General features: G+C 41.1%; 26 protein-coding genes and 2 pseudogenes (1 of these 28 cut by a window edge). 12 read left to right on the top strand and 16 right to left on the bottom strand.

Annotation, left to right across the window (positions count from 1 at the left end):
* Positions 1–725: 725 nt before the first annotated feature.
* On the top strand, positions 726–2,213 hold the full coding sequence (locus ACFX4L_RS07320) for a flavin monoamine oxidase family protein (RefSeq protein ID WP_377385601.1): 1,488 nt from the start codon (positions 726–728) through the stop codon (positions 2,211–2,213).
* Between the two features lie 189 nt (positions 2,214–2,402).
* Here the strand turns inward: ACFX4L_RS07320 and ACFX4L_RS07315 are convergent, their stop codons facing one another.
* Positions 2,403–3,053, bottom strand: coding sequence for a Ger(x)C family spore germination protein (locus tag ACFX4L_RS07315; protein ID WP_377404478.1), 651 nt, complete (start codon positions 3,051–3,053; stop codon positions 2,403–2,405).
* Position 3,054: 1 nt separating this feature from the next.
* Positions 3,055–3,405 (bottom strand): spore germination protein, encoded by a 351-nt coding sequence (locus ACFX4L_RS07310; protein WP_377385595.1) that lies wholly within the window; start codon positions 3,403–3,405, stop codon positions 3,055–3,057.
* A gap of 241 nt (positions 3,406–3,646) precedes the next feature.
* Between ACFX4L_RS07310 and ACFX4L_RS07305 the strand changes: the two genes are divergently transcribed.
* From ACFX4L_RS07305 to ACFX4L_RS07295, 3 genes are read left to right on the top strand one after another with little or no spacing between them, the layout of a single operon-like run.
* A complete protein-coding gene (locus ACFX4L_RS07305; protein WP_377404484.1) occupies positions 3,647–5,140 on the top strand; it encodes a spore germination protein in 1,494 nt (497 codons plus the stop codon).
* 18 nt (positions 5,141–5,158) lie between these two features.
* Complete coding sequence (locus tag ACFX4L_RS07300) at positions 5,159–6,250, top strand: GerAB/ArcD/ProY family transporter (RefSeq protein WP_377385592.1); 1,092 nt, start codon at positions 5,159–5,161, stop codon at positions 6,248–6,250.
* A complete protein-coding gene (locus ACFX4L_RS07295) occupies positions 6,247–7,332 on the top strand; it encodes a Ger(x)C family spore germination protein (protein WP_377385589.1) in 1,086 nt (361 codons plus the stop codon). The genes ACFX4L_RS07300 and ACFX4L_RS07295 overlap by 4 nt, the downstream gene beginning before the upstream one ends.
* A 176-nt stretch (positions 7,333–7,508) precedes the next feature.
* Here ACFX4L_RS07295 and cysI read toward each other — a convergent pair whose 3' ends face one another.
* A complete protein-coding gene (gene cysI / locus ACFX4L_RS07290; RefSeq protein WP_377385586.1) occupies positions 7,509–9,227 on the bottom strand; it encodes an assimilatory sulfite reductase (NADPH) hemoprotein subunit in 1,719 nt (572 codons plus the stop codon).
* A 26-nt stretch (positions 9,228–9,253) separates the two neighbouring features.
* Positions 9,254–11,068 (bottom strand): assimilatory sulfite reductase (NADPH) flavoprotein subunit, encoded by a 1,815-nt coding sequence (locus ACFX4L_RS07285; RefSeq protein ID WP_061463052.1) that lies wholly within the window; start codon positions 11,066–11,068, stop codon positions 9,254–9,256.
* 355 nt (positions 11,069–11,423) lie between these two features.
* Here ACFX4L_RS07285 and ACFX4L_RS07280 point away from each other — a divergent pair, with 355 nt between their 5' ends.
* Complete coding sequence (locus ACFX4L_RS07280; RefSeq protein WP_061463051.1) at positions 11,424–12,332, top strand: LysR family transcriptional regulator; 909 nt, start codon at positions 11,424–11,426, stop codon at positions 12,330–12,332.
* Between the two features lie 436 nt (positions 12,333–12,768).
* Here the strand turns inward: ACFX4L_RS07280 and ACFX4L_RS07275 are convergent, their stop codons facing one another.
* The 7 genes from ACFX4L_RS07275 to ACFX4L_RS07245 all read right to left on the bottom strand — a co-directional run bounded on the left by ACFX4L_RS07275 (position 12,769) and on the right by ACFX4L_RS07245 (position 44,193).
* Positions 12,769–13,191: a hypothetical protein gene (locus ACFX4L_RS07275; protein WP_284470868.1), complete on the bottom strand. Its 423-nt coding sequence runs from the start codon at positions 13,189–13,191 to the stop codon at positions 12,769–12,771.
* Complete coding sequence (locus ACFX4L_RS07270) at positions 13,181–14,728, bottom strand: FTR1 family iron permease (protein WP_377404475.1); 1,548 nt, start codon at positions 14,726–14,728, stop codon at positions 13,181–13,183. The genes ACFX4L_RS07275 and ACFX4L_RS07270 overlap by 11 nt, the downstream gene beginning before the upstream one ends.
* A 273-nt stretch (positions 14,729–15,001) precedes the next feature.
* The gene (locus tag ACFX4L_RS07265; RefSeq protein WP_284470870.1) at positions 15,002–15,511 is read right to left on the bottom strand and encodes a DoxX family protein; all 510 of its coding nucleotides are present in this window, start codon (positions 15,509–15,511) and stop codon (positions 15,002–15,004) included.
* 1,520 nt (positions 15,512–17,031) lie between these two features.
* Positions 17,032–31,902 (bottom strand): non-ribosomal peptide synthetase, encoded by a 14,871-nt coding sequence (locus ACFX4L_RS07260; protein ID WP_377404472.1) that lies wholly within the window; start codon positions 31,900–31,902, stop codon positions 17,032–17,034.
* The gene (locus ACFX4L_RS07255) at positions 31,899–38,369 is read right to left on the bottom strand and encodes an amino acid adenylation domain-containing protein (RefSeq protein WP_377404469.1); all 6,471 of its coding nucleotides are present in this window, start codon (positions 38,367–38,369) and stop codon (positions 31,899–31,901) included. Before ACFX4L_RS07255 ends, ACFX4L_RS07260 begins: the two co-directional genes overlap by 4 nt.
* 2 nt (positions 38,370–38,371) lie before the next feature.
* Positions 38,372–42,931 (bottom strand): amino acid adenylation domain-containing protein, encoded by a 4,560-nt coding sequence (locus ACFX4L_RS07250; RefSeq protein ID WP_377404466.1) that lies wholly within the window; start codon positions 42,929–42,931, stop codon positions 38,372–38,374.
* Positions 42,932–42,945: 14 nt separating this feature from the next.
* Positions 42,946–44,193 carry an MFS transporter gene (locus ACFX4L_RS07245; RefSeq protein WP_377385563.1) on the bottom strand — a complete coding sequence of 416 codons (1,248 nt, stop codon included), beginning with the start codon at positions 44,191–44,193 and terminating at the stop codon, positions 42,946–42,948.
* Between the two features lie 1,106 nt (positions 44,194–45,299).
* Here ACFX4L_RS07245 and ACFX4L_RS07240 point away from each other — a divergent pair.
* The 3 genes and pseudogenes from ACFX4L_RS07240 to ACFX4L_RS07230 all read left to right on the top strand — a co-directional run.
* Positions 45,300–46,496 carry a macrolide family glycosyltransferase gene (locus ACFX4L_RS07240; protein WP_377404481.1) on the top strand — a complete coding sequence of 399 codons (1,197 nt, stop codon included), beginning with the start codon at positions 45,300–45,302 and terminating at the stop codon, positions 46,494–46,496.
* Between the two features lie 519 nt (positions 46,497–47,015).
* Entirely contained in the window at positions 47,016–48,185 is a 1,170-nt protein-coding gene (locus tag ACFX4L_RS07235) for a serine hydrolase domain-containing protein (RefSeq protein ID WP_377404463.1), read from the top strand.
* Between the two features lie 211 nt (positions 48,186–48,396).
* Positions 48,397–48,639 (top strand): annotated as a pseudogene (locus ACFX4L_RS07230) (IS4 family transposase); the annotation flags it as partial.
* A 179-nt stretch (positions 48,640–48,818) separates the two neighbouring features.
* On the opposite strand, the pseudogene ACFX4L_RS07225 reads toward ACFX4L_RS07230, so the two are convergent.
* Positions 48,819–49,180, bottom strand: a pseudogene (locus tag ACFX4L_RS07225) (recombinase family protein).
* 242 nt (positions 49,181–49,422) lie between these two features.
* A complete protein-coding gene (locus ACFX4L_RS07220; RefSeq protein ID WP_377385134.1) occupies positions 49,423–49,623 on the bottom strand; it encodes a hypothetical protein in 201 nt (66 codons plus the stop codon).
* 469 nt (positions 49,624–50,092) lie between these two features.
* Between ACFX4L_RS07220 and ACFX4L_RS07215 the strand changes: the two genes are divergently transcribed.
* The 4 genes from ACFX4L_RS07215 to ACFX4L_RS07200 all read left to right on the top strand — a co-directional run bounded on the left by ACFX4L_RS07215 (position 50,093) and on the right by ACFX4L_RS07200 (position 52,913).
* A complete protein-coding gene (locus tag ACFX4L_RS07215; RefSeq protein ID WP_377385136.1) occupies positions 50,093–51,109 on the top strand; it encodes a multicopper oxidase domain-containing protein in 1,017 nt (338 codons plus the stop codon).
* Between the two features lie 18 nt (positions 51,110–51,127).
* Complete coding sequence (locus tag ACFX4L_RS07210) at positions 51,128–52,297, top strand: ZIP family metal transporter (RefSeq protein ID WP_377404460.1); 1,170 nt, start codon at positions 51,128–51,130, stop codon at positions 52,295–52,297.
* Between the two features lie 15 nt (positions 52,298–52,312).
* On the top strand, positions 52,313–52,456 hold the full coding sequence (locus ACFX4L_RS07205; RefSeq protein ID WP_377404457.1) for a hypothetical protein: 144 nt from the start codon (positions 52,313–52,315) through the stop codon (positions 52,454–52,456).
* A gap of 229 nt (positions 52,457–52,685) precedes the next feature.
* Positions 52,686–52,913: a twin-arginine translocase TatA/TatE family subunit gene (locus ACFX4L_RS07200; RefSeq protein WP_089364502.1), complete on the top strand. Its 228-nt coding sequence runs from the start codon at positions 52,686–52,688 to the stop codon at positions 52,911–52,913.
* A gap of 225 nt (positions 52,914–53,138) precedes the next feature.
* On the opposite strand, the gene ACFX4L_RS07195 is transcribed toward ACFX4L_RS07200, so the two are convergent.
* The 3 genes in view from ACFX4L_RS07195 to ACFX4L_RS07185 are tightly spaced (at most 41 nt apart) and all read right to left on the bottom strand, a layout consistent with a single transcriptional unit that may run on beyond the window.
* Positions 53,139–54,098 carry a VOC family protein gene (locus tag ACFX4L_RS07195; protein WP_377385140.1) on the bottom strand — a complete coding sequence of 320 codons (960 nt, stop codon included), beginning with the start codon at positions 54,096–54,098 and terminating at the stop codon, positions 53,139–53,141.
* Between the two features lie 39 nt (positions 54,099–54,137).
* Positions 54,138–54,926, bottom strand: coding sequence for an SDR family NAD(P)-dependent oxidoreductase (locus ACFX4L_RS07190; RefSeq protein WP_284470888.1), 789 nt, complete (start codon positions 54,924–54,926; stop codon positions 54,138–54,140).
* 41 nt (positions 54,927–54,967) lie between these two features.
* Positions 54,968–55,239, bottom strand: partial view of an aromatic-ring-hydroxylating dioxygenase subunit beta gene (locus ACFX4L_RS07185; RefSeq protein ID WP_089364500.1) — the 3' portion only. Its footprint extends 238 nt past the window's final position; the window shows 272 of its 510 coding nt (coding positions 239–510); the start codon falls outside the window, past its right edge; the stop codon is at positions 54,968–54,970.

Raw genomic sequence — 55,239 nt, 5'->3', positions numbered from 1 at the left:
AAAATCAACGGCCAAATTGTACAACTCATAAAAAATAGACAAACTCGATTTTCATCGAGTTTGTCTACAGTCTGAAACTCTATCATAGAATAGAGTTTTTTTTGTATGCATGAGGAGTTCTAACCAAATTTTTAAACATAGTTGATTGGATTGGGTGTGCGAGACTCCTGCGGGAATAGCGAGTCCAAGGGAAACCCCACAGGTGCAAGTGCGCCGAGGAGACTCCCGGACCGCCCGCGGAAAGCAGTGCCTACGTTCCAATCAACGACCAAATTTGTACAAGCAAAAAAAACTGTAGACAAACTCTATCATAGAATAGAGTTTTTTATTATATGTTCTGGAATTAGCACTTTTCGAATGATGATAATAGTTTATCCCCCACCAAGTATAAATAAGATCCGAAATAAGTTTGTGAATAGCAATCTTCGTTATTTCATCACATGTTCAATAAGGCTGAACAATGCTTCCCTACCTATCTAAATTAATTTCGGCTCCATCATAAATCGCAGTCTTTAGAAGTTAGCTTCAAAAAAATGGCTTCATCTTTTAGCAATAAATCAGCTTATTCATCTTGAGCATTCCACATAAAGGATAAACCTAGAGGAATATGATAGCAATAATAAATCATGACAAATTATTGAAGATCCTTCATAAATGGTGACCCAATAGGAATAAGATAGCTTAAATCCCCTATAGAAAGTGTAACAAGAGAGGAGAACAACCCTTTGTCCCTTTACAAAGATCCGCTTTCAACCGACCAAAAGCTGGCTTTCATCAGAAATGGACTGGGACCATCCAAAATACCAAAAAAAATCATTATCATTGGTGCCGGCATGTCTGGGTTAGTTGCAGCATCCCTTTTAAAAGAAGCCGGACACGATGTAACGATATTGGAAGCAACCGGGAGGGTCGGGGGGCGTGTTTTGACCATACGGGAGCCATTTTCGGATGGTTCCTACCTTGAAGCAGGTGCCATGCGCATTCCGAATTATCATTACTTAGTTGCTGAATACATCAAGAAGTACGGTTTACGAATCATCCCTTTTGTGAACGCGACTCCTAATGATCCCATTTATGCCAATGGAATCAAAACGACCGCTGCCATATATCAACGGAACCCGGATATACTGAAGTACCCAGTAGCTCCCCATGAAAGAGGTAAAACAGCTGAAGAATTATTCAACATGGCAATTAAACCAGTGACTGATTTCATCATTCAAAACCCAAGTAGAAATTGGGAAATAGTTATTAAAGAATTTGATAAATACTCCTTGAGCTTCTTTTTACAGTACAATCCAGTAGGGATGAGTCTATCAACCGGTGCAATTGAAAGCATTAAAGTCCTAATGGGTTTAGAAGGTTTACCTGAACTTTCCTTTACTGCCATTCTTCGAGAGTTTTTGCCACTCCTTGATCCAAACATCGTTTTTTATGCAATCGAGGGGGGAAACGACCGGCTTCCTTATGCTTTTGTACCCGAATTGAAGGAAAATCTAAATTTCAGATATGAAGTGACAAAAATTGTTCAACATGATAATCGAGTAACCATCCATTCTAAACACACTCAAAGCGATAGACCCTTAACCGTTACCGGTGATCTTGCCATCGTGACAATACCTCTTCAATTGTTGTCATTTATGGATATTGAACCCCGCAATTCCTTTTCCCATAATAAGTGGAAGGCAATAAGGGAACTCCATTATCCTGCTTCAACAAAAATCGGACTTCAGTTCGGACATAGATTTTGGGAAAGGGAAGGAATATTCGGGGGTAAATTGATGACCGATTTACCCATTAGATTTTCTTATTACCCCTACCAAACGGTAAACCCAAGTGAATCTGGTATCATTTTAGCAAGTTATACATGGGAGGATGATGCCACTTTATGGGATATCCTCCCGGAAAAAGATCGTATACAAAACGCATTAAAAAATTTGGAAAGGGTCCATGGAAAACAAGTATACGATCATTTTTTATCAGGAGCTTCTTTTAGCTGGACCCGGAATCAGTACGCATACGGAGCTTTCTCCATGTTTAAACCTGGTCAGGAAACGGACTTGTTTCCATACATCCCAACTCCTGAAGGAAGGGTCCACTTCGCTGGAGAGCATACATCAACAGTACCTGCTTGGATTGAAGGAGCCATTCAATCCGGCATCCGGGTTGCACATGAAGTGACGAATCTTCCAAGAACTTTCGATGAGCCTTTTTAAATGATGGGACTTTTTCTTTGATGAGCCTTGACAAAAAAACCTTCCCATCCAATAAAAAATCAAAGGGTTTCGGAATGAGAACATTCCGAAACCCTTTTGTCTACAAACTGAAGCCTTCCCATTTGGAAGGTTTTTCATTCTTATGAATTGCCTGTCCATTTATGGAATGTTAGCCTTTACCCTGACAATTCACTTCACCCCTCCTTTTGAACCAAAGTCTATAATCCTTATGTCAACTTGATAATTAATATCAGCTTTACTGAAAATTTCATCCCATTTCTGCTTATGTTTCTCCCAAAACTTCGGATGCTGATTTTCCACATACAGAAATAATCCAGCTACCCCTGTTTTATATTCATGCTGTAATTTGTCTACGATTTTCTCGACATCCTTCTCAACTTCAGCCTCGGCAATACGCTCAATCTCTTTTAAATAGGTTTCATTAAATGAGTTTTCCTTACTATACCAATCTTCCGAAAGTCTTACTGTATACCCGACCTTAACATTGATCGTCAAATGATCCCCGTTCAATTTTGTCGTGATTTTCCTCCTAGTCCTTTTAAGCACTTCAACACTTAAAGGCTTGCCGTGGTGGACTGATTCGATTATTCCACCTTTAACCATTCCGTTCAACCAATTTAATGCAGCTATATCCTCATCATTCATAACCCCGACCAACTTTGAATTGTTGATCACCCCTGCACCCTTCAATATTAATTTCTTACCTTTAATATCCACTGCCTGAATGGCAAAGCTTCCATCTGATTGCAAACTTGAGGAAACTTTGCCCATCGTTAAAGGCGGAAGGATTTTATTCGTTCTGTGCTCATTATCTTTCAATTCATAAATTTGCCATTCCATCTATAAATAAAAGTGTTTTCCCGTCAAAAATATGCTCTTTGGCTTTTTCATATGTTTCCACATCCTGTTCCCTGACTGAACAGACTTTGGAAATGACCAGCATCTCGATGGAAACCGGGTGCCTTGATTCGACCTGCGCAGCCGATAAATCCAGGACTATTTCATTGAAGGCTGGATAATTCATCGTTCCATTGACAAATACAAATAATACTGAAACTTCATAACCGGGAATGAATACCTCTTTAAAAACAACATCATCCTGCATATCCAATTCAGATTTCAATTTTGCCTGCTTTTGATCCAATTCTATATGCAAGGGTTTACTTTTCATGGTGAACTCCTTTGGTTAATGAGTTTATTTTTAGTTTCCTCTATTTTCAATTTTTTTATTCGATAAGGAAATGTTGATAGCTTTTAAAACAAAGGTTTTTTTAATGAATCCCCTTTCCGAAACGAGCAGCATGTGCAAACTAAAATGGTTAATATGTAATTAAATTGCAAATGCTAGGATAATAAGCTTTAGTTTAGAGGTGACAGCATTGTTTAACCGTAGAAAGTTCAAAAAAAAAACCATTCAACATTCTGTTAAAAATGACGAATTATATAAAGCTTCGGATGTAAGGGACCTATTCAATTCCCTTTCTTCATCCAATGATTTCATAAACCATCAAGGAACATATAATGGCGTCGGCTATTGGGTATCGTTTTATCGCTCTTTAATTGATGCACAGGTACTTCACGAAAGTGTTCTTTCTGTCATACCAACTCTGGAAACGATAAATTTGGAGCAAATTAAAGAGAACGTTCCTATTGAAAATACACTTATCACCTGTACCAAGGTTGTAATCGAAGAAAGGATCATGAGAGGTGCAATTGCCATTCGTTTAGATGGAAATCTTGATGAATGCCTATTAATCAATGCTGCGGCCCAACGAGACAGGCAAGTTAATAAACCTGAACTTGAATTTGGAATCATAAGTGCTCAAGAAGCTTTTGTCGAGGATATTGATATTAATCTGAATCTAGTCAGAAAAAGGCTGCCTATCCCTGGGTTGCAAGTAAGTGAAATGACTGTAGGGTCCTTGTCTAAAACGAAAGTGGCAGTGTTATCGATAGAAGGGATCGTTAATCAGGAAAGTGTTGATAATGTTATACAAAGGATCAATGACGTAGAGTTTGATGAAATATTGGACGGGTCACATCTCGCGCAAATGCTATATGATAATTCAAATACCTTATTTCCCCTTTTTCTAAATACGGAAAGGCCTGATCGCATCGCAAGTGCATTGGCTGAAGGTAAAGTAGCCTTGTTAATCGATAGGTCATCCTCTGTACTTATTACTCCAACCATATTGTTGGAATACTTTGTCACCATGGAAGATTATGATATGCCTTGGATTCCGGCATCTGCTTTCCGTTTATTAAGGATATTCGCGGTCGCTTTTTCCATATTTGCAACTCCCATTTATGTAGCCGTGCTGACCTATCATTATGAACTGATTCCTATAGATTTGTTGGAAACGATCGTCTCTTCAAGGAACTTAATACCTTTTCAGCCTTTGATCGAAGCGTTATTCTTAGAGATTTCCATTGAGTTATTACGTGAAGCAGCAGCCAGGCTGCCAACTAAGGTAGGTCAGACATTAGGTATCGTCGGCGGTATCGTTATCGGTCAAGCGGCAGTTGTAGCTGGTCTGACCAGTAATATCTTATTAATCATCGTTGCCCTCTCGGCATTGGCATCATTTGTTACTCCTATTTATAAAATGGGGAATGCCATTCGGTTACTGCGCTTCCCCTTTTTAGTGGGGGCCCAAATCTGGGGGGGACTTGGCATTATCATAACGGCCGTGTTTTTGGTTACCCACCTTATCAAATTAACGTCAATGGGACACCCGTACCTTGAACCCATATATCCATTTCGCATCCAAGATTGGAAAGATAGCTTTGTTCGGCTTCCTTATAATCTTTTTAAATCCAGACCTGAAAATTTACATCCTGATGATATGTCCAGACAGCCAACGCCAAAAAAAGCGAAAATCAAAAAAAATGATTTTAATGAATGATTTAAATGAGGGTCCTATATGAACCAAGTAGAAGTTAATGAAATGTATAAGGTATCACCGTTCTATGTGTTTTTTTTAGTGCATTCCATGCAAATGGGAGTAGGCGTTTTAAGTTTTCAAAGAGTTTTAGCAAAGTCGGCGGGAACGGATGGCTGGATTTCGATACTACTTGCCGGACTGATCGTTCATATATTGATCTGGATCATATATAAAATATTAAGTATCGTCCCAGGTGATATCATTTCTGCCAATAATCATGCATTCGGAAAATGGATTGGGAATTTTTTCAGTCTATTATTCATTCTTTACTTTTTGATCCTTGGGATGGATATGATTATCAGCTATATAAATGTCATACATGTATGGATGTTTGCAGAGGTAGCTTCTTGGGCGTTTACAGTGGTTTTATTGCTTCTGATTTATTATATAAATACGGGAGGCTTCCGTACAATTACGGGAATTGCCTTTTTAAGCGTCATTTTGACTTACTGGATTTTCTTTGTCCTATTCTATGCCATGAAATACTCTGAATTCACCAATTTGCTCCCTATATTCGACCACAATCTATTGGATATACTGAAGGGAACCAGAAGTACTTCCTTAACTTTTCTTGGTTTTGAAATGATCCTGATGTTTTATCCGTTCATTAAAGATGCTAAAACTTCACAAAAATATGCTCATGGAGGTGCCTTAACAACAACCTTATTAACCGTATTCATTTATTTAGTTTCACTGATTTTTTATTCACAAAAACAGTTGGCAATGACTATATGGCCGACACTTACATTGACCAGCATTGTCGAATTGCCCTTTATTCAGCGATTTGAATATATAGAAATTTCTTGGTGGGCCATTTTTATCATACCCAACATGACCATCTACTTGTGGGCTGCCAGCAGGGGTATCAAGCGCATATTCAATGTTCAGCAAAAGTATCCATTATGGGCGATGTCCATTATTATCCTGCTCACCAATATATTTGTTTTTGATGAAGATTCCCTATATATATTGAATAAAATAATCAATCCATACGCCGTGCTCTTCCTTGGATTATATTTGCCTCTTCTTTTGGTCATCATTTATATAAAGAAAAGGAGGAAAAGTTTATGAGAAAATTCTTTCTTGTCATCTTGGCTTTTTCCCTCCTTTGCAGCTGTGCCCAGCCAAAAGTGGTTGATGAAGTCAATATGGCCCAAGCCATTGGCTACGATATACGAAAGGATAAAATAATCGAAGGAATGTTCGTCATCCCTATCTTCCAACAGGACAAGATGGGTATGTATCAAATCTTAACTGGAACATCGACGACAACGAGTGATGTTCAGGCCATCGTATCCAAAAAATCGGATAAGCCGGTGATGCTAGGACAGACACGCATCTTTTTATTTAGCGAGAAAATGGTACATGAAATAGGTATGACAGAACTGACCGATTATCTCTACCGTGAACCTCAAATTGGAAACAGGGTCTTTTTGGCAATCGTTGAAGGAAAGGTCAAGGATTTCATAAATACCAAACCACCAAATACGAATGTAAATATTGGAATCTTTTTATCTGACTTAGTCAATCAACAAATTGAAACTGGGAATGGACCGGATACAAACCTCCATCTTTTTTTAAGAAACTCCCTGGAAGATGGCGGAGATTCGTTTCTTCCTTTATTTAAAATAATTAATAAAGAAGTTGCAGTTTCAGGAGTGGCCTTGTTTCATGAAAATAAAATGGTCAGTAAAGTTCGAACGGATGATATGTTCATTTTCAAGACATTAGTTCAATTTCATAAACGGGGAATTTACAAGTTTAAATTAAACGACAAGCAGAAAAGTGATATCGTCGTGGAAAGTATTCGAAGCAGTTCAAATTATGAGGTATCCAACTCCGAGCGAAATCCGTCCATTACGATAAAGCTCAAAATTAAAGGACAAATTAAAGAATCAATGCGAAAGGACAATCTTACCAATAAAAAGATGATAAAAATAATTGAAAAGGAAATGCAAACTTCTTTAAACAGGCAGGCAAACCGTCTTATTAAAGATTTTCAGAAAAAAAACATTGACCCGATTGGCTTGAAGGCAAAATATCACGCCAAAAATAAAAAAATGACCTATGAACAATGGAGAAAGATCTATCCCATGATGGACATTAAAGTAGAAACCAAAGTTGACATCATCCAAACCGGGGTCTCTGAATAATCAAGAGGGCATACTATCGATGTCAATTGCCTGTTTATTAAGGCTCCTATGCCGCCAGTAAGTAACCATACTCTGTTCAATCTCTAAAATAGTCAAAGCTAGGTTATATCTCGACTTCCGTTAACATTTCCATTAAAAAGAGACAGGAATCCATTCCTGTCTCTCGTTCGTTATAATTAATCATGAAAATTCGTACCATCCGTCACTTCTTTAACAATGCCCGCATTGATGACAAAGTCCCCAAAATGCTCTCCTTGCTGACGTTCTTTCGCATAACGGGAAAGAAGTACACGCAACTCTTTTAAAATCTCTTCTTCACCGATGTTTTCACGGTACATTTTGCTTAGCCTGCTTCCATCAAATGCTGCACCGAGATACATATTATATTTGCCAGGTGCTTTACCTATAAAACCAATTTCTCCGAGTGCATGCCGGGCACAACCATTCGGGCAACCGGTCATTCTTATCGTGATTTCTTCGTTCCGCAGTCCGTTTTCATCAACGATGATCTCAATTTTATCAAGCAGAACCGGCAAATAACGCTCTGCTTCTGCCATTGCCAATCCGCATGTTGGAAGCGCCACGCATGCGATCGACCTGCGGCGGAGGGCTGAATGATGTGCACCATCCGTCAAACCGTATGTTTCAAGCAATTCTATGATCTTTTTCTTTTGCTGACTTGATACATCGGCAATGATCAGGTTTTGATTGGCGGTCAAACGGAAATCACCCGTATGGATTTTTGCGATTTCGCGCAAACCGGTCATCAGCTTGTAATCATTGATATCGGCGATTCGGCCACCCTCGACGAATAATGTAAAATGCCATTTTCCTTGCATGCCTTTTACCCAGCCATAGCGGTCACCATTATTATCAAAATGATATGTTCTCGCTTCCTCCAGCTTCCATCCTAACCGATTTTCAAGTTCAGCCTTTACCGCTTCGAGCCCAAGCCTGTCAACCGTATACTTGAACCGTGCATTTTTCCGGACGGAGCGGTTTCCGTAATCACGCTGAATTGTAATGATCTTCTCAGCCACATCCACTATTTTGTCTGGCTGGCAAAATCCAATTACTTTGGCTAGCTGGGGGTATGTCGCCTTATCACCGTGGGACATTCCCATACCGCCCCCGATCGCCACATTAAAACCAACGAGTTTTCCACTTTCAACAATTGCTATGAAGCCAAGGTCCTGGGAGTAAACATCAATGTCATTGGATGGAGGAACCGCAATGCCTATTTTAAACTTCCTTGGTAAATAAAGCGGTCCGTACATTGGTTCAACTTCTTCCAATTCAGGTGTACCGACGACTTTTTCTTCATCTAGCCAGATTTCATGGTACGCCCTTGTACGTGGCAATAAATAATCACTCAATTTTTTCGACCATTCATATACTTCCGAGTGGATTTCGGATTGAAATGGAATCGAATTACACATTACATTCCGGTTTACATCTCCGCATGCAGCAATTGTATCCAGCATGGACGCATGAATTTCCTGAATGGTTTTTTTCATATTCCATTTTAAAATACCGTGCATTTGAAATGTCTGTCTTGTTGTCAATTTCAATGTACCGTTACCGTATTTCTGAGCAAGGTCATCCATAACAAGCCATTGAGAAGGCTGTGCAACCCCGCCGGCCATCCGGACACGCAACATGAACTGATAGGCAGGCTCAAGTTTTTGTTTTTGACGTTCATTGCGCAAATCCCGGTCATCCTGCAAATAGCTGCCGTGATGTTTCATTAATCGATTGTCATCATCTGGAATACCGGCGCTGATCCGATCCTGCATAACTTCTCCAAGTGTTCCTCGCAAATAATCACTTTTTTCTTTAATTTGCTCAACATCACTAGGCAGGCCTTCTGGTGCTTTTAATAGTGGGTTCACCATGTCGTTATCTCCTTTTCATCCAAATTTCAGTAAACATCACGCTGATAACGTTTAGTCTGTTGCATATCGTCAAGATAAGCTTGCGCAGCAGCATGGCTCATCTGACCTTCTTTTTCTATGATCTCAATTAGCGTATTATGGACGTCATGTGCCATGTTTTTCTCATCGCCGCAAATGTAAACCGCTGCCCCTTGTTGAAGCCATTCGTATAATTCCCTGCTGTGCTCCAGCATCCGGTTTTGAACATACACTTTTTCATCCGCATCACGAGAAAAGGCAACATCCATTTTCGTAAGTACACCTGTTTTCAACCACTGTTGCCACTCAGTCTGATATAGGAAATCCGTCACGAAATGCTGATCGCCGAAAAAGAGCCACGTTTTCCCGTTCGCTTCCGTTTCTTCGCGATCCTGGATGAAGGATCTGAACGGAGCAATGCCCGTTCCAGGTCCAACCATGATAATGGGCGTGTCTGGGTTCTTAGGCTGCTTAAAGTTCTGGTTATGCTGGATGTATACAGGCAGCATGTCCCCGGGCTGTATTCGGTCCGCACATAAAATGGAGCAGACACCTTTTCTTTGACGACCGTGACTTTCATACCGGACAGCACCGATTGTCAAATGCACTTCATCCGGATATGCGGATAAGCTATTCGCAATTGAATATAGTCGGGCAGGCATTTTCCGGAGTATGGATACGAACTCTTGCGCCGATTCACCCCATGAGCCATAATCACGGATAAAATCAAGCAAATCACGGCCTTCACGATATTCATTCAGTCTCTCTTCATTACCAGGTAATAAAAGTTCCTTTAAATCCTCGTTACCTGAAAGCTGGGCCGCTCGCTCAAGGAGAGATTTTGTTAAAACCGTAATTTCAAAATCGGAGATGAGTGATTCCCTTAGCCGACGAAGTTCTCCCTGCTTATTGACCTTCACGGTTTCTTCAGGGTCCAAATTGAGTTCCAAAAGAAGTTTATCCACTAAATCCGAATCATTTTTCGGATAAATACCAAGGCTGTCACCAGGTTCGAATGTAAGGCCAGAGCCTTCAAGTGATAACTCGAGATGATGTGTCTCTTTATTAGAGCCACGGCCGTTCAAGTTTATATTTTCCAGTACTTCCGCTTTAAACGGATTTGTCCTGGAATAAGTGTGTTCACCTGCTGAAGGTATCGCTACGGGAACTGCAGCAACGGTACTGCCTTGCCCTTCACTTAAACTGGAAATGACTCCTTCCAGCCATTCGCAAGCAGGCTCATCATAATCAAGGTCACAGTCCATTCGCGGAAATAGTCGTGTCCCGCCAAGTTCCTCCAAGCGTTTATCGAATTGTTTTCCCGTTTCACAGAAAAACTCATACGAGCTGTCCCCTAGCGCCAATACTGAAAAGCGGAGACCTTCAAGGCTTGGTGCCCTTCTGCCATGGAGGTACTCATGGAAGGAAAGCGTATTATCCGGCGGATCACCTTCCCCATGCGTGCTTACGGCAATAAGAAGATTTTTGACTTTTTTCAAGTTGTTTACTTTAAAGTCACTCATGGATGAAATGGTAACCTGAAAGCCATTACCCTCAAGCTTTCTCGCCGCATTTTCCGCCAGCCCTTGAGCATTCCCTGTCTGTGAACCATAAAGAATGGTAACATCTTTTGATACTGTCTGCCCGCTGCCTTGAGCCTCCATTACCGGGGCATCGGCTGTTCCAATATTCGAAACTGATAAAGATGCGGTCAGATAACCGCTCAACCAAATTTTTTGTGTTTCTGTCAAACTAGGCAGAAGACTGTTAAGAAGCTCTGCCTGTTCATGATTAAAGGGACTGTTCATTACCTGAAGTTGCACCATTTCCACCTCACAAAAGAATATAAACTTATCTTAATTGACTCTTATATACAACGAGCGGATTTAATATTTATTCCCATCCATTTAATTAACTCGTTTACTCCTATAGACCAAGTCGGTTTTAACTGCAAAAAAAATCAGAAAGTACAGTACAGTTCATACAGGAAGGGAACACTTTTTCAAACCACGATACAAATAAAATAAAAAATAAGGTTATAAAGGACGATAGCCTTGCCCCGCTTGAACTCTTCCTAAAATAAGTTTCTCATTAAACTTTACTGGAATGTACATCATTAGTAAAATATATATAATTTATTGAAACTATTAAGAATATTAATAATAAGGAGGAATTCCTATGTACTATGATGCTTTAAAAACATTTGTAACCCTTGTAGAAGTCAAGAATTTTACAAAAACAGCAGAAATCCTTCTTATGTCGCAACCAAGTGTTAGTTTGCACATAAAAAAATTAGAAGAAGAGTTCCAAACCAAACTATTTCTCCGCTCTCCTAAATTCCTAAAAGTCACCTCAACAGGTGAAATTCTTTACGATCGGGCTAAACAAATGATCACAATCTATGAGCAGACCCGAGAGGACATTCAGGAACATGATAAGTCCATAAAAGGCGAATTAAAGATAGGGGCAAGTTTTACAATAGGAGAGTATATCCTCCCTTCGTTACTCATTGACCTTCAAAAGGACTATCCTGAGCTTGAACTTCAAGTTGTAATTGGAAACACCGAAGAAATCGTTCAAGCCGTTCGGCTATACAAAGTGGATATTGGTTTAATCGAAGGTCAAACTAATGAAAAAGAGCTTTCCGTACACCCCTTTATGCAAGATGAGCTATTCGTTGTTTCTTCAAATGGTCATGAACTTGCTTATAAAGACGAAGTGGCGATTACTGATTTACATGACCAAGCATGGGTAACCAGGGAAGTTGGATCTGGTACACGTGAGTACCTTAACCACGTCATACGCACTAATGGTTTGAAAATTAAATCGATACTGACAATAAGCAGCAATCAAGGAATTAAAGAAACACTTATAAAAAACGGCACAGGGCTGGCTCTCCTTTCCCAAAGTGTCATTGAAAGGGATGTACAAAATAAAATCCTTTCTATAATTCAATTAAAAAATGAATCCTTTAATAGAACACTTTCATACGTTTATTCACCGATTATGGAAGATAAAAAGAATGTTAAAACTTTTATAACTGAATTAAACAAAAAATGGCCAATGAAAGCAAAGCCGATAGTTTGATCATAGCGAAAGATACAGTCTTATGAATGAAGTACATGCTGGGGAACCTTATGAAGGAAATCGTTTTAGTGGTTGCTTGTGTACTCTGTTTGCATTTACAGTCCTTAATGACCGGCTAAATAATTGGATATGTGCAGCTAAATAGCAGTGCGCATTGTCATACTGCTTGTTCAGCTCCGAACGATTTTCATGCAAATGTTTGGTTGATAGTTTTAAAGTCGCGACTGAGAGTTCCGGTGGTAACAGATGGTTAATGGAGGATCAGACGGAGGTGGACTGTATCCGCTTCCTAACATAACAAAATGATAATGTTATTATCTAAATAGCTGTAATATACATATAAATCGCTACTGATTTACTATATAGATTTTATTAAAAACAAAAAAGAGCGCTTTAATCTATAATAGTCATAGATAAAGCACTCTTTTTCATTATTTTATTTTAAATTTTGTACTTCTGTTAACACACCGTCTAACTCTGTTGCTGCTTTGTCTAGCGTTTTTGCATCAAGTGGTTCAACCTTTGCTCCAGCTTCAATTGTATGAAGTGGCGTTTCTACCTTTTCATATAAATCAGGACTTTTCTCTTTTACTGAGTCCTCAAATACTTGCCATTTCTCCTCTAATTCCTCTCCACTATCTTTTACTTTCGCAGCATCTTTTGCTGTAAGTTGTGTTTTCATATCAGCAAGTACTTGTTTCATGTCTTGTGCACCGTCAGCAATTGAAACTGCTGCTTTTGAATTCGATGTTTCTTCCGTTTTTGGAGCTTCTTTCTTTGTTTCTTCTTTTGTTCCGCACGCTGCTAATGTTAAGGACGTTGCTAAGATGATTGGTACAATAAGTTTTTTAGATCGCATGTTTTGTTTCCTCCTGATTTGTCTGTTGTAATTTTGTTCTTTTATCCTTTTTTTTGTTCAATATCATTGCGACAATTGCCACTATAAGTAGAATGATTTGTGGAATTACACCCTCCCATGTTGAATAAATCGCAAAGAAATCTATAGTAGGGATTGGAGCTTGTGTAGCTGGTAATAGTCCAGCAAGTTGTAGCCCGTGAATGCCCATACCTGCAAATTTGAAGCATAGGTAAAACATTAGAATACTGGATACTAGGAAAAATGGGCGCATTGGGATCTTCAATCCTACTTTTAATATTAAGTAAGAAAGTACAATCAATAGTACTAATCCAATAGCTATCCCTGTTAAAAGTGTTGATACTTTAATGGATGCAGCCATCCCGATAAAGAATAACACGGTTTCTGTTCCTTCCCGGAAAACAGCAAGGAAAGAAAGAATAGCTAACGACCATAGACTCCCTTTATCAATGGCCTTTGTACTTTGAGTCTGAATGTATCGTTGCCATTCCGCCGTACTTGATTTACTGTGAAGCCAATAACTCATGTACAGAAGCATCATTGAAGCAAAGACTCCGGTCCAGCCAGCAATTAAGAAGTTATTACTCCCAAATGCACCGGCAGAAAACAACATGTTTACGATTACGCCTAAGATAATGCTTACTCCTAAACCTGATCCAACGCCGATCCAAATCCATCTACTCTTATCTGCATGACCAGCCTTTTTCAAAAAACCTAAAAGTGCTACTACAACAAGTAAACCTTCTAAACCTTCACGCAAAAGGATAGTTGTAGCATCTAACATGTTGTAACTTGTTTTAGATGCAAGCGGAGAAAGATAATCACGCATTCCTTCAATTGTTTTTTTAGCTCCCTTTACGTCGGGGGTCTTTGAAGTAAGCATTGCATACGAAGTTACCATGTCCCTTTCAGCGTTTGTATAGATTTTAGAAGACTGTGTTAATACTACGCTTTCTATATCCAGCCATGAGGTACGAAACTGCTCAATATCAGCTTTTGCACCTTTCACATCATTATGATCCAATTTAGAAAGTGACTGATTTAATAACACAATCAAATCGGCTACATTCCCCTGATTTTCCCCCGTATCTTCAGTTTTTGCGACGGTATGAGGGAATTTTCCTGCAATGAACTTTTCATTGGTTTGCTTTAATTTGTTGAGGGAATTTTCCAGACTCCTTTTTTTCACAGGTTGTTGGGCTAAAGCAAACTGTACTTGCCCCATCCCGTCTTCTATTTCACGGTAGGCATCTTGAGACTCGTCTTTCACTCCACTTTCAATCGACATCCATGTAGATGAAAATGATTCGTATTGTTTTTTAGCCTCTTCCATTTTCCCGTTTTGTACAGAATACATTGCTTCAATAATGTTTTTGTTTGCACCTTGTAAGTCATTTTCTGCACTTGCTGCAAAACTACGAAACGGGAATGCCATCATTGCAACTACCAAAATAATTATGTATAGACTGGTTCTACCTTTCATTATTTTCCCTCTTCCCCAAAGAAATAAATTAGCCATTAAATGTCTAAACCGAAAATGAAAATCATTATCATTTATTGATTCTTTAAGATTATAAATTCTTTTTATCTGTTACGTCAATAACAAATTATTACATTAAATATAGCTATCTGAAAAAGGGATATATTTGGATATCAACACTAGAAACATGAACGTAGATAAAGACTTGTATTGGTCCTAACTTAAAGCTGTATTAGCGTCTTATGGCCATAAATCTAAGAACAGTGACAAAAAAGACCGCCTATACCAGCGATCTTTCGAGTGTTCTAAAAACTAAACTGCATCTTTCAGCACTTTCGTTTTGTTAGCAAATAGTTTGTCTTTAAGAGATGCCATCAACAGACCATCCACTCCAAATCTTCCTGCATTTAAAGCAGAAACAAGAATGAACATAGATAATAAAATTAGTTGTGTGTTGGTACTTGTCGAACCACTAAACAAATAAGAAAAATTCATAACAAGGCCAAAGAATACGGCTGTTTTAGTAAAGCAACCTATCAATAAACCTATCCCGACTAGTAATTCTCCCCAAGGTACAAATGTGTTAAATAGTTCTACATGAGGAATGGCTAGGTTTTCTAGAAAGACAACCCACCATCCCTGGACCGCCGGATGCTCTCCAGTTGCTTGTGCTAATGCTCCATTCAAGAAACCGGAAGCATCAAACTGTCCGCCTGCTATTTTCTCCCATCCAGCCCTTAACCATGTATATCCAAGATATACACGTAACACTGCCAAAAGTATTGAGACTTTCTGGTTTTGTCTTAAAACATCAATAAACATGTTGTTTCCTCCAATAAGTAATAAAAAATATAATTTCCAAAATTATAATAACACAATTGAAAACGAATATCATTATCACTTTTAAAAAGATTTGTAAAAAAACTCCCGTAGTAAATTTAAAAAACATCCTCTATGTTAATAACCGAGGATTAAAGGCCTTATAATGTTTAATTCTAAACCCTTTTTCTATTCATACCTTCTTAAAAACCGTTCGCAAATGTGTACTTTTGCGAACGGGTGATTGATGGCTAGTTTGAACAGCACTAATCTTGGTCTAGACGAAAAAACGGAAATATCGCACGAAGATTCATTTTTGGAAAATAAAACTCCGTAGTTTCTAAGCATAAGATCTTTGGAGAACTCATATCTTATGCAACTAATGCATCCGTTAGTTGAAAAGAGTGAAAGTTTTTGAGAATAATTTCTCCCACTCATTTAAATAAAGTTTATCAGATTTTTCAATCTCTTTTTATGGATCTAAGCTTTTATACTTCCATGAAAAGAGTGCAAGAGCTAAGATGCCTACAGCAAACGTACTTAGTACCTTTATACCTGACCATCCAAGACTTCCGGCCTTGCTGAAACCATAAAGTAATGCACCGAAACCAATTGTAAAGTGGTTACATAAGGATATGTTTTACACCGCAATTTCTCGCTAAGAGGTTGAAATATACTTTTTAAATTGAGGAATAAAGAATTTTGAATAAAAGGTAAGCAAGTAAAAAGAGGATGAAAATTAAAGAAGCTGTTCTATTTAATTAGTAAGCCTGCCCTTAATCAATTAGATTATAATATTTATTGGATGAGAAGGGTTTTGAGATTTTTTTAAGCATCATTAATAAATTCAAGGAAATACACAAACAAAGAACCCGTTGGAAGAATTCCTTCTTAACGAGTTCTTTTATTTCTTGGCTGTTTTCACATACTTTGTTGCTATTTACCAGGTAGTGAGTTGTGGTTGATTTCCCCTCCAGATGCTCGCTTTCCGCGGGGCGGGCGGTGAGCCTCCTCGGCGTAAACGCCTGTGGGGTCTCACCTGTCCCGCTGCTCCCATCAACCTTAAATAGTTTCGTTTTAAAAACAACAATCTTTACGAAAAGAGCCTATTTCTTTATATAAACTCTGTTTACATAAAATCAACTATCAGAAGTACGCCAAAGAACCAAATCCTTATGTATTTAAAGGTTTGGCTCTTGTCTGTTTTTTATCGATTATGCATGATTTTATACATCGTAGATAAATCAACATTTTTGGCTTCTTAAGAAATCTGGCACCATTAGATTGGAAACCACATGGACATGGTGGTTTCCAAACTGTCCTGGTTGGTCAACATCCGGATGTTCATCCGCCTAGATTAGGGTAACTTCATCATATTTTTGATTCCAAATAAGAAAATGAAACTAAGTCAACGCTGCAATCTCCACCTTGAACTACAATTCTTTCAGGATGAGTGTTTCTCTAAAATATCTTTGGCAGATTGAATTTGTTCAAGAAAATTTCTTTTCCAAAAATATTTTCTTTCACCTGGAAATCTGAGTTACGCTCCCTTCAAACTCATTTACGAGATTTTTGGCTATCTTTTCCACTGCTGGGGAGAAGACGATCTCCTCGTGCGGCCCTGGAACCGAATGTTTATTCACTTTCCCCTGTAATAACGGCTTCCAATCCGTGAACAACTCTCTGCCTTCTTCAGCACTGAAGTAGATGACCTCCCCAAAATATGGCGTTAAAATATGTTCTGCCATTAAATTTAGACACTTCCTGTGAGCATCGGTAATCTGCTTTAGACTCGTAAGATCCGCATCGGGCCGGAGCACTCCTTCCGCGATCAACTGATCAACAAGCATGTCCTGTTGATGGACGAGCTCTTCTTCCTGCTTCACTAGCTCTAAATGGTTGAAATGCTCCAATATATAAGATAGCATTTCATCCTCAGTCTTGTAATCCTGTTCTGAAGGCACCTTGGTATCCATGAGTACCAACACCTCAACTTCTTCTCCCTGGTTCCGTAGCATAGTTGCGATTTCATAGGCGATGGCACCGCCAAGAGACCATCCTCCCAGACGATACGGCCCCTCTGGCTGAGCGCGCTTCATTTCCTCGATGTAGAGTTGAACTACTTCCGATAAAGTCAACCCGTTCATTCCTTCTTTCTCTACGAGAGGATTCTGTAGACCATAAAATGAGCAGTGATCCTTGAGTAACCTTGCTAGCTGAATGTAACAGAATACATTACCCAAAAACGGATGAACACAGAAGAAAGGTCTTTTCTCTGATTCTTGTAGTGGAACCAGAACCGATAACGATTTTGCCATACCATGATTCTCACGGATGAGATAAGCGATCCCTTCCACTGTCGGGTTCTTAATCAGTGCGGACACCTTAATCTCTTTTCCAAATTTCTCTCTGACCTTTGAAATCAATTTGATTACAAGGAGAGAGTGACCCCCTAAATTGAAGAAATCATCGTTTACATGGACATCTTCTATCTGTAGCAAATCCTGCCAGATCGTAATCAGCTGATACTCGATTTCATCCCGTGGGATGATTGGTGTAGAAAAGGTACTTTCTCTTTGAATCGTTAAGCTGTTCAGTGCCTTTCGATCAACCTTCCCATTTGTTGTAAGCGGAATCGCGTCTACCTTAATAAAGTGTGCAGGAACCATATAATTCGGTACTTGTCTCTTGAGATGCTCACGCCATTCATGCATACTTCCTTCACCCACCACATAGGCAACCAATCTCTGATCTCCTGGTTGGTCCTCTCTTATCAAGACTACTGCCTCTTTCACCGATGGATGACTTTCTAAATTCGCTTCAATCTCTCCAAGCTCAATCCGGAAGCCACGGATTTTCACTTGATTATCGAATCTTCCCAGATAATCCAAATGGCCATCAGCTAAATAGCGGACTAGATCTCCCGTCCGGTATAACCGTTCCCCTTCATTAAATGGATGAGGAATAAAACGTTCGGACGTTAACTCTGGACGATTCAAGTATCCTCTCGCTAGGCCTGCTCCGCCGATATAAAGTTCACCCGTTACACCAACTGGAACAGGTAACAAATTCTCATCCAATACATAGGCTTGAACGTTCGGCAACGGACGCCCAATGGTTACCCGCCTACTCTCTTTTTTGATACGATAGCACGTCGCATCGACAGTACATTCCGTAGGACCATACACGTTATAAAAATGGACCTTGTCAGCCTCTACTAATTGTTCCCACAGTGACGGTACAATTGCTTCGCCACCGACCAGTACCTTGCTTGGAACATGAACACCATCGTTTGTTTCTAACAACCCGCCATCTATGAGTAATTGGAGTAATGAAGGGGTCGTATCGAACATTTCCAACTTATTTTCCCGGATATAGGTTACAAACTGTTGGGGATCACTGCGAACTTCGTTCGGAATAATATACAAGCTTGAACCATACAAAAGCATTTGTAATTGTTTAACGGATGAATCAAAGGCGATTGAGGCATTTAGACCAACGCGCATGTTAACAGGTGTCTCATGCGAAAAAACCTCTTTCTGTAAACCACAGGATAGATTTAATACCGAATGATGCTGCACCAACACCCCTTTTGGATTCCCGGTCGAACCTGAAGTGTAGATAACATACGCCAAGTTTTCTCCTGTCACTTTACATATTGGTGAAAGCGTGTTTTCTTGCGAAATCATTGCTTGATCCCGGTCCAAACAAACTGTTTCAACTTCTTCAGGTATCCAACCTTGCGATACTTCGTTCGTAACCAATACTTGAATCCCTGTGTCCTCCAGAATATATCGCAGGTGACTTTCTGGATACGATGGATCCAACGGAACATAAGCTGCTCCAGCTTTCAAGATTCCCATGAGACCGACAATCATCTCAACTGAACGTTGGAAACAAAGCCCGACCAATGATTCGGTCCCAACCCCACATTTTTGGAGATAATGGGCCAATTGGTTTGCTTTTTCATTCAGCTCTCGATACGTCAACTGATGATTTTCATCCACTACCGCCACCGTGTCAGGTGTACGATCCACTTGATCTTCAAACAGTTTGTGGATCACACTCTCACGTGGATATGCTGCTGCATTATCATTCCATTCTTCCAGTAGTTGTTTCTGTTCTATTTCCGTAACATACACCAGCTCCGACAGAGTTTGATCAACGTTCTCGATCATTTGCTTTAACACCTGGCTTAAATGACCCAGCATCCGTTCAATGGTTAGGCCATTAAACTTGCTACGATCATACTTCAACTTTAACGACAACTGACTTCCTGGAACAACTGTCAATCCCAATGGATAATGAGTTTGCTCTACTCCTTCCAGCTCACCAATTTCTAGATTTCCTGAAGACTCCCCTTTCACTGGGTAGTTTTCAAACACATACAAGCTATGGAACAGCGGGGTTCCTCTAGGAACTTCACTCCATCCTTGAATCTCTGTCAAAGAAGCATATTCATATTGTCTTCTTTCTATCTCTTCCTCTTGTATCTTCTGCAACCAATCCATTACTTTTATATCATCTATCAACTGAATTCGCGTCGGTGATGTGGTAATAAAAGGACCTACAATGTTTTCAACATCAATAATCTCCGTAGGGCGTCCTGAGCTAGTTACACCATAGACAATGTCATCTTCTCCACTATACTGGCTCATGAGATACGCCCACGCACCTTGAATTACGGTATTCAAAGTGAGCCTATTGCGCTTGGCCCAGTTTTGTAACGCTTGGGTTTGCTCTTCTGATAAATAAGTTACCTTCCCTGTGTAACCTTTTTCTTGCTCCTTACTTTCTAACCCAAGCAGGGTTGGCGCTGTAAAGCCTCTGAGTTTCTCTCTCCAGAATTGTTCCGCTTGCTCCTGATCCTGCTCTTTCAGCCATTGAATATATTTCTTGAATGGCGGTGACTTAGGTAAATCCACAGCCTCTCCTTTTATCCTCTTCTGATACACTGTAAGCAATTCGTTAAAGACCAGTGGCAGGCTCCATCCATCCAACAAAATATGGTGATGCGTCCAAACAACCCGATATTCTTCCTCCGCTTCTTGAATGACAGTCACCCGCATCAGTGGCGCTTCATCAAAAAGAAAGGCTTGTTTTCGATCCGTCGCCAAAAAGGCTTTTCGTTTCTCCTCTTTTTCTTCAGCAGACAGCGCACGCCAATCCACTTCATTCAGCTTAAATGGGATATGTGCATACACCACTTGTAAAGGATTTTCAATCTCATCCCACACAAATGCCGAACGAAAGATCTCATGCCGCTGGATCGTCGATTTCCACGCCTGCTCGAAAGTAAGGATATCCAATTTCCCTTTAAACAGGAAACTTAATTGCACCATATACGGCGCGGAATGTTCATCCCCTTGATCATGCAGCGTATGAAAGATCATGCCTTCCTGCAAAGGTGATAGCGGATACAGGTCGATAATCGGATAATTCTTTCCACGATTCATCTTAAATAGTACTTTGTTCAAATCTGCTGGGGTGAGATTTGCGATCGCAAAATCCGAAACGGTCAGCGTAGATTCTCCACCCGAAGAATGAATCAATCCACTCAGTTGATGGAGCATATTCTCTGCAACACTTTGAATGGTCGACTTCGCAAACTGTCCAACATTGTACACCCAAGTGAAATGAAGTTTTCCATCGGTTACAATCCCGATTACATCGATCAAATGTGATCGCTTGGAACCAGGAGCATGATCTAAGCGCGTAAACCCGGTCTCCGGAGCAAACATTGCATCGTCAGAGAACATTTGGTCAAATTGTCCAAGATAGTTAAAACTAATGGACGGAGTGATTCGAGACTGGAATCGCTCACGCATCGCTGGATTCAAGTACCGCAAAATCCCATAGTCAACGCCCTTATTAGGAATTTGGCGCACTTGTTCTTTGACTGCTTTTAATGCTGCGGTGGGCGTGTTAGCACCTGTAATATTCAAGTGAACAGGATAGATACTTGTAAACCATCCCACGGTTCTTGATAGGTCAACGTCTTCGATGATCTCTTCCCGGCCATGACCCTCCAAATCCACGGTCAGCGTCGTATGACCTGTCCATGCTGCCGTAGCCTGTACCAATGCTGTCAATAGCACTTCATTGATTTGGACACGATGAGTGCTTGAAATCTCTTGCAATAACGCACGGGTCTCTTTCTCATCCAGCACCACGGTAATCTCCTCGGTTCCTGTGTTTGCTGGAACTTCGAGGGTGGTATCCATTGGTAGCATAGCCACTTCTTGTTCGGATTGCTGCTCCCAGTAATCACGCACTTCTTGCACAATCCCAGCTTCAGCGTAATGATGCAATTTCTCCGACCACGCTTTAAAGGATGTACTCTTTGTAGGTAATTGGATCATCTGAGCATGGCTCGCTTGATTATACGCCGTTTGCAGATCCTCCAGTAAAATCCGCCAAGAAACACCATCCACTGCTAAGTGATGAATCACCCAGAATAATCGGCCGGCTCTCTTCTCGCCTTCATCAAAATACACCATTCTCATTAGCGGTCCTGCGTGTAAGTGTACGCTTGCTTGTGCAGTGTCAATCTCCGCTTGAATTACTTGATGCCATTCTGCTTGTGGCACTTCTTCTAATGAAATCACGGTCAGCGTCGATTGTTCTTCAATTCCTTCATTCCGCTGTTTCCAAGCTCCATCCGGTAAACGTTCATATCTTAAACGCAAGGCATCATGGTGAATCAGAAGGTTACGCACAGCTTTCTCCAGTAATGCTATATCCAGTCGCTCTTTTGTTCTAAAAAACATGGATTGGTTCCAATGGTGTGGGTTGGGATGATTTTGTTCAAAAAACCATTGCTGAATAGGTGTAAGAATCAGGTCTCCAGTTACAACTCCTTGCTCCGCTTGTACACCCTGCTCTTCTTTGACTACTTGCGCCAACTCGGCAATCGTTTGGTGTTCAAACATTTGCTTCGGTGTCAATTGCAAACCTACTTGCTTCGCGCGGGAGACAATCTGAATGCTGAGAATCGAGTCTCCACCGATTTCAAAAAAGTTTTCATGAATGCCAATCGTTTTTGTACCTAACACACGTCCCCAAATCACCGTAAGTATTTGTTCACGCTCATTTCTTGGAGCCACGTAGCCTCCTTCTGTCCCTTGACGATCTGGCACAGGCAAAGATTTCCGGTCAATCTTTCCATTTAGGGTCAGTGGTAACTCTTCCATCTCGACAAAGTAGGCGGGAACCATATGGGTTGGCAGTTTTGCTTTGAGATACTCGCGCCATTCTTCTTTACGCCCTTCACCCACTACATAGGCTACAAATCGTTTATCTCCTGGCTGATCTTCCCTCACCATCACAACGGCCTCTTTTACCGAGTGATGTTCCTGTAAGGTTGCCTCAATTTCCCCAAGCTCAATCCGGAATCCTCGAATTTTTACTTGGTTATCCATTCTTCCTAGATAATCCAAGTTACCATCAGGAAGGTACCTCACGAGATCTCCTGTTCGATATAGCCTCTCTCCTTCTTTGAATGGATGAGGAATAAAACGTTCGGACGTTAACTCTGGACGATTCAAGTATCCTCTCGCTAGGCCTGCTCCACCGATATAAAGTTCACCCGTTACACCAACTGGAACAGGTAACAAATTCTCATCCAATACATAGGCTTGAACGTTCGGCAACGGACGCCCAATGGTAACCCGCTTACTCTCTTTTTTGATACGATAGCATGTCGCATCGACAGTACATTCCGTAGGACCATACACGTTATAAAAATGGACCTTGTCAGCATCTACTAATTGTTCCCACAGTGACGGTACAATTGATTCGCCACCGACCAGTACCTTGCTTGGAACATGAACACCATCGTTTGTTTCTAACAACCCGCCATCTATGAGTAATTGGAGTAATGAAGGGGTCGTATCGAACATTTCCAACTTATTCTCTCGAATATAAGATACAAACTGTTGAGGATCACTGCGAACTTCGTTTGAAATAATATACAAACTAGAACCATACAAAAGCATTTGTAATTGTTTAACGGATGAATCAAAGGCGATTGAGGCATTTAGACCAACGCGCATGTTAACAGGTGTCTTATGCGAAAAAACCTCTTTCTGTAAACCATAGGATAGATTTAATACCGAATGATGCTGTACCAAAACCCCTTTTGGATTCCCGGTCGAACCCGAAGTATAGATCACATATGCCAAGTTTTCTCCTGTCACTTTACATATTGGTGAAAGGGTGCTTTCTCGCGAGATCATCGCTTGATCCCGATCCAAACAAACTGCTTCGACTTCTTCAGGTATCCACCCTTCTAATGCTTCGTTCGTGACCAATACTTGAATCCCTGTATCCTCCAGAATATATCGCAGGCGACTTTCTGGATACGATGGATCCAACGGAACATAGGCTGCCCCAGCTTTCCAGATTCCCATGAGACCGACAATCATCTCAACTGAACGTTGGAAGCAAAGCCCTACCAATGCCTCCTCCCCAATCCCACATTTCTGGAGATAATGGGCTAATTGGTTTGCTTTCTCATTCAGCTCTCGATACGTCAACTGCTGATTTTCATCCACCACCGCCACGGTGTCAGGTGTACGATCCACTTGATCTTCAAACAGTTTATGGATTACACTCTCACTTGGGTACGCTACAGCATTATCATTCCACTCTACTAGCAGCTGCTGCTCCATTTCCGATAGCATCGTCAACTTCGTCAGTGATTTATCAGGATGTTCCACGATTTCATTCAACCAGTTTTCAAAATGCTCAGCCATGCGTCTGATAGTTACAACGTCAAATAAATCAGTCTTATAGACAAAAGAAAGGACCAAACCCTCTTCCACCTCTAGGGCGCTTAAACTCAAATCAAACTTGGCGATCGAAGCATGAATTTCCATCGCTTCTAAACTTCTTCCATGAAGCTCTGGTAGCTCTTGTTTCGTGTTTTGCATGGTAAACATGGTTTGGAAGATCGGAGAATGACTTATACTTCGCTCGGGTTGTATGACTTCTACAATCTTTTCAAACGGAACATCTTGGTACTCATACGCCTTCAATGCTTTTGTCCGTACCTGAGACAACAACTCTTGGAATGTTGGTGCGCCACTCAGATCAGCCCGATAAACCAACGTGTTGACGAAGAAACCAATCAATTCTTCAATCTCGCGATAATTCCGATTTGCAATCGGGCTTCCGACAAGAATATCCGATTGTCCTGTATAACGCGAGAGGAAGCTTTGATACGATGCCAGTAAGGTCATGAAGAGCGTCGATCCTTCTTGACGGCTAAGTTCATTCAATTTGTCGCGTAACGCGCGTGACAGCAACACAGTGTGTGTCGATCCGCTATGTTTTTGCACCGCAGGACGAGGACGATCCATCGGCAACATTAAGACTGGTAATTCGCCAGACAGCTCTTCCTTCCAATATGCAAGCTGCTGATCAAGTACTTCTTCTTTTAACCATTCCCTTTGCCATTGGGCAAAGTCAGCATATTGTACCGGTAATGGTGCGAGTTCTGCTGGTTTGCCGCCAACCGCATCTTCATAGAATGCCATCCATTCTTGGAGCAAGATTTCCATCGACCAGCCATCCGAGATAATATGATGCATCATACAAAGAAGAATCCATTCTTCTTCAGCGATTTGCATGATTTGCCCACGAATCAACGGACCTTGTCCTAAGTCAAATGGCGCTTCGACTTCGTTTTGGATCCATTGTTCCATTTCTCTTTCTCGCTCTTCCGGAGAAAGCGTAGTTAGATCCATTTTGGGAAGGGGCCGGAGAGCATACGGTTGAATCTGCTGCACAGGATGACCATCCACTTCATGGAACACAGTCCGCAAAGATTCATGACGCTCTATCAGCTGATTCCATCCCGTCTCCAATGCTTCGGGTACCCAATTCCCTGTAAGACGGCAAACCATCGGCATATTATATAGTGCACTATTGGGCGTGAATTGGTCGATGAACCACAGGCGCTGTTGGGCATAAGAGAGCGGAATGGCTTCTCCCCGTTCCATCGGTATAAGCGATGGAATCTCTCGTTTTTTGTCTCCTTTACACAATTGGTCCAGTCGCTTCGCCAACGCCTCCACCGTTGTATGCTCAAACAGTTCACGCACTAGCAGTTCGATTTGTAATGCTTCTTTTAACCGGGAGACAACTTGCGTAGCAAGTAGCGAGTGTCCACCTCGCTCGAAGAACGAATCCTGAAAACCAATATTTTCTATTTCCAGTACTTGACTCCATACCGAAGCGATGAGCTCTTCCATCAGAGTTCTTGGGTATACGGTATTTTCAGTAGATGGTTCATCAGGCATAGGTAATGCTTTCAAATCGAGTTTTCCATTCGGTGTGAGTGGTAAAAATGCCATCTCGACAAAGTGTGCCGGAACCATGTAATTCGGTAAATGTGTTAGCAGATGCTCCCGCCATTCATGAACACTTCCTTCACCAACTACATAAGCTACCAATCGCTTGTCTCCTGGATGATCCTCTCTCACCAGGACAACAGCTTCCTTCACAGACAAATGCGCCTGCAGCGTTGCTTCAACTTCTCCCAGTTCAATCCGGAAACCACGAATTTTTACTTGGTCATCCATACGACCATGGAATTGGAGATCACCTCCAGGAAGATAACTTGCTTTGTCCCCGGTGTAATAGAGACGTTCCCCTGACTTGAACGGATGCAGAATGAATTTTTCCTCTGTGAGTTCCGGACGATTGGCATAGCCGCGAGCAAGGCTCTTTCCTCCGATATAGAGATCTCCAATCACACCCACCGGCACCGGCTGAAGGTGAGAATCTAACACGTAAACTTCTGTATTCGCAATCGGCCGACCAATAGACGGAGTACCTGTTGACATTCCTACAGGCACGTAACAATCAGTGGCAACGACGGTATTTTCCGATGGACCATACTGATTAATCACTGCAAAAGGGATTTGTTCAGATGGATACTGTGTTAACTGATCTCCTCCCGTAATGATAAAACGGAGATCCGTCTTCTCTGGCCAAGATAATTTCAAGAGTCTTTCGAGTATAGGTGTAGGCGCAAAGCTAGCCGTGATCCGTGAATCAATGAGCCAATCTCTTAGAGCCTCTGGATTGATCCGCAACTCTTCTGTTGATAGGTATAGTGCTGCACCAGCAGTGAGATAAGGCCATATCTCCTGGACAGCTGAGTCAAAGGCAATCCCCGCAATCTGAGTCGCACGATCCTGTGCTGTAATTTGGTATACCGCTTGATGCCAAGAAACCATATTCATCAATGACCGATATTCGACCATGACACCCTTTGGCTTTCCTGTGGAGCCAGAGGTGTAGACGATATATGCTAAATGCTCGGGTTTCACCCGCCGCTTCGGTGCGATCAAGCTTTCATCTGTCATTTCTTCTAATCTCACCGTTTCGACCTGTTCTGAAAGGCTTTCTTGCGCTGCTGTCGTCACCACGATTTGGATCCCTGCATCTTCAATCATGTATTGTAACCGTGATTTCGGATACAACGGATCTAGGACGACATAGGCCCCGCCAGCTTTTAATATGCCAAGTAAACTTGCCATGAGCTCAGCCGATCTCGGGAGGTAAACGCCCACAACTGATTCAGGAACAACCCCTTTTCTCTGCAAAACATGTGCCAACTGATTTGCTCGCGCATCCAGTTCACCATAGGTCCACTCTCTCATTTGATCGACCACTGCAATCGCACCGGGACGTCGTGCTACTTGGTCCTCAAATCCGTCGCAAATAAGACCCACTTGGGACATTTCCATTGCGGTGTCATTCCATGTCTCTAATAACAGATCACGCTCAAATTCGGATAGCATACCAAGACTATTCAACGGTTTTTGTGGATGATGAGAAACTTCATTTAGCCATGTCTCAAAATGTCCTGCCATTCGTTCGATGGTTGAAACATCAAATAAATCCTTATTGTATTCAAAAGCGAACATTAATCCTTCTTCCGTCTCTGCTGCCATAACACTTAAATCAAACTTCGCGATCGGACTATGGCTTTCTATCATTTTGATCCTTCTACCAGACAAAACCGGAAGCTCTTGTTTCATATTTTGTAAGATGAACATCGTCTGGAAGATCGGAGAATGACTTGTACTCCGCTCGGGCTGCACAACTTCCACAATTTTTTCATATGGAATATCTTGATATTCGTATGCTTTCAGTGCCTTTTGACGCACCTGAGACAATATATCTTGGAAGGTCGGTGTACCACTCAGGTCAGCCCGATAGACCAGCGTATTCACGAAGAAGCCGATTAATCCTTCACTCTCTCTGTAATTACGATTCGCAATTGGGCTTCCGACGAGAATATCTTCTTGTCCTGTATAACGGAAGAGGAAGCTTTGATACGCAGCCAACAGGGTCATGAAGAGAGTCGATCCTTCTTGACGACTGATTTCGTTCAGTTTGTCGCGTAATGAACGTGACAGCAACACAGTGTGTGTCGATCCGCGATGGGTTTGTACCGCAGGACGAGGGCGATCCATCGGCAGTTGTAGCAAGGGCAGCTCACCAGACAATTCTTCCTGCCAATAGTGGAGTTGCTGTTCAAGTACTTCTTCCTTCAACCATCCCTTTTGCCACTGAGCAAAGTCCGCATATTGGATTGGTAAAGGTTCAAGTTCCGCTGCCTTCTCACCCATTGCTTCCTCATAGAAAGCTATCCATTCTTCAAGTAGGACTCCCATCGACCATCCATCCGAAACGATATGATGCAGGGTGCAGAGGAGGACCCATTCCTCTTCTCCCACTCGCAAGAGGATTGTCCGAATCAGTGGGCCTTCTTCTAGGTCAAATGGCACTTCTGTATCTTGCTGCAACAAACGCTTAACTTCCGATTCTCGCTCTTCCGGAGAAAGCATAGTTAAATCCATTTGAGAAAGGGACCGAAAAGCATGCGGTTGAATCTGCTGCACAGGATGACCATCCACTTCATGGAACACCGTCCGTAAAGATTCATGACGTTCTATCAGCTGATTCCATCCCTTCTCCAATGCTTCGGGTACCCAATTCCCTGTAAGACGGCAAACCATCGGTATATTATAAAGTGCACTATTGGGCGTGAATTGGTCGATGAACCACAGGCGCTGTTGGGCATAAGAGAGCGGAATCGCATCCCCCCGTTCCATCGGCATTAGCGGTGGAATCTCCCGTTTTTTGTCTCCTTTACGCAACTGATCCAGTCGCTTCGCCAGCGCCTCCACCGTTGAATACTCAAATAGTTCACGCAACGGTAGTTCGATTTGGAAGACTTCTTGTAAACGTGAGACAACTTGGGTAGCGAGTAGCGAGTGGCCACCAAGTTCAAAGAAGGAAGCCTGAACACCAATATTTCCTATGCCTAACACCTGACTCCATACAGACGCGATGAGCTCTTCCCCTGGTGTCCGCGGCAAGACAATATCGGCACTCACGGACTGTCCTTCCAATGCCAGTAAGGCTTTGCGATCGATTTTGCTATTCGGAGTGAGGGGCATCGCTTCCATTTCGACAAAGTATGCCGGGACCATGTAATTCGGTAATTGCGCCTTAAGGTGCTCGCGCCATTCTCCAGTGTTTCCTTCACCCACCACATATGCTGCTAACCGCTTGTCTCCTGGACGATCTTCTCTTACCAGCACGACAGCCTCTTTCACAGATGGATGATCATGTAGGACCGCTTCAATCTCTCCCAACTCAATCCGGAAGCCTCTGATTTTCACTTGATTATCTACTCTTCCGATATACTCCAAGTTGCGGTCATTCAGATACCTCACCAGGTCCCCGGTCCGATAGAGTCGCTCCCCTTCCTTAAATGGATGCGGAATAAAACGTTCAACAGTTAACTCTGGACGATTGAAGTAACCACGTGCCAAGCCTACACCACCAAGGTAAAGTTCCCCAGCCACACCAATCGGTACCACCTGTTGGTTTTGATCCAATACATACAATTCGGTATTATCAATCGGACGACCAATTGGAATGAGCATCAGTTCTTTTTCTAAATCACAATTATAGTAAGTAACATCTACAGTCGCTTCGGTAGGACCATACAAGTTGCTTAACTTCGTTTGCTGAAAATCATGAAATACACCCTTAAACCGGCGAACCTGTTCGGAATTTAACGCTTCTCCACTAGTGAAAACCTGACACAAAGACGATACGTCCTTTTTCGCTTTGGATTGTTCCATATAATCCAAGAATACAGATAACATCGACGGCACAAAGTGCATCGTGGTCACATGATATCGCTCAATGCACTCCTCAATCATTGCAGGATCCTTCTCTCCACCCGGCGGAAGTAAACAAACACGTGCTCCTACAAATGACCACCAAAATAATTCCCAGACAGAGACATCAAACGAAAGCGGCGTTTTTTGAAGAATCGTATCCTGTTCAGATAATGGATAGTTTTTTTGCATCCACTGTAATCGGTTGATAACCGAGTGGTGTTCGATCATCACTCCCTTTGGATTCCCTGTCGAACCCGAAGTGTAAATGATATACGCCAAGTTTTTTGCTGTCACTCCACTCACTGGCGTCAATCCACTCTCTTTAGAAATCGCTGCTTGATCCCGATCCAAACAAATCGCTTGGATCCCATCGGGCAACCAACCTTGTAGCGCTTCCTTCGTTAAAAGCACTTGGATCTGTGAGTCCTTTAATATGTATCTCAGGCGATTTTCGGGATAACTCGGATCCAGCGGGACATATGCCCCGCCGGCTTTGAGAATTCCTAAGAGACCAATCATCATATCGGGTGAACGCTCGACACATATCCCGACCAATGATTCAGGACCTATATCCCGTTTTTGTAAATAATGTGCCATTTTGTTCGCTTTCTCGTTGAGTTCTTGATACGTCAGCTGTCCACCTTCATATACTACCGCCACCGCTTCAGGTGTACGCGCAACCTGCTGCTCAAACAGTTCGTGAATCATGCTCTCATGTGCATAAACTGCATCCGTGTCATTCCATTCTTCCAAGAGCTGCTTCTGCTCTGTGTCCGATAGCATCGTCAGGTTTGTATATGATTCATCTGGATGATGAACGATTTCGTTCAACCAGTTTTCAAAATGCCCCGCCATACTTGCAATGGTTCTACTGTCAAATAAATCTGTATTGTACTCAAAAGTGACATGTAGGTCTTCCTCCACCTCATACGCGGTTAGACTCAAATCAAATTTCGCGATGGAGATATTACTTTCTAACATTTCCAAACTTCTCCCAGACAGCTCTAATCGTTCTTGTTTTATATTCTGTAGCGTAAACATGGTCTGGAAAATGGGCGAATGACTAGTGCTCCGTTCAGGTTGTACCGCTTCTACCACTTTTTCAAACGGAATATCTTGATATTCATACGCCTTCAACGCCTTTTTCTTTATCTGAGACAAAATCTCCCGGAACGTAGGAGCCCCATTCAGATCTGCCCGATAGACTAACGTATTAACAAAGAAGCCGATTAATTCCTCTACTCCTTTATGATTCCGATTCGCAATCGGACTTCCGACGAGAATATCATTTTGCCCCGTATAACGAGCAAGAAAGCTCTGATACGCAGCCATTAAGGTCATGAATAAGGTGGATCCTTCTCGCTGACTTAAATTCTTCAATGCACTGAGTAATGTGTGAGGTAGAATCACACGACATGTGTCCCCAGCGTACGTTTGCGTAGCCGGTCTAGGGCAATCCAACGGCAGTTGGAGTATAGGAAGCTCACCGGACAATTCTTCCTGCCAATACGTGAGTTGTCGATCCAACACTTCACCCTGCAACCACTGCTTTTGCCATTTCGCAAAGTCGGCATATTGAATCGATAGCGTATTTAGTCCAGCAGGCTTCCCACTCGTTTCCTCCTCATAGAAGGCAAGCAATTCATTGATCAATATGCCGATGGACCACGCATCAGAAATAATATGGTGCATGGTACATAGCAATAACCATTCATCTTTCCCTAATTGAACCAGTTGATTACGGATCAAAGGGCCATTCATTAAATCAAATGGCTCCTGCGCTTCTCTTGCAATCAAACTCTCTATCTCTTTTTCCTTTACTTCCAGAGGAAGGTGAGAATAATCCTCTACAGGTAGTTTTCCAGAAAGATATTCCACAATATGTTGTACCGGTTGGTCTCCTACTTCCTTAAAAACGGTGCGTAATGATTCATGACGCTCAATGAGTCGATTTAATCCCTTTTCCAATGCTCCGGGTAGCCAATGCCCTTTCAGACGCCATACTGTCGGAATATTATATAATGAACTGTTTGGGTTAAATCGGTCCATAAACCATAAACGTTGTTGTGCATAAGACAACGGAAGCGTTTCTTTCTCCTTTTTTTGCATCTGCTTCTGAAGCCACTCCCTTTTCTCAGGAGAAAGCGAATCCAGCTTCGCAAGTAAATCACTTCTCATTTTTTTACCCCTTCCTCAACCAAGTTGCTCTCGAATATACCTTGCGCTTCTTCCTCTGATAACTCTTCCAATTGCTTAAGAAGTTCAAGTAACTCTTCATCATTACTCGCTGCTGCTTCTTTTTGAATATAGTCTTGAAAACTTACATTCTCCTTACTATCATTCTGCGCTTGCTCATTTCCATTAAAGCGCAACTGATTAACCCGTTCTGCCAATTCCTGCACCGTAGTATACGTAAATAAATCATGCAGTGGTAACTCAATTCCAAAGGCTTCTTTCAGGCTAGTAACAGCTTGTGTAGCGAGTAATGAATGGCCTCCAAGTTCAAAAAAAGAATCATGAATCCCGATATTTTCCGTGCCTAAAACTTGATGCCATATCGAAACAATTGCTTCTTCCGTAGGTGTACGAGGGGCAACATACCCCCCCTCTGCTCCCTTGCGCTCTGGTGCAGGTAAGGCTTTCCGATCGATTTTCCCATTTGGGGTGAGCGGGAAGGCTGTCAATCCGACAAAGTGTGCCGGAACCATGTAATTTGGTAACTTTGTCTTGAGATAATCACGCCAATCATGAGCATTTTCTTCTCCCACTACATAGGCAACCAAACGCTGATCACCCGGATGATCTTCGCGTACCATCACAACGACTTCGTTAACCGATGAATGGCTTTGTAACGTCGCTTCAATCTCCCCTAGCTCAATCCGGAATCCACGGACCTTCACTTGATGATCGATCCGACCGAGATAATCCAAAGTCCCGTCCGGCAGGTACCTTACAAGGTCCCCCGTCCGATATACTCGCTCCCCTTCTTTAAATGGATGCGGGATAAAACGCTCATTTGTTAAGTCAGGGCGGTTTAAGTAGCCACGCGCCAAGCCTGATCCCCCAATGTAAAGCTCACCGGCTACACCAATCGGTACCATTTGCTGGTTTGCACTGAGGACATATACTTCCGTGTTAGAGATGGGTCTGCCAATCGGTGGTACCTTGTACCTGACACCCTTTTCTACCTTCATATAAGTGGAATAAGTAGTATCTTCGGATGGACCGTACAGGTTGTACACCTTTTCAATTGGACTACCCTCATACAAGTGCTCGACTAATGACTGCGGCAACGGTTCTCCAGCCAAATTCATCACCTTTACCGAAGAAGGGATTGTATTTGCCCGAACCAGTTCCTTCGCAGCTGATGGTACAGTATTGACCAAAGTCACATCCTTCGTAGACAACTTGTCCAGATGAAGAGCACTTTCAGCTACAATCACCTTGCCACCCATCGTCAATGGAACAAACACTTCAAAAACCGATAGATCAAAGGATAGGGAAGTTGAAGCCAGCACTCCAGCTAATTCCTGTCGGGAATAGGTTTGATGTGCCCAATGGATCATCGTCAACGTACTCCGATGCTCAATCATCACTCCCTTAGGATTACCCGTTGATCCTGAGGTATAGATGATATAAGCTAGGTTATCGCTTGTCACTTCACTCGTACATGCAGTCGTTACTTCCTGTTCGATCGCCGCTCGATCACGATCGATACAAATCATGTCAACGGATTCCGGTAACGTCATTTTTTGCTGCAACTTTTCCTGTGTCACCAGTACTCCGATATGAGCATCCGCTAAAATATACCGTAATCGACTCTCCGGATACGAAGGGTCAATCGGTACATACGCTCCTCCTGATTTCATGATTCCTAAAAGACCGACAATCATCTCGGATGAACGTGTAACGCTGATCCCAACCAATGATTCACATCCCACCCCACGCTTATGGAGATAATGGGCCAACTGATTGGAACGCTCGTCCAGTTCCCGATATGTCAGCTCCTCATCTTCGCACACTACCGCGATTGCTTCTGGCGTTTTCTCCACTTGTTCCTCAAACCATGTATGAATCGTTTCTTCACGCAGGTCGACAACATCTGTGTCATTCCATTCCTCTAGTAACCGCATATACTCTGATTTCGGCAGCATATTCAGTTTTGTTAAAGAATCTTTTGGATGAGATACAATTTCAGATAACCAATGTTCAAAATGGCCTGCCATTCGTTCAATGGTTGCAGCATTAAACAAATCGGTATTATATTCAAAAGTTAGCAATAGCCCCTCTTCCGTCTCCGATGCAAACAAACTCAAATCAAATTTGGCAATCGAAGTATGACTTTTCATCATCTCCATGTTTCTTTCAGATAGCTGAGGCAACCCTTGTTTCGTATTCTGTAAGGTAAACATGGTCTGGAAAATCGGCGAATGACTGGTATTCCGTTCAGGTTTTACGGCTTCTACCACTTTCTCAAACGGAATGTCCTGGTACTCGTATGCTTTTAGTGCTTTTATTCGTATCTGCGACAGTAGTTCTTGGAATGTCGGATTTCCACTGAAATCAGCTCGATAAACCAACGTATTTACAAAGAAACCAATTAATCCTTCAATCTCTCTAACATTCCGGTTCGCAATCGGGCTTCCAACCAAGATGTCGTCTTGTCCCGTATAACGAGCAAGAAAGCTTTGATACGCCGCCATTAAGGTCATAAAAAAGGTGGTTCCTTCTTGCTTACTTAACTCCTTGAGCTTTTCCCGTAGGAAATACGGCAACATCAGAGTCTGACTTGCACCACGGTGAGTTTGAACAGCAGGTCGAGGACGATCCATCGGTAATTGCAAGACCGGTAATTCACCATGCAATTCTTCCTTCCAATATTGAAGGTGTTGATCAAGATCCTCTTCTTTTTGCCATTCTTTTTGCCACAGGGCAAAGTCCGCATATTGAACAGGTAACTTCTTCAGCTCCACTGGCTTTCCACTTAGCGCTCCTTCATAAAAAGCCATCCATTCTTCGAGCAAGATTCCCATTGACCATCCATCCGAAATAATATGATGCATCGTGCAAAGGAGTACCCATTCCTCTTTGTCCATTTTCAAAATTCGCGTTCGAATCAAGGGACCTTGTCCCAAATGAAATGGTTCTTCCGCTTCGTTTTGAATGAATCGCTTCATCTCTCTTTCTCTGTCTTCCAGAGAGAGAATTGTTAAATCCATTTGGGGGAGGGGCCTGAAGACATGCGACTGAATCTGTTGGATCGGTTGACCCTCTCGCTCTTGAATCACCGTCCGCAATGATTCATGACGTTCAATCAACTGATTCCATCCCGTCTCCAATGCTTCAATTGACCATTTCCCTGCCAGTCGGCATGCTGCATGAATATTGTACATCGCACTATTTGGCGTTAACTGATCAATGAACCATAGGCGTTTCTGTGCGTAGGAAAGCGGAATGGATTCTTCCCGTGCCATAGGTACAAGTGGCGGAATCTCTCGTTTTTTGTCTCCTTTACACAACTGATCCAGTCGCTTCGCCAATGCCTCCACCGTATCGTACTTGAAAAGTTCGCGTAGCGGGATTCTGATCTGGAATGCTTCTTGTAATCGAGAGACGATTTGGGTAGCAAGTAGTGAGTGCCCACCCCGTTCAAAGAAAGAGTCCTGAATGCCGATATTTTCTATTCCTAACACTTGACTCCAAACCGAGGCGATGAGCTCTTCCGATGGCGTTCGCGGCAGGACGTTAACGGCTCCCATAGGCTGTCCATCCGGTGCTGGTAAGGCTTTTCGGTCGATTTTCCCATTCGGAGTAAGCGGGAAATATTCCAACTCTACAAGATGTGCTGGAACCATGTGATTCGGTAATTGGTTTTGGAGATACTCTCGCCACTTTTGGATATTTCCATCGCTGATCACATACGCTACCAATCGCTGATCACCTGGGCGATCTTCTCGAACGAGCACGACAGCCTCTTTGATAGACGTATGCCTTTCTAAAGTCGCTTCAATTTCTCCAAGCTCTATCCGAAAGCCACGCATTTTCACTTGATGGTCGATTCTTCCTATAAATTCTAAATTCCCATCAGTTAGATATCTTACTAGATCTCCTGTTCGATATAGCCGTTCTCCTATTTGAAACGGATGCGGAACGAATCGTTCAGCAGTTAGATCAGGTCGGTTTAAGTAACCACGTGCTAAGCCTGCACCACCAATATACAACTCACCCTCTATCCCTATCGATTGCAAACGTTGATCCTGATCTAATACATATAGCTGGATATTTTGTATCGGATTGCCAATAGAAACATATTCTTGACTGTGTTGACAGTCATATGCATTCACGTAAATGGTTGCTTCTGTTGGTCCATAAAAGTTGGTCAATTTAACTTGTCCGCCCTGATCCCACTGCTTTTGAAATCGTCTAACCAACCCTGGACTAAGCTCTTCCCCACCAGAAAACACATGTCGTACGGATGAACATTTCCGTTTCAACTCAATATGTTCGAAATGTTCTAAGAAAACGGATAGCATCGAGGGAACAAATTGGACAACGGTAACCCGATGGTTCTCTATCACTTCAGCTATTATGGAAGGATCTTTCTCCCCACCCGGTGGCAGGAAGGAAACACATGATCCTACACTAATACCCCAAAATAACTCCCAAACAGATACGTCGAAAGAGATCGGTGTTTTCTGCAAAACCACATCCCTTTCAGAGAGTGGATATTGATGTTGCATCCATTCAAGATAATTAATCACCGAATGATGCTCGATCATCACTCCCTTTGGTTTTCCTGTAGATCCTGAAGTATACATGACGTATGCTAAATTTTTTCCTGCTACACTGCTTATACATGCGGTCGGTTCTTCGTTTTCAATCGCAATGCGATCTTGATCCATACAAATTATTTCGATTTGTTCGGATACACCTATTTTTTCTAACTTTTCTTGTGTCACTAGTACTTCGATTCTAGCATCTTCTAATATATAGCGTAGCCGACTCTCGGGATACGTAGGATCAAGCGGAACGTAAGCTCCTCCTGACTTTAGAATCCCTAGCAACCCTATCATCATTTGCGGGGATCGTTCCATATAAACACCAACTAAAGACTCAGGACCCACACCACGCTTCTGCAAATAATGGGCCAGCTGATTAGCACGCTCATTCAGCTCTCTATAGGTAAGTTGCTCATTTTCATACATAACCGCGATCGCTTCTGGCGTTTTCTCCACTTGCTGCTCAAATAACGCATGAATCATGCTCTCACATGAATATTCTACTTGGGTATCATTCCATTTCTCTAGCAGTTGTGTCCGCTCTTCCATTGTTAAATAGGTAATTTCGGATAGCTTTGGGTCTGAGCTTTTCGTCATCTGGATCAATGTTTGCGATAGATGACCCTGAATCCGCTGAATGGTCTCTTCATCAAAATGATGCCGGTCATACATCAACTTCAAAGTGATTTGCTTACCTGGCATTGCAATGAGCGTCAAAGGATAATTTGTTTGTTCTGCACTTTGGACTTCTAGTAATCTTAAATCAGCATTGCGCTCTCCTTGAATCGGATAATTTTCGAACACATACAAGGTATGAAATAAATCACTACTCCTTGGAACTTCACTCCAACCTTGAATATCGACCAACGAATTATACTCGTATTGTCTCCGTTCCAGTTCTTTCATCTGTATCTTACGGAGCCAGTCCACTACTGAATTATCATCCGTTACCCGAATTCGGCTAGGCAATGTGTTTATGAATAGACCAACCATCTTCTCTGCTCCTACTAATTCAGTAGGACGTCCAGAGCTAGTAACACCAAATACGATGTCGCTTTCGCCGCTATACCGGCTCATCAAGTAAGCCCAGGCTCCTTGTACTAACGTATTTAATGTTAGCTGACTATTTCGCACCCACTCTTGTAAAGTCTCAGTCAGTTCCTCAGAAAGCCGATAAACGCTCTCTCCATAACCCTTCTCCCGCCCCTGGTCACTTCTTTCCATCGCTAATGGCGTAGGTGCATGAAACCCTTTTAATTCTACTGTCCAGAATTTCTCAGCTTTACTTCGATCTTGTTTATTAATCCACTGGATATATTTTTTATAGGGAAGAGACTTGGGAAGGTCGAATGCTTCTCCCTTTATCATCTTGAGATAAACTTCCATCACTTCACTGAAGACCAGGGACACACTCCATCCATCCAACAAAATATGATGATGTGTCCAAATGATTCTCGTTTCTTCTTCTGCTTCTTTAATCGCAGTGATTCTCATCAATGGTGCTTCGTCTAACGAAAACCCTTGCCTCCGATCAGCATTCAAAAACTGGTGTAATTTCTTTTCCCTCTCTCCACATGGAAGAGCGCTCCAGTCTTCTCGACGAATGGTAAAAGGAAGACGTTGATACACAGCTTGCAATGGCTTTTCTACTTCCTCCCACACAAAAACAGAACGTAGGATCTCATGTCGGTGAATGATGTATTCCCAAGCCTTTTCGAAAGTAGCGACATCCAATCGACCACCAAGTAAGAAATCTACCTGTACAATGTAGGAAAAAGAATGATCATCGTCTTGATCATATAAAGTATGAAACAGTATCCCTTTTTGCAAGGGTGATAATCCGTATATATCGATAATGTCGCTCATCGTTACACCCTCTTCTTTGTTAATTTAAGTAATACTTTACTCAAGCTTTCTTCCGTCAGAGCCTCTGCATCAGCAAAGTCAGATACCGTAAAAGCAGACTCTGTCGTTGATGGATCTATAAGTAGACGAAGCTGATTCAACACGCCGTCTGCTATCGTTTGAATTGTCAATCTAGAAAACTGTTCTCTACTATACATCCAAATAAAATGTAGCTTCCCGTCTTTTACCATACCGACAACATCAATCGGGTGAGATGGTTTCGATTCTGGAGCATAGTCTAAGCGTGTAAATCCTGTCTCCTGCATAAACAAAGATTCTTGGGAAAACACTTGATCCAATTGTCCCAAATAGTTAAAGCTTATCGATGGTTTTTGCTGCTGATAGAACGGAAGCAATTTTCTGCCCAAGTAACGTAAAATACCATAATCAACGCCATGATTCGGAATTCGACGCAATTGATCTTTCACAGCCTTTAATCCCTCAATAGGTGTCGTTGTTCCTTGAAGATCAAAGTGAACCGGATAAATACTCGTGAACCAACCCACTGTCCGCGATAGATCAACACCTTCGATCATCTCTTCTCTCCCATGTCCTTCCAAGTGAACAGAAAGCTTATGCTGATTTGTACTGTCGGCTATAGCTTGTACTAATGCCGTCAATAGTACCTCGTTGATCCGAGTCTTATAAGTCGCAGGAACTTCATGTAACAACGCGTGGGTCTCTTCAACTCCCAACGTCATCGTCACTTGATCAGTCGATGCTTCTGTCGTTTCCTGTATAGGGTAGTCCATCGGAATCGTCATCACTTGTTTTGCTGCGTGTTCATGCCAATAATCTTGTACTTCTTTTGAAATATCTGACTCACTATATGCCTGTAGTCGTTCCGACCATTCTTTAAAGGATGTACTTTTCGCAGGGAACCGAACCTTCTGACCTTGTTTCATCTGGTTGTATACGGCCTGTAAATCTTCCAATAGAATTCGCCATGATACCCCATCTACTACTAAATGATGAATCGTCCAGAATAATCGATCGTTCCCATTGGAACCATCATCGAAGTACACTACTCTCATCAACGGACCTGTAAGTAAATTGAAACTGGCTTGAGTGATATCCATCTCTTCTTGTATGATTTGATCCCACGCTTGTTGATCAGCATTGTTCCGCTTTACCACACGAAGTACTGACTGTTCATCGATCCCCTCATTTCTCTGCTTCCAGTCTCCATTGGGCAACTGTCCATATCGGAAACGTAAGGCGTCATGATGTTTGAGTAAGTTTAATAGGGCTTCCTCTAGTAACTCCACATCCAATCTCTCTCTTACTCTCAAAAGCATCGACTGATTCCAATGTTGTGGATGCGGATGTTCTTGCTCGAAGAACCAGTATTGGATCGGAGTGAGCGGTACCTCTCCCGTCACAACACCCTGCTCCGCTTGTACTCCCTGATCTTCTTTGACTACTTGTGCCAACTCGGCAATCGTTTGGTGTTCAAACATTTGCTTAGGTGTAAGTTTTAAGCCCAATTGACTCGCTCGTGATATGATCTGAATGCTGAGAATCGAGTCTCCACCAATTTCAAAGAAGTTATCATGGATCCCCACCTTTTTAATTCCTAATACCTGCTTCCAAATGGTAGCCAGTGTTTCTTCGTTACCATTCCGTGGGGCAACACATTCACTTTCGATTTTCCTCTCCTCTGGTACAGGAAAGGCCTCACGATCAACTTTACCGTTAGCAGTTAGTGGAATGGCTTCGATCATCACAAATTCTGAAGGAACCATATAGCTTGGTAGTTCCGCCTTGAGATAATCTCTCCATGCACCTACATTCCCATCACCCACGACATATGCCACTAATCGTTTATCACCTGGCTGATCTTCTCGAACGATTACAACAGCCTCTTTTATGGATGCATGCGCGTGTAAAGCAGATTCAATTTCCCCGAGTTCAATTCGGAAACCACGGATCTTCACCTGGTGATCAATCCGCCCAAGATAATCCAGATTTCCATCCGGCAAGTATCTCGCTAAGTCCCCTGTCCGATATAATCGCGCTCCCGGGTCACTACTGAATGGATGAGGCATGAAACGTTCTGCAGTCAATTCGGGTCTGTTTAAATACCCACGTGCGAGCCCTGCTCCGCCAATATATAGTTCGCCAGCAACGCCAATAGGCACAGGCTGTTGACAAGCGTCTAGCACATACACTTCTAAATCTGGAATCCGCTTTCCGATATTACTTCTTGAAGAATGCTGCACATCATCTTGAGTAATTGGATAATAAGTAACATGAACGGTGGTTTCTGTAATTCCATACATATTGTTTAGCTGTGGCTTCTGCTCTCCATACTTTTGAACCCATGGAAGCAAGCTGGTAGGATCGAGTGCTTCCCCACCAAATATGACATAGCGCAGATTCAAGTTTTTATTCTCATCTTCTTGTTCACACACCTGTATCAATTGTCGAAATGCGGATGGTGTCTGATTAAGAACCGTAACCTCTTCCTTTACTAACAGTTGATAGAAATCCTTGGGCGATCGACTGATCCAGTAAGGAACAACGACCAATCTTCCACCATAGAGCAATGCCCCCCAAACTTCCCATACCGAGAAGTCAAACGCATAAGAATGGAAAAGCGTCCAAGTATCTTTTTCATCAAACTGATACCAGCATTCCGTTGATTTAAATAAACGAATCACATTGTGATGCTCTACCATAACTCCCTTCGGATTCCCTGTTGATCCTGAAGTATAAATCACGTAAGCGAGATGTTGAGGACTAACATCAGAAATCGGTAAAGCAGTACTTTCTTTCTCAATCTCAACTTGATCTCGATCAAGGCAAATCGATTTGATATTCTTTGGTAACCATTTCGATCCTTTTAAACTTTCTTGCGTTACGACCAACTGAATGCTAGCGTCCTCTAAAATATACCGAAGTCGCTGCTCTGGAAATGTTGGATCGAGTGGAACATAAGCTCCACCAGCCTTCAGAATTCCCAAAATACCTACAACCATTTCAGAAGAACGTTCAACACAAAGTCCAACCAACGAATCAGGTCCTACTCCTTTTTTCTGCAGATAGTGAGCTAATTGATTCGCACGATCATTAAGCTCCCTATAGGTAAGCCTCTCCTTTTCATACATAACTGCAATGGCATTGGGATGAATCATCGCTTGCTGCTCAAACAACTCATGAATGGTTGCTTGAGGTGGAAATTCAAGCTTAGGATCATTGAACTCTACTAAACTTTTTCTTTTATCTTCTTCTGAAAGGATTTCGATCTCAGCAACCTTCTGCTTTGGATTTTTAAATGTGTTTTCCATTAATGCTAGCATGGTTTTAAAAAAGCGAATCATCTCTTCTTTGGAAAATAATTCTTCACGATAATCAATATGTACTTGCAAAGAGTCTATATCAGTCAAATTTTCGATATGCACTGCAAAATCTTGCACTTCTTCACGATTTGGAATCCAAAGAGAGTCACCACTTTCACCACGCTCTCTATAATCGATCGTAGTTCCAAAAAGTCGAACATTACTGTTATTCTCTTGATTCATCTGCTTTAATAACAAATCAAATGGATATTTCTGATGTCGTAATGCTTTACGTTGTTTTCTCGACACTCGACCAATAAATGAGAGTGCTTCTTCTTCAGGATCGATATCCATTCTCAGAGGAACTGTACTCACCATCATTCCAATTAATTCCCGCTCCATTTTAGTCTTACGATTGCCATAAGCCATTCCCAAGGCAATATCAAGCGACGAGGTCCATCGATACATCGACAACGAAAGCGCAGCAACAAAAAGAGTATATATACTAAATCCGTAATGATCAGAAAATTCCTCTAACTTCCTCTTCGAATATTCGGATAATTCGAACGTCTCACGTGATGCTCTCGTACTAACTTGGTAAGCATTATAGGGTTTCAATCCCGTTACGGATGGAAGTGTTTTGAATTCCTCTAACCAGAAGCTTTGATCTTTTTGAAAACGACTGCTGTTCAAGTACGTCTGTTCATTGACTAGAAACTCAACATATGAGTTCCTAGGGATGCTCACATCTTTCTCACTATGAAACTCATGATAATATTTAGCAATCTGACTAGTACAATTTTGGATTGATAAACCATCCATGATAATGTGATGAACATTGCCAAAGACGGCACACTCATTATCGCTTATTTTTATTAAAGCAAAATAGTATAATTCAGAATCAAATAACGTAAACGTCTCATGCTCCTTCTGCTCAATCCATTTTTTCAGCAAATCCGAATCTCTCACGGAACTGAAGTCGAAGAAGTCAAATTCTCGTTCTTGATGTTTAACAAAATATTGCTCAGGTTCCTGGTGCATATTTTCTTTCAGCTTGATACACAGGCCATCATTTTCACTGATGACACGATTCACGACTCGATTTAATATCGAATAATTCATTTTTCGATTGATCTTGAACAAGAATTTTAGATTACATATCCCTTTACCTGAATTAATAACTTCTGTATACCATATTCTCCTCTGTGGATGACTTAAAGGATAACACTCCTCATTGGACATAAAAGATCCTCCCTTCAAAGATTATTTACACTTATTTGTTCGTGTTTAACCCAAAAATGTTTATGTAATAAGACCCCAATTACTCCAATGATGATGAGCCCAATACCCACATAAAAATAGAGTTGAGTTACTCCGAAAATGTGGACCAGTGGACCGCTCATAGCAGGAGAAATGATGAGGACTGCATTTGTTAAACTGCTTTGAATCCCAAATACTCTTCCGACCTGTTCTTGATGGGATTCTTTTTGCAGAATGACTTGATTGGATACAAGCATAAGTCCACTTCCAATACCAGCGATAAAACTAATCAGATAGCCAAAAATGAAGGATGTACTGGGACTTATCAGACCAATCCCACCAATGCCAATTCCCATTAAAGCAATACCTCCGCATACTGCCCAACCATATTGAAAATGTTTTAATTTCTGAGTTAAGAATGCGCCAATTATTCCCCCAAGACCAATAATAGAAATGAAGTATCCCATTTTACTCTTATCATTTGGGAACAAACTCTTAAATAAAGTAGGGAACTGTGAGTCTACTAATTGTAATACTGCCATAGCTATTGTAACGAAAATCATGGTTGATAATATCATCCGATTGGATAATACATAACCCCAACCTTGTAACCAAGCAGTCCATGTACTTTGCTGTTGCTTTTCCATATGTTCTCTTGACAGAGATTCCTTTAACCTTATTGTGGGTAACAGAACCAAAACAGCCAGTAAGCAGCATATTGCCCTTATAATTAGGCAAAACTCTGGCTGAAACCAGCCCAGTAACATTCCTCCTATAAGTGGACCCACTATCTTGGTTCCTTGCTCAACTACCCCATTGATACTTACCGCTTTGGTAAGCAGATCAGGGGAAACAATCTGTCGTGTTAGTGTTTGCTGTGCAGGATAATAGAAAACGGTAAAAATGGAACGAATCATTAATGCTAACAAAAGCCAATGAATATTTTGGACAAATAAAAGAACTATTGTTAATAGACCAACCATAAGGTTGCAAAACATCATAATTGGAATTTTTCTAAAGCGATCAGCAATCACACCTGCCCATGAACTAAATAAAATTCCAGGAAGTGCATACGCAACAGGAATCAATCCAATCATGGTGGGGTCTACTTCCCATTCAAAAGCAATAATGGTCATAATGGCTAACATGTCAATAAATACTCCGAGCATAAGCAGTGAATACGCAGAGAAAACTTGTAAATAAATTGTATTTCCCCATAGACTTTTTGAGTCGGTAGGTTTCATGAAAACGAGCTCCTTAAGTTTTTAAAGTAGTTTGAACATCCAATCCGTATCCCTCTTTTCCAAAATTATCTAGATTTTCCATCTAACATAATATCATACAAAATTTCCTCCTACTACAAAAAAGTAGTAAAAATTACAATTATATACTTATATCCCTATTACGCATTTAAAGCGATTTAATGATGAAGTTATACACAAAAGAAAAGATAATCGTCTTTAAATCACAATCTCGGCGACTCACTTCCCTTCACACTTTTCCAGGCCCTAAACGCTATTAATCGTGTAGAATAAAATCCGAATACAATACACACTCATAAAGAAAGAGACTCACTTCAATTGAATTGAGTCTCTTTCTTTATGATCTAGCGTAACTTTGTCCACTTTGCTGCATATGCTTTTCTTTTACTCTTTTTGCTCTCCAAAAGCTAAATAACACGATCATAAACCCAATCGGAGCAAATATAGGTGTCAACATATAAATCCACAAGTTGATACATAAACCACATTTTCTCAGTAAACATAGCCGTTGTAGAAGTCTTTGATTGTATGTACAAATATTCGTGAAAACGGAAAGAATAATAGATTTATTGTTACTTAAGTGATTATTTCCGTTTCATTTGAGGGAATAACCCGAAATTTTGGACTTTCTTGTAACTTATAAGCTCAATTTATCGTTTTGGGTACCTATTTTCTTGGCTTGATGGGCATGGGGTTCCACCAGCAAAACGCAGATTTACAATGCATATGTCATTTCTTTAAAGTACTTTTTGCAATGACTTTTCTATCCTTAACCGGGGTACGGTAAGAATTGGTACTTTTGGAGCCACAGAGGTAAAAATGTCATAGATGTCTTATAAGTCATTTATGAGATCGGCATAAAAGATCCTGTAAATCCATCAGTTAACGATAAAGAAAAAGTGACGTAGAACTTCATTAATAGCTCAAATCACTATTGTCTTTAGTGAATGGCTTAAAAAAGAAATAATTCTCGCCTCACCCCTTATAGATAAATACGATGGTTTATATTGGAAAAAGATAAGAATGGTATTGTATCATGAAAAGAGATTTAGTGATTTATATATTATTGAAAAGGGGAATGAAAGTTGATGAATGTATTAATGATAAACATTCCAGCTGAGGGCCATGTTAATCCGACTCTTGGTTTAGTAAAAGCTTTAATTGATCGTGGAGATTCTGTTCATTACGTAACCACTGAAGAATTTAAAGAGAGAATTGAAGGTTTGGGTGCTAATGTATACCTTCATCCTAATCATTTAAAGGGATTAACACCTCAAAAAGTCACTAGTATCCATGAATTTATGCAAATCCAATTAAAACTTTCCTATGATATTTTGGCTGTAGTTCAAGAATTAGCTGATTCCATCCCATTTGATTATGTGTATCATGATACATTTGGTGCGGGACTGCTGGTCAAAGACTATTTAAACATTCCTTCTATCTCTTCATCATCTTCCTTTGCTATTCCTCAGGAGCAATTCCTGAAAATGCTAGAAAGTAGCAAAGGTCTTCCTCTAAATCCATCGCCGGAAATGGAGAAAGAAAATTCGACTATAACGGAACGGATCCAGGAACGTTTCGGTGTGAAGGTAAAGCACCACTTCCAATTTATGATGAATACTTCTGATTTGAATATTGTCTATACAAGCAGAGAGTTTCAACCAGGTGGAGAATATATGGATGATTCATATGTATTTATCGGTCCTTCCATCACGAAACGGGTGCAAACACATGATTTTCCGTTAGAGGAACTGAAAGACCAGAAAGTACTGTATATTTCAATGGGTACCATATTGCAAGGATTTGAATCTTTCTTTCAAACCTGTGTAGAGGCTTTTAGAGACTTTGAGGGGAAAGTCATATTTTCAGTGGGCATGGCTACTGATTTAGCCAAGCTGCAGCCTTTGCCGGAAAACTTCATTGTACGTAGATATTTACCGCAGCTTGAAGTTTTAAAGCATACGGACGTCTTCATTACCCATGGAGGAATGAATAGTACGAGCGAGGCTCTCTATTATGAAGTGCCCCTTGTCGTCATCCCCCAGACCTCAGATCAGCCTATGATCGCTAATCGATTAGAGGAACTTCAAACCGGGTTTAGAATTGATCCACATGAAGTAAGCATAGAAAAGCTACAAGAATCCGTTCAACAGGTATTGTCCAATCCTGCTTATCGGGAAAATGCTAAGAAGTTGAGCAATAGCTTTAAAAAAGCAGGTGGAGCAAAAGAAGCTCTAACGGCTATAGATGAGTACTTAAAAAAGGTAAGTTCGAGTATCTTCTAAGGCATATAAGGGGTACAGTCAGAAAAATGATCGATTGACATCTGTATCACTCCTAGAAGAGATTATCGAAGTAACAGGTCAATTGAATCATCAAAAGGATCTTCGTTGAAGATCCTTTTTCACTGTGATTTATAAAATGAAATTCTAAATATCTAATTATAATAGGTGAAAAAGACGATCAATAGTTTGGGTACGAAATGATTCGAATTTACACTCCTCCTCAATACATATTATGAATAAAAAGGTAAAATATGGGTTGAGGGTATGTCTAATGTTGTGTTAATCTTAACAATAACTAAGGATGCATAATATGCTTTCATACCTTTAAATAATTTTGTTATAGAAGGGATGGAGATTTAAATGGCTCAAATTGTTGATATTGATAGATACCTTTGTACTGGGGCTTTAATCTATCTATATGAGTGAGGGCCTTTTCCCTAAGCCTTGTCAGGAGGTAAGGAACAGTAAGCAATCACCTATACAATACAATACAATATTAATAGAGGAGAGGAATGCCTTATGAAAATACGTAAGCAAATTACATTTGCAAGTCTGGCCCTTTTACTAGCTGGAAGTTCCCTGCTATACACATCGCCAACCTCAATTGCAAAAGTAGAGCCCACTCAAAATGTATCTAGTTCGTTACAAACAAGCACTCAACGAGATCATAATTCCGTCAAGCAAGCAATGCGGGATACATTGCAACATGGATTCCCGGGGATACTTGCTAAAACTTCCGAGGATGGAAAAACGTGGGGTTATGCCGCTGGGGTAGCGAATCTGAGCACCAAGAAACCAATGAAAACAGATTTTCGCTTTCGCATTGGCAGTGTGACGAAGACGTTCACCGCAACGGTTGTACTTCAATTAGCTGGAGAGAACCGCTTGAATCTAGACGACTCCATCGAAAAATGGTTGCCTGGTGTCATTCAAGGAAACGGATATGATGGTAAACAGATTACTATCCGGCAGATATTGAACCATACAAGTGGTATCGCTGAATACTCAAGGTCAAAAGACGCTGATTTTATGGATACAAAAAAATCGTATACGGCTGAAGAGTTAGTGAAGATGGGGATATCTCTGCCTCCAGACTTTTCCCCAGGAAAGGGATGGTCTTATTCAAACACAGGATACGTATTACTGGGTATTCTTATTGAAAAAGTAACCGGAAACAGCTACGCGGAAGAGATTGAAAATCGGATTATTGAACCGCTTGAATTGTCGGATACATTCCTACCTGGCAATTCAAGCGTTATTCCAGGCACCAAGCATGCCCGTGGATATTCCCAACCAGACGAAGCAAGTGAGATAAAAGACGTTACTTATTATAACCCAAGTGCAGGTAGCTCGGCAGGAGATATGATTTCTACTGCTGACGACTTAAATAAATTCTTCTCTTCCTTGCTCGGTGGCAAATTACTGAAGGAACAGCAACTAAAACAAATGCTTACTACAGTTTCTACAGGAAGAGCAGGAATTGATGGATATGGTCTTGGAATCTTTGAAACTAAGCTTCAAAACGGTGTCTCGATATGGGGACACACAGGTGGCATTCTAGGGTTTTCTACTATTGCTGGAGGTACAATTGGAGGCAAGCATACGTTGGTCGTCAGTTTGAACAGTTTGGGTAGAGATAACAGTCCAAATCCTTTTAAAAATATTTTACTTGCTGAATTTAGCAAGTAGGAAAAAAGGAAAAATAGAAAATTTTTTTCATAGTTTTTATAGTTAAAAATATACCTTTCTGGTTCAAAAGACCCAACTTACATTTAAAAATAAATTTAGGGCTTTTTGGAATCCAGGTGGCAACCCCATGCTATTAAGCTAATAAAACAAAATCCTCCTTAAAAGAAAAAATACGCTATTCTTTCTGTAAAACCATAGGAAAGGATGGCGTTTTTACTCATTATGTTGGCAAATTGAACCTATCTTTAAAACATGGAAATCCATTTTTTCACAATGTAATTCTGTAAAACTAGAAAGATTAGAGTGTCATCTATATGGGCAATTAATTAGCATCCTTCTTTCCTCCACTATGTTTCAAATGCGCCAATTACTCCTCATCAAGAAAAAACGAGAATTGAGTGAATATAAACCTGTTTATATCATTAAAGATTATTTTCCACTTTTTTATCAAGCTTACGTTTTAACTAAATAACGAATATTAATAGACTGACAACCTCTAAAAATCATAAACATAGATTTCACTTCCTTTTATTTATTATCTTCATATCAAGCATCACTATACTAATACCTTTACTTTTTTTCTTCGTGTTGTTTTTTCGCCCGCGGCAAGGTACTTACACTGATCTCTGTCATTTATTCAACTTGTCTATAAGATTTCGTTTTTAATAAATCAAGAGAATGTACAATCTGCTTTTTATATTTCTTTGGTCGCCCTTCTTTAAAATCCGGATTTAATTTCGGAATCGCTTTTCCTTCTTGGGTGTTCTACAACCATATCTCTTTCAAATTCGGCAAATGAACTCATGATATAAAACATCAATTTTTTCCTATTGGTGTATTTTCCACTACTATCATATTGAGTATATGAACCTTAACCCCTTTTTAGAGACCACATCTAATTGTTTGAATAGCATTTTTACCGAACGTGCAAAGCGATCAAATTTTGTACCCGTAAACTTTTCGGAGTAAATTACCTCGCAACCTTTTTTTAACATTTGAATTCCAGATTCCAAATCTTGGTTTAAGGTACTCACTCTGGCATATCCATATTACGCACAGTATTCTTGCTGGCATTAATCAACCGCTGTTTGGCCTGATCGATCACATTATGAATTTTTATGTCATTCGCAAAATAGATCACCTGATCGTAGGATTAAAGCTGACGGTCCCGTCGTCCACCGGAAAGCATATCATCAACATCTTAAACTTTAATCATAGCGCTTACGATCTTTCTTATTCAATTCCAGTACAACCCAAGTGGTAGTAACGTTCCCATCAGTTCCTTTAAAAAGAAAACAGCATCTGGTATTCGGTCTCGATTATCATTGTAGGCCTTCAATTTACTTTGATTATCTCCTTCTTCTAACATAGAAAAGCGAATTTCCCTCTCTGTTCTATATGTAAAGTCAATGGCCTGCTTTTCCGATTGTAGTTCCATGTATCCAGTCGGTAATAAGAAGATCATGCTGCATGGTGTAGATCGTTGCCTTATTTGGAACGGTCACATTGACATTCGTTCATTTCCTTGCCTCAAGCGTTCCAAGATAAACCCCTACTTTATGTGCAATGCGTTCATGCTTGACAAATTTTTGGCCGTCACCATACCATTCCTCAAAATGAACGATAAATACTCTAAATCTTCTCTTTCAACGAAGTGTACTTTAACATTACCAAAAATATCATCCTCTTCTAGAAAATATAGTCAAGCTGTACTAAAATTGAACAAAAAACTAATAATTAGAGTTGGATCATGAATTATTCATGCACCTCTCACAGATTTGTACTTGCGTGTCTTCGCATACGAAGCATTTTAAAAAATATGTTGACATGAACCTTGTCTCTGCCTTAAATTATAGCTAATACAAAAAAAGTTTCCTTAACGAAACTTTTTGAGAGGTGGTCAAGTGATGTCTGAAGAAAACAAGGTTTCCCGCAGAGATATATTAAAGATGGGGACTGCAGGAGCGTTTGGAGTAGCTGGAACGTATTACTTTAATAAAATGGCACAATTTCCAACTGTAGCTAAGGCAGCAAATGATTCGTCTCACAAATCTAGCCACCATTCCAATCATGCAAACATGATTGATAAAACAAAAACGACAGGTTATAAAATGGCAGAACGGCTCCTTTCTGAGTTTGATTATGGAAAAGTTACCCAGCTGCCAAATGGGCAAACACTCCGGGAATACGAAGTCGTGGCTATTGATAAAGAAATTGAAATTGCCAAAGGAATTAAATTTCCAGGCTGGACTTATAACGGGACTATTCCAGGACCAACTTTTCGTTGTACGGAAGGCGACCTTTTGCGGTTTCACTTTATTAATAAGGGCAGCCATCCCCACTCTATTCATTTTCACGGAATCCATCCTCCAGAGATGGACGGTTTAACTTCCGTTTATCCTGGACAAAAATTTACATACGAATTTGAAGCGAAACCATACGGATTACAAATTTACCATTGCCATGTACTCCCCCTAGCCCGCCATATCCATAAAGGTCTATACGGTAATTTTATTATTGATCCAAAGAAGCCAAGAGAGCCGGCATTCGAGTTAAACATGGTTATGAATGGATTTGATTTGGATTTAGATGGCGAAAACGAATTTTACACAGTGAATGGCTATGCCTTCGCATTTATGAATCACCCTATTAAAATTAAAAAAGACCAACTCGTTCGGATCTATCTAAGTAATTTAACAGAATTCGACTTATTAAATTCGTTTCACTTGCATGCGAATTATTTTACGTACTATCCAACCGGGAGAAACGATAACCCCTCCCAGTTTACAGATACCATCATGCAATGTCAGGGAGAGCGTGGAATAATTGAGGTTCGTTTTCCTTACGCGGGAACATATATGTTTCATGCCCATGTTAGTGAATTTGCTGAGTTAGGCTGGATGGGATTTTTTGAGGTCGAGTAAAGAAGGGGAGATATTAATATGAAGGGGAAAGGAATAATTACTGGTTTAATACCGTTAATAATACTAATAGGTGTGCTAGGATTTGTGCTAAAGAATGGAGCAGGTGTAGAAAAAGATCCTGCAGCACCAATAGAAGTGTTGAACATTGAACGCATCAAGGTAACTAATACAGGTTTCGAATTATCTGTTAGTAATACGGGACCCACACCATTAACGATTTCCCAAGTTATGGTCAATGATTCGGTGTGGAATTACAGTGTCTCCCCTCAAGCTACACTTGAACGATTTGAGGAAGGAAAGGTAAACATCGCTTACCCATGGGTGGAAGGTGATCCACATACCATTAAATTAATCACAGAAAATGGAATTATCACGGAAGGTGCACTTGCAGCCACCACGCTTACTCCAGAAACCAACCGAAGCAACTTTTTGAACTACGGCTTAATAGGCTTTTATGTTGGAATAGTGCCGATTACATTGGGTCTGTTGTGGTATCCATTTATGAAACGTTTCTCACGAAAGTGGATTAATTCGATTCTTGCCCTTACCGTTGGGCTGCTTTTATTTTTATTTGTTGGGACGCTAGCTGATGGATTTGAGATTGGTGCAGAAGCTCCTTCTGTCTTTCAGGGCAATATGATTGTCATTATTGGAGCTTCCTTAACCTTCTTATTATTAATCGGCTTTGATCAGTATCAACAAAGAAAGCAAGAAAAGAAAGGGTATTCACCTTTTGGTATGGCTTTGTTGATGGCTACCGGAATAGGACTTCATAACTTTGGGGAAGGCTTGGCAATTGGTTCTTCTTTTTCTCTTGGTGAAGCCGCTTTAGGAACCTTTTTAATTATCGGATTTACCCTTCACAACATTACGGAAGGTATTGGAATCGCTGCTCCTTTATTAAAGACCACACCTAGATTGAAAGACTTTCTAATACTGGGAGGTATCGCAGGTGCACCCGCCATTTTAGGTACTTGGGTTGGGGCGTTCATCTTCTCGCCAATTTGGGGAGCTTTGTTCCTGGGTATTGGTGCAGGGGCAATTCTTCAAGTAATTTATGTAATAACGAAAATGCTCATTGACGATCATAGAACACATAGAGAACCATCTGTCTCATGGTTAAACCTTTCTGGATTCACGATTGGACTGTTAATCATGTACTTTACTGCATTTTTCGTTAAATTTTAAGGGAGAACTAAATAAATGAACTTTGGAGTATTGGACCTGAAAAGCTTCCTACTGTCGGGAATAGATTGTTCTTTAAGTGAACAATCAATTAAAGGATTAGTAGATGTCAAGGAAGAAGACATTGCAGGAGACTTCTATCCTCTTGTTCATGTTTTTTAGGTGATTTCTTGAAATAAGGTAACATGTACGACCATCATTTAAAGAGTGTTCTCTAAAGGTTCAAAAACATGGGGGCGTCATAATTTGCCTACACAACCATTCCCCCCCTAATGAAGAGGCGTAATTCATTGCAGTCCAGCACCCGAGTGGCGGATGGCACGTCACCCTGGCGAAACGATGCCTTTGTGTTACCCTGTAAAGAATTCCAATTTCAGGAGGCTGATTATTAATGTTTTCAAATATCGGAATTCCAGGTTTAATATTAGTACTTGTCATTGCCTTGATTGTTTTTGGACCAAAAAAGCTGCCGGAAATCGGCCGGGCTTTTGGACGTACTTTAACTGAATTCAAAAGTGCGACCAATGGATTAGTATCTGATGAAAAAGATAAAGAGGAAGAGAATAATCCTGAGTTAACGACTGGTGAAAAGAAACTGGATAAATCGTCAGTTTCATAAGGTTCTAGGGTAGACGGGGCAACTCGTCTATTTATTTTATTTTTAAAAAACGAGACATCCGCCAAGGAATACAGCGATATACATCTGGATTTATAAAGTATATTAGAGCTATAATAAAGCCTGTTTTTTTCGGATATCCCCTACTCCCTCCGCCTACTATTGTTTTTTACCAGCTTGATTCCTTGAAAAGAATAAGCATTTTGATATTCTTGGATTGAAACATGTTTACCCATCAAAACGTTCTAGTAATTCAATAATCACTTTAAAGGTCGATATTGTATCCATATAGGCATATCGCCCTTTTCCGTTAAAAAAGTTACCTGTCTGTATGACCGGATAGCCCATTTCCTCCAACATCTTCATTTTACCTTCCATATCTTTAACGACAAAAGAGATATGGTGAACTCCCTCACCATTTGTTTCAAGATGATCTTTCCATATGCTAGGTGATTCGCCCGGCTCGATTAATTCAACCTGAATTAACGGGGTATCGATGAACATGTATCTAGATTCTCCTTCAGTGGGCTTCCCTTTGTAAATCACATTTGTAATTTCGGTTGATCCAGAATGAATGATGGAAGGTTTTTCAATACCCAACAACTTACAATATGCATCTGCAGCCGCATCCAGGTCTTTTACAACTAACGCAAGCTGTTCCACTTTGTTAGTCCCTAATAACGGCTGAACTCTTTCATCTTCTGGTCTTTCCCATGCCGTTTTTCTTGGCTCTTCACTTTCAAGCAGCTCAACTAACGTTTTGTGATCATCTAGTGTATCCACATATACATACCGGCCGTTACTTGAAGTGAATTCACCCGTTTGCAAAGCTGGGTATGCACTTTTCTCCATGATTGGCAGTCTCTTTTGGATAGAATCTACATCAAAAGCAATATGGTGGATCCCTTCACCTACTTCATCCAGGAACTCACGCATCGTTCCTGGATTTTTATCTGGTTCTATTAGTTCAATTTGGACGGTTGGTGTATTCAGAAAAGCCAGTTTAGATTTTGATTCCGTTGGTACACCTCTAAAAGTCACTTTCGAAACAGAACTGTCACCAGTTAGAAATGGTTCTGCCTTCTTAATGCCTAGCAGTCTTGTGAAAGCTAGATTAGCAGCTTCAATATCTTTAACAACAAATGCAAGTTGATTAATGTTCCTATTGCCCAATAGTGATTCTGCCAACCTTATAAACCTTCTTCCACAATTTATTTTGTTATAAACTCAACCCAGTCCACGAACTGACAAACCACCGTCGCTGGAAATGACTTCACCGGTAATTGCACGCGCTTCGTCCGATGCTAACAGGACATAAGCAGCTACATGATCTTCGGGCATCTGGGCAAGCTGAAGTGGATTTCTTTTCTTTATGCTGCTGGCCTTCGTATCATTATCCACGATTTTAACGAATGGACTTAGAGGAGGAATGACCGATAATGCCGTCAGTGTGCCACCAGGCGCCACAGCGTTTACCCGAATATTCGGAGCGAGTTCAAAAGCAAGTTGGCGCATTAACCCTATTTGAGCATGCTTGCTTGCTGTGTACCAAACCCCGCCGCCATCAGGATAGAAACTAGCACCGGATACAGTAAAAATAATATTGCCATTCGATTTTTGCAGTTCATCAAGAGCGGCTTTTGCACCGAAGAAAGATCCTTTAACGTTAATATCGAACAGAAAGTCATATGCTTCGGAAAGTGCATCGGGAGTTACGTCGGCAAATTTGGCAAACCCATCAAAGACTCCAGCATTAGCAACGAAAACATCCAGCTTTCCGAATTGCCTGACAGTGGCCTGTACAGCCCTCTCATTGTCTTCATATTTGCTTACATCGCCTTGATGAACCAGAATCCCTTCACCAAATTCCTCCTTCATTTTCTTCAGCGTTTCTATTGAGCGGCCGATAATGCTGACTTTTGCTCCTTCTTGTATGAAACGTCTAGTGACAGCTTCCCCTATACCAGAGTTCCCTCCGGTAATCAACACTACTTTATCCTTTAACGCCATTGCCATTACAACCAGCCTCCTTGTTATCCTTTTTATGCTAGTAATATTTATACGAAGATAGCAAGATTCCTGGTATTTATCGTTGTTTGGTCAACGATGAATATCCGTTTGGAAAGTTTCCATTTACCCTCTTCGAATATGAATTCATCATTTCGTTCGCCCGAAATCAAATCGTGTTGAATATCCGTGCTACGGCTTCGGTAGATAAGAAGATAGCTCTTGACGACTGCCTTTTCACCTTCAACAAAGTCCTTAACGCGCACGTTAGAGACAAAACGGCGTGTTCTTGATGGCGGTATTTCCGCCCATGCATAATCTG

Source organism: Peribacillus sp. YIM B13482 (assembly GCF_042787975.1).
Lineage (GTDB): Bacteria > Bacillota > Bacilli > Bacillales > DSM-1321 > Peribacillus > Peribacillus simplex_A.
Note: the sequence above shows the minus strand (reverse complement) of the source record. Positions and strands in the feature narration are given on the sequence as shown.

Bases quoted from the DNA above. Each gene is read 5' to 3' on its own strand.
- ACFX4L_RS07310 (WP_377385595.1), bottom strand. From the start codon at position 3,405: ATGAAAAGTAAACCCTTGCATATAGAATTGGATCAAAAGCAGGCAAAA.
- ACFX4L_RS07300 (WP_377385592.1), top strand. From the start codon at position 5,159: ATGAACCAAGTAGAAGTTAATGAAATGTATAAGGTATCACCGTTCTAT.
- ACFX4L_RS07295 (WP_377385589.1), top strand. From the start codon at position 6,247: ATGAGAAAATTCTTTCTTGTCATCTTGGCTTTTTCCCTCCTTTGCAGC.
- cysI (WP_377385586.1), bottom strand. From the start codon at position 9,227: ATGGTGAACCCACTATTAAAAGCACCAGAAGGCCTGCCTAGTGATGTT.
- ACFX4L_RS07280 (WP_061463051.1), top strand. From the start codon at position 11,424: ATGTACTATGATGCTTTAAAAACATTTGTAACCCTTGTAGAAGTCAAG.
- ACFX4L_RS07275 (WP_284470868.1), bottom strand. From the start codon at position 13,191: ATGCGATCTAAAAAACTTATTGTACCAATCATCTTAGCAACGTCCTTA.
- ACFX4L_RS07270 (WP_377404475.1), bottom strand. From the start codon at position 14,728: ATGGCTAATTTATTTCTTTGGGGAAGAGGGAAAATAATGAAAGGTAGA.
- ACFX4L_RS07265 (WP_284470870.1), bottom strand. From the start codon at position 15,511: ATGTTTATTGATGTTTTAAGACAAAACCAGAAAGTCTCAATACTTTTG.
- ACFX4L_RS07260 (WP_377404472.1), bottom strand. From the start codon at position 31,902: ATGAGAAGTGATTTACTTGCGAAGCTGGATTCGCTTTCTCCTGAGAAA.
- ACFX4L_RS07255 (WP_377404469.1), bottom strand. From the start codon at position 38,369: ATGAGCGACATTATCGATATATACGGATTATCACCCTTGCAAAAAGGG.
- ACFX4L_RS07250 (WP_377404466.1), bottom strand. From the start codon at position 42,931: ATGTCCAATGAGGAGTGTTATCCTTTAAGTCATCCACAGAGGAGAATA.
- ACFX4L_RS07245 (WP_377385563.1), bottom strand. From the start codon at position 44,193: ATGAAACCTACCGACTCAAAAAGTCTATGGGGAAATACAATTTATTTA.
- ACFX4L_RS07240 (WP_377404481.1), top strand. From the start codon at position 45,300: ATGAATGTATTAATGATAAACATTCCAGCTGAGGGCCATGTTAATCCG.
- ACFX4L_RS07235 (WP_377404463.1), top strand. From the start codon at position 47,016: ATGAAAATACGTAAGCAAATTACATTTGCAAGTCTGGCCCTTTTACTA.
- ACFX4L_RS07220 (WP_377385134.1), bottom strand. From the start codon at position 49,623: ATGGAACTACAATCGGAAAAGCAGGCCATTGACTTTACATATAGAACA.
- ACFX4L_RS07215 (WP_377385136.1), top strand. From the start codon at position 50,093: ATGTCTGAAGAAAACAAGGTTTCCCGCAGAGATATATTAAAGATGGGG.
- ACFX4L_RS07210 (WP_377404460.1), top strand. From the start codon at position 51,128: ATGAAGGGGAAAGGAATAATTACTGGTTTAATACCGTTAATAATACTA.
- ACFX4L_RS07205 (WP_377404457.1), top strand. From the start codon at position 52,313: ATGAACTTTGGAGTATTGGACCTGAAAAGCTTCCTACTGTCGGGAATA.
- ACFX4L_RS07200 (WP_089364502.1), top strand. From the start codon at position 52,686: ATGTTTTCAAATATCGGAATTCCAGGTTTAATATTAGTACTTGTCATT.
- ACFX4L_RS07190 (WP_284470888.1), bottom strand. From the start codon at position 54,926: ATGGCAATGGCGTTAAAGGATAAAGTAGTGTTGATTACCGGAGGGAAC.